Source organism: Vibrio cyclitrophicus (assembly GCF_024347435.1).
In the GTDB taxonomy this organism is placed as follows: Bacteria; Pseudomonadota; Gammaproteobacteria; order Enterobacterales; family Vibrionaceae; genus Vibrio; species Vibrio cyclitrophicus.
In genome coordinates this window covers 1,323,159-1,380,829 of the sequence record NZ_AP025480.1, presented here as the reverse complement: position 1 = coordinate 1,380,829, position 57,671 = coordinate 1,323,159, and the positions used below count along the sequence as shown (strand labels likewise).

At 44.1% G+C, this 57,671-nt stretch carries 45 protein-coding genes and 1 pseudogene (1 of these 46 only partly in view); 26 read left to right on the top strand and 20 right to left on the bottom strand.

Features of this window, described 5'->3' with window-relative positions; translation table 11 throughout:
• Both speB and speA read right to left on the bottom strand, forming a co-directional pair.
• On the bottom strand, positions 1-57 hold the beginning of the coding sequence (speB, locus tag OCW38_RS06280; RefSeq protein ID WP_261895460.1) for an agmatinase. It extends 870 nt beyond the left edge of the window; 57 of the gene's 927 nt are visible here — the first part of the coding sequence; its start codon is at positions 55-57; its stop codon lies off the left edge, out of view.
• A complete protein-coding gene (gene speA, locus OCW38_RS06275; protein ID WP_016787929.1) occupies positions 57-1,946 on the bottom strand; it encodes an arginine decarboxylase in 1,890 nt (629 codons plus the stop codon). Before speA ends, speB begins: the two co-directional genes overlap by 1 nt.
• A gap of 579 nt (positions 1,947-2,525) precedes the next feature.
• On the opposite strand from speA, the gene OCW38_RS06270 reads away from it, so the two are divergent.
• The 4 genes from OCW38_RS06270 to OCW38_RS06255 all read left to right on the top strand — a co-directional run bounded on the left by OCW38_RS06270 (position 2,526) and on the right by OCW38_RS06255 (position 7,951).
• Complete coding sequence (locus OCW38_RS06270) at positions 2,526-3,962, top strand: coniferyl aldehyde dehydrogenase (RefSeq protein WP_010438305.1); 1,437 nt, start codon at positions 2,526-2,528, stop codon at positions 3,960-3,962.
• Complete coding sequence (locus OCW38_RS06265; RefSeq protein ID WP_010438304.1) at positions 3,959-4,537, top strand: TetR/AcrR family transcriptional regulator; 579 nt, start codon at positions 3,959-3,961, stop codon at positions 4,535-4,537. The genes OCW38_RS06270 and OCW38_RS06265 overlap by 4 nt, the downstream gene beginning before the upstream one ends.
• 486 nt (positions 4,538-5,023) lie before the next feature.
• Positions 5,024-6,598: an ATP-binding cassette domain-containing protein gene (locus OCW38_RS06260; protein ID WP_010438299.1), complete on the top strand. Its 1,575-nt coding sequence runs from the start codon at positions 5,024-5,026 to the stop codon at positions 6,596-6,598.
• Positions 6,599-6,712: 114 nt separating this feature from the next.
• On the top strand, positions 6,713-7,951 hold the full coding sequence (locus OCW38_RS06255; RefSeq protein WP_010438297.1) for a leucine-rich repeat-containing protein kinase family protein: 1,239 nt from the start codon (positions 6,713-6,715) through the stop codon (positions 7,949-7,951).
• Between the two features lie 116 nt (positions 7,952-8,067).
• On the opposite strand, the gene OCW38_RS06250 is transcribed toward OCW38_RS06255, so the two are convergent.
• The 6 genes from OCW38_RS06250 to thrS form a co-directional block, all read right to left on the bottom strand.
• Positions 8,068-8,502, bottom strand: a complete 435-nt coding sequence (locus OCW38_RS06250) for a hypothetical protein (protein ID WP_261895456.1) — start codon at positions 8,500-8,502, stop codon at positions 8,068-8,070.
• A gap of 40 nt (positions 8,503-8,542) precedes the next feature.
• Entirely contained in the window at positions 8,543-8,860 is a 318-nt protein-coding gene (gene yqfB, locus OCW38_RS06245; protein ID WP_016787141.1) for a N(4)-acetylcytidine aminohydrolase, read from the bottom strand.
• Positions 8,861-9,068: 208 nt separating this feature from the next.
• The gene (gene rplT, locus OCW38_RS06240; protein ID WP_004733517.1) at positions 9,069-9,422 is read right to left on the bottom strand and encodes a 50S ribosomal protein L20; all 354 of its coding nucleotides are present in this window, start codon (positions 9,420-9,422) and stop codon (positions 9,069-9,071) included.
• Positions 9,423-9,464: 42 nt separating this feature from the next.
• On the bottom strand, positions 9,465-9,659 hold the full coding sequence (rpmI, locus tag OCW38_RS06235; protein WP_004738430.1) for a 50S ribosomal protein L35: 195 nt from the start codon (positions 9,657-9,659) through the stop codon (positions 9,465-9,467).
• 104 nt (positions 9,660-9,763) lie between these two features.
• Complete coding sequence (infC, locus tag OCW38_RS06230; protein ID WP_016768283.1) at positions 9,764-10,234, bottom strand: translation initiation factor IF-3; 471 nt, start codon at positions 10,232-10,234, stop codon at positions 9,764-9,766.
• An 83-nt stretch (positions 10,235-10,317) separates the two neighbouring features.
• Positions 10,318-12,246, bottom strand: a complete 1,929-nt coding sequence (gene thrS, locus OCW38_RS06225; RefSeq protein WP_016768282.1) for a threonine--tRNA ligase — start codon at positions 12,244-12,246, stop codon at positions 10,318-10,320.
• 463 nt (positions 12,247-12,709) lie between these two features.
• Here thrS and OCW38_RS06220 point away from each other — a divergent pair, with 463 nt between their 5' ends.
• Positions 12,710-13,633, top strand: coding sequence for a DUF3187 family protein (locus OCW38_RS06220; RefSeq protein WP_261895452.1), 924 nt, complete (start codon positions 12,710-12,712; stop codon positions 13,631-13,633).
• Positions 13,634-13,745: 112 nt separating this feature from the next.
• Here OCW38_RS06220 and OCW38_RS06215 read toward each other — a convergent pair whose 3' ends face one another.
• Positions 13,746-14,489 carry a sporulation protein gene (locus OCW38_RS06215; RefSeq protein WP_261895450.1) on the bottom strand — a complete coding sequence of 248 codons (744 nt, stop codon included), beginning with the start codon at positions 14,487-14,489 and terminating at the stop codon, positions 13,746-13,748.
• A 181-nt stretch (positions 14,490-14,670) separates the two neighbouring features.
• Here OCW38_RS06215 and hutC point away from each other — a divergent pair, with 181 nt between their 5' ends.
• The 6 genes from hutC (at position 14,671) to OCW38_RS06185 (ending at position 22,078) form a co-directional block, all read left to right on the top strand.
• Positions 14,671-15,384, top strand: coding sequence for a histidine utilization repressor (gene hutC, locus OCW38_RS06210; RefSeq protein ID WP_261895448.1), 714 nt, complete (start codon positions 14,671-14,673; stop codon positions 15,382-15,384).
• Between the two features lie 113 nt (positions 15,385-15,497).
• Positions 15,498-16,748 (top strand): imidazolonepropionase, encoded by a 1,251-nt coding sequence (gene hutI, locus OCW38_RS06205; RefSeq protein WP_261895446.1) that lies wholly within the window; start codon positions 15,498-15,500, stop codon positions 16,746-16,748.
• Positions 16,735-17,799, top strand: coding sequence for a formimidoylglutamase (gene hutG, locus OCW38_RS06200; RefSeq protein WP_261895444.1), 1,065 nt, complete (start codon positions 16,735-16,737; stop codon positions 17,797-17,799). The genes hutI and hutG overlap by 14 nt, the downstream gene beginning before the upstream one ends.
• 84 nt (positions 17,800-17,883) lie before the next feature.
• Positions 17,884-19,578, top strand: coding sequence for a urocanate hydratase (hutU, locus tag OCW38_RS06195; RefSeq protein ID WP_261895442.1), 1,695 nt, complete (start codon positions 17,884-17,886; stop codon positions 19,576-19,578).
• Between the two features lie 14 nt (positions 19,579-19,592).
• Positions 19,593-21,125, top strand: coding sequence for a histidine ammonia-lyase (hutH, locus tag OCW38_RS06190; protein ID WP_010438256.1), 1,533 nt, complete (start codon positions 19,593-19,595; stop codon positions 21,123-21,125).
• Between the two features lie 227 nt (positions 21,126-21,352).
• A complete protein-coding gene (locus OCW38_RS06185; RefSeq protein ID WP_261895440.1) occupies positions 21,353-22,078 on the top strand; it encodes a DUF3581 domain-containing protein in 726 nt (241 codons plus the stop codon).
• A 128-nt stretch (positions 22,079-22,206) separates the two neighbouring features.
• Here the strand turns inward: OCW38_RS06185 and OCW38_RS06180 are convergent, their stop codons facing one another.
• Together OCW38_RS06180 and ydiJ are read right to left on the bottom strand one after the other, a co-directional pair.
• Positions 22,207-22,668 carry a methyltransferase family protein gene (locus OCW38_RS06180; protein WP_016783901.1) on the bottom strand — a complete coding sequence of 154 codons (462 nt, stop codon included), beginning with the start codon at positions 22,666-22,668 and terminating at the stop codon, positions 22,207-22,209.
• A 67-nt stretch (positions 22,669-22,735) separates the two neighbouring features.
• Positions 22,736-25,771 carry a D-2-hydroxyglutarate dehydrogenase YdiJ gene (ydiJ, locus tag OCW38_RS06175; protein ID WP_010438247.1) on the bottom strand — a complete coding sequence of 1,012 codons (3,036 nt, stop codon included), beginning with the start codon at positions 25,769-25,771 and terminating at the stop codon, positions 22,736-22,738.
• 222 nt (positions 25,772-25,993) lie between these two features.
• On the opposite strand from ydiJ, the gene OCW38_RS06170 reads away from it, so the two are divergent.
• From OCW38_RS06170 to OCW38_RS06140, 7 genes are all read left to right on the top strand, one after another.
• The gene (locus OCW38_RS06170; protein ID WP_010438244.1) at positions 25,994-26,677 is read left to right on the top strand and encodes a DUF3334 family protein; all 684 of its coding nucleotides are present in this window, start codon (positions 25,994-25,996) and stop codon (positions 26,675-26,677) included.
• Between the two features lie 208 nt (positions 26,678-26,885).
• Positions 26,886-27,575: a DUF2786 domain-containing protein gene (locus tag OCW38_RS06165; protein ID WP_261895437.1), complete on the top strand. Its 690-nt coding sequence runs from the start codon at positions 26,886-26,888 to the stop codon at positions 27,573-27,575.
• A gap of 112 nt (positions 27,576-27,687) precedes the next feature.
• Positions 27,688-28,356 carry an OmpA family protein gene (locus tag OCW38_RS06160; RefSeq protein WP_261895435.1) on the top strand — a complete coding sequence of 223 codons (669 nt, stop codon included), beginning with the start codon at positions 27,688-27,690 and terminating at the stop codon, positions 28,354-28,356.
• Positions 28,357-28,513: 157 nt separating this feature from the next.
• Entirely contained in the window at positions 28,514-29,542 is a 1,029-nt protein-coding gene (locus OCW38_RS06155; RefSeq protein ID WP_261895433.1) for a J domain-containing protein, read from the top strand.
• 165 nt (positions 29,543-29,707) lie between these two features.
• Complete coding sequence (locus OCW38_RS06150; protein WP_010438232.1) at positions 29,708-29,896, top strand: hypothetical protein; 189 nt, start codon at positions 29,708-29,710, stop codon at positions 29,894-29,896.
• Positions 29,897-30,231: 335 nt separating this feature from the next.
• Positions 30,232-30,639 carry a SulA-like leucine-rich domain-containing protein gene (locus OCW38_RS06145; protein WP_010438229.1) on the top strand — a complete coding sequence of 136 codons (408 nt, stop codon included), beginning with the start codon at positions 30,232-30,234 and terminating at the stop codon, positions 30,637-30,639.
• Between the two features lie 262 nt (positions 30,640-30,901).
• Positions 30,902-32,005 carry a phosphoribosylaminoimidazolesuccinocarboxamide synthase gene (locus tag OCW38_RS06140; RefSeq protein WP_010438225.1) on the top strand — a complete coding sequence of 368 codons (1,104 nt, stop codon included), beginning with the start codon at positions 30,902-30,904 and terminating at the stop codon, positions 32,003-32,005.
• Positions 32,006-32,130: 125 nt separating this feature from the next.
• On the opposite strand, the gene OCW38_RS06135 is transcribed toward OCW38_RS06140, so the two are convergent.
• Both OCW38_RS06135 and OCW38_RS06130 read right to left on the bottom strand, forming a co-directional pair.
• The gene (locus OCW38_RS06135) at positions 32,131-32,508 is read right to left on the bottom strand and encodes a hypothetical protein (RefSeq protein WP_010438222.1); all 378 of its coding nucleotides are present in this window, start codon (positions 32,506-32,508) and stop codon (positions 32,131-32,133) included.
• Positions 32,509-32,711: 203 nt separating this feature from the next.
• Positions 32,712-35,096 carry a helicase-related protein gene (locus OCW38_RS06130; RefSeq protein ID WP_261895429.1) on the bottom strand — a complete coding sequence of 795 codons (2,385 nt, stop codon included), beginning with the start codon at positions 35,094-35,096 and terminating at the stop codon, positions 32,712-32,714.
• Between the two features lie 184 nt (positions 35,097-35,280).
• Between OCW38_RS06130 and OCW38_RS06125 the strand changes: the two genes are divergently transcribed.
• The 3 genes from OCW38_RS06125 to OCW38_RS06115 all read left to right on the top strand — a co-directional run bounded on the left by OCW38_RS06125 (position 35,281) and on the right by OCW38_RS06115 (position 39,463).
• Positions 35,281-36,969 (top strand): NAD-dependent malic enzyme, encoded by a 1,689-nt coding sequence (locus OCW38_RS06125; RefSeq protein ID WP_010438217.1) that lies wholly within the window; start codon positions 35,281-35,283, stop codon positions 36,967-36,969.
• A 172-nt stretch (positions 36,970-37,141) separates the two neighbouring features.
• Positions 37,142-37,894 (top strand): SanA/YdcF family protein, encoded by a 753-nt coding sequence (locus tag OCW38_RS06120; protein ID WP_010438215.1) that lies wholly within the window; start codon positions 37,142-37,144, stop codon positions 37,892-37,894.
• Positions 37,895-38,092: 198 nt separating this feature from the next.
• On the top strand, positions 38,093-39,463 hold the full coding sequence (locus tag OCW38_RS06115; protein WP_010438212.1) for an SLC13 family permease: 1,371 nt from the start codon (positions 38,093-38,095) through the stop codon (positions 39,461-39,463).
• 241 nt (positions 39,464-39,704) lie between these two features.
• Here OCW38_RS06115 and OCW38_RS06110 read toward each other — a convergent pair whose 3' ends face one another.
• Complete coding sequence (locus tag OCW38_RS06110) at positions 39,705-41,000, bottom strand: GGDEF domain-containing protein (RefSeq protein ID WP_010438209.1); 1,296 nt, start codon at positions 40,998-41,000, stop codon at positions 39,705-39,707.
• Positions 41,001-41,302: 302 nt separating this feature from the next.
• On the opposite strand from OCW38_RS06110, the gene OCW38_RS06105 reads away from it, so the two are divergent.
• Entirely contained in the window at positions 41,303-42,127 is an 825-nt protein-coding gene (locus OCW38_RS06105; RefSeq protein ID WP_010438207.1) for a DUF2797 domain-containing protein, read from the top strand.
• Between the two features lie 218 nt (positions 42,128-42,345).
• Here OCW38_RS06105 and OCW38_RS06100 read toward each other — a convergent pair.
• Together OCW38_RS06100 and OCW38_RS06095 are read right to left on the bottom strand one after the other, a co-directional pair.
• A pseudogene (locus OCW38_RS06100) lies at positions 42,346-43,545 on the bottom strand (sensor domain-containing diguanylate cyclase).
• A gap of 363 nt (positions 43,546-43,908) precedes the next feature.
• Positions 43,909-44,793: a LysR family transcriptional regulator gene (locus OCW38_RS06095; protein WP_016789255.1), complete on the bottom strand. Its 885-nt coding sequence runs from the start codon at positions 44,791-44,793 to the stop codon at positions 43,909-43,911.
• Positions 44,794-45,030: 237 nt separating this feature from the next.
• On the opposite strand from OCW38_RS06095, the gene OCW38_RS06090 reads away from it, so the two are divergent.
• Positions 45,031-45,702, top strand: coding sequence for a type 1 glutamine amidotransferase domain-containing protein (locus tag OCW38_RS06090; RefSeq protein ID WP_010438200.1), 672 nt, complete (start codon positions 45,031-45,033; stop codon positions 45,700-45,702).
• 149 nt (positions 45,703-45,851) lie between these two features.
• On the opposite strand, the gene OCW38_RS06085 is transcribed toward OCW38_RS06090, so the two are convergent.
• From OCW38_RS06085 to OCW38_RS06075, 3 genes are all read right to left on the bottom strand, one after another.
• Positions 45,852-47,090 carry a cysteine desulfurase-like protein gene (locus tag OCW38_RS06085; RefSeq protein WP_016783894.1) on the bottom strand — a complete coding sequence of 413 codons (1,239 nt, stop codon included), beginning with the start codon at positions 47,088-47,090 and terminating at the stop codon, positions 45,852-45,854.
• The gene (locus OCW38_RS06080) at positions 47,074-47,730 is read right to left on the bottom strand and encodes a 2OG-Fe dioxygenase family protein (RefSeq protein WP_016768359.1); all 657 of its coding nucleotides are present in this window, start codon (positions 47,728-47,730) and stop codon (positions 47,074-47,076) included. Before OCW38_RS06080 ends, OCW38_RS06085 begins: the two co-directional genes overlap by 17 nt.
• A gap of 782 nt (positions 47,731-48,512) precedes the next feature.
• Positions 48,513-50,180: a GGDEF domain-containing protein gene (locus tag OCW38_RS06075; protein ID WP_010438195.1), complete on the bottom strand. Its 1,668-nt coding sequence runs from the start codon at positions 50,178-50,180 to the stop codon at positions 48,513-48,515.
• Between the two features lie 529 nt (positions 50,181-50,709).
• On the opposite strand from OCW38_RS06075, the gene trxB reads away from it, so the two are divergent.
• The 3 genes from trxB (at position 50,710) to cydC (ending at position 55,329) form a co-directional block, all read left to right on the top strand.
• Complete coding sequence (gene trxB / locus OCW38_RS06070; RefSeq protein WP_010438193.1) at positions 50,710-51,669, top strand: thioredoxin-disulfide reductase; 960 nt, start codon at positions 50,710-50,712, stop codon at positions 51,667-51,669.
• Positions 51,670-51,830: 161 nt separating this feature from the next.
• Entirely contained in the window at positions 51,831-53,615 is a 1,785-nt protein-coding gene (gene cydD / locus OCW38_RS06065; protein ID WP_016768362.1) for a heme ABC transporter permease/ATP-binding protein CydD, read from the top strand.
• Positions 53,608-55,329 (top strand): heme ABC transporter ATP-binding protein/permease CydC, encoded by a 1,722-nt coding sequence (cydC, locus tag OCW38_RS06060; protein WP_016768363.1) that lies wholly within the window; start codon positions 53,608-53,610, stop codon positions 55,327-55,329. Before cydD ends, cydC begins: the two co-directional genes overlap by 8 nt.
• 365 nt (positions 55,330-55,694) lie before the next feature.
• Here the strand turns inward: cydC and ltrA are convergent, their stop codons facing one another.
• Positions 55,695-56,978: a group II intron reverse transcriptase/maturase gene (ltrA, locus tag OCW38_RS06055; RefSeq protein ID WP_140150525.1), complete on the bottom strand. Its 1,284-nt coding sequence runs from the start codon at positions 56,976-56,978 to the stop codon at positions 55,695-55,697.
• Between the last annotated feature and the right edge of the window lie 693 nt (positions 56,979-57,671).

Sequence of the window (57,671 nt, the reverse complement as noted above, 5' to 3'; positions counted from 1 at the left end):
AAACGTCATTGCATTGGAGTACAGCGAGTAATCTGGTTTAGTAAATAGATCGTTCATTAAAAATCCTCAAGATAGGTGTAACCCATCAAACCTTGCTCTAACTCTTCAAGTACGCTTTGTTGCTCTTGATCTGGTACTTTCGCCGTGACCAAATCTTTGTAGTTCTGACGAATCAGATCCGTATCGATGTGAACATAACGCATCATGTCTTCAACCGTATCGCCTTCATTGATGTAGTCGATATTCGCTTGACCACTTTCATCAACATTCACCACGACACTGTGGGTATCACCAAATAGGTTATGCATATCACCCAAGATCTCTTGGTATGCGCCTACTAAGAAAAAGCCCATCAGGTATGGTTCATCTGGGTTCCATGCAGGAACTGGCAGAGTCGTTTCAATACCTTGACCGTCAACGTACTGATCAATCGTACCGTCAGAATCACAGGTGATATCCAATACAACAGCGCGTCGCTCGTCCGCATTATCCAAACCACTTAGAGGCAACACAGGGAATACCTGATCGATACCCCAAGCATCTGGCAACGATTGGAACAACGAGAAGTTAACAAAGAACTTGTCGGCTAAACGCTCGCTCAGCTCATCCAAAATAGGACGGTGGTAACGGTTCTTAGTGCTCATACGAGAGCTAAGTTCGTAGTTAATACGCAAAGACATCTGCTCTGCCCAAGCACGGTGCTGAAGATTCAGCATGCCTGTTGCAAACTGGTTGTGCGCTTCTGCGATATCACTCTGAGTGTCGTTATAGATCTCGATCAACGCTCGGTCATCGTTGCCTGCATCTAGTTCTAAGAAATTCTTCCACATGTTGTGTAGCAACATTGGTGCGTCAGCTTCTGGAGCCGCCATATCTTCCGGAAAATAGCTTTCTGTACCGATCACATTAGTCACAAGCACAGCGTGATGCGCAGTCAACGAACGACCAGATTCCGAAATAATCACAGGTTGTGGCTGATTGTAGAGCTTACAAATGTCCCCGACTGTCATCACAATGTTTCGAGCGTACTCAAGCAAGCCGTAGTTCATTGAGTTTGAAGACTGGCTGCGTGTGCCGTCGTAATCAACCGCCAAACCGCCACCCACATCGAGGTACTTCAATTGAGCCCCGATATCGCGCAGTTCACAATAGAAACGCGCCGCTTCACTCACGCCATTTCGCACATCACGAATATTGGCCATTTGTGAGCCAAGATGGAAATGCACTAACTCGAGAACATCGAGTTGGTCTTCTGCTTTTAAACGTTCAATAACGGTCAATACTTGTGATGCAGACAATCCAAACTTCGACTTTTCGCCACCACTTGCTTGCCATTTACCTGCACCTTGAGAAGCAAGACGAATACGCAAACCTAAACGAGGTTTCACGCCAAGCGCTTTCGCTTCAGAAAGAACAAGATCAAGTTCTGATAGCTTCTCTAGAACGATAAATACTTTATGACCTAGCTTTTCGCCAATCAGCGCAAGACGGATGTATTCTCTGTCTTTGTAACCATTACACACAATCACCGAGCTCGCTTTTTGAGCCAGCGCCAATACCGCTAATAGTTCAGGCTTGCTACCCGCTTCTAGGCCCAATTGCTTCTGCTCTAATTGAGCTTGGCTCGCTAAGATCTCATCAACCACTTCTTTCTGCTGGTTCACTTTAATCGGGTAAACAAGCAGGTAACGGTTGTCGTACTGATATTCGTCGATCGCTTGGTTAAATGCGTTACAGATATTGTGCACACGTTGATGCACTATTTGAGGAAAACGCACAAGAGCAGGCAAACCAATATTTCGCTGCTCTAACTGTTTTACGATCTGACTAAGCGGAACTTGATGATCGGTTTCGCTCGGTGAAACATACACCTCGCCGTTATCATCAATTCCATAAAAACCTTGGCTCCAGTGCTTTACATTATACTCAGCACGGATGCGTTCCAAATTAACCGAATTTTCCAATTCTAGAGACCTCACACTATAGGGCCATCGACAGAAGATACCTCTTTGGAATAGCGAGGTATAACCCAACAAAAAACGCTCAAAAACGATTTGTTGGCTGCATTAACCGATATTATTAAGAGTGAGTCCAACCATTGATATTTGTGGTTACGATTACATTTTTTTATCGACGATCCGACTTAAAGTGACAAGTAAGGAATTACAAGGTTTTAGGCTAGAAAACAGGCTGAAATGCATCACAACTCAAGCACTTTCCCACAAAAATTTAGGTGCAAAAAATGCTAGTTATACATCAAGTTTTTCGAAAAATAAGTGAGGTTAAGTCAAGGTCATGACAAATATCAGCACTTCTCAGTCAGAGCTCCCATTATCACCAGCACTGCATATACCCTATGATTCTGTACCCATTAGTACCTCGTTTTTCCAACTAAAAACCGCTCGCTTCAACGTTGTGACCGCTCAAATATTGAGCTTTTTCCGTTCATCTCTTGTAAACGTCGAAATCTTCGCGTAGATTTAACTGACCAACCAATCGGTCAGCTTTCGAATTTAGGAGATACTATGAGCCATAATCTAGACTTTGAACCAAACCCGTCGAGCATTAACGACATGGATCAGATCTTCAACCGACAAAAAGATCACTACCGCAATAATGTTAATCCTACGCTTGAGCAGAGAAGAAAAAATCTCTCCACCTTAAAAGCATTACTAATACGCAACCAAGAGCAATTGATTAACGCAGTGTCTGAAGATTATGGTCATCGCGCAAAACACGATAGCTTGATCGCTGATATTACCCCTTCTCTTCACCAAATTAATTACAGTGATAAGAATCTTAAGAAATGGTTAAAGCCATCGCGCCGTAAAGCAGGTTTGATGCTAACACCGGCTAAGATAACTGTGCATTATCAACCTGTTGGCGTTATCGGCATCATTGTGCCTTGGAACTTTCCTGTCATGCTCTCTTTAGGGCCTCTGATCACGGCGTTAGCGGCGGGTAACACTGCGATGCTCAAGATGTCTGAGTTTACTCCTGCGACCAACCGTGTTTTAAAAGCCATGCTGGCTGAAGGCTTTAATGAAGATCAGGTCGCAATTATCGAAGGCGAAGCTGACGTTTCTGCTAAATTTAGCCAACTGCCGTTTGACCATATCCTATTTACCGGCTCGACCTCTGTGGGTAAGCACGTAATGAGAGCGGCAGCCGACAACTTAACGCCTGTCACTTTGGAATTAGGCGGCAAGTCTCCAACGATTATTGCCCCTGACTTTGATGTGGCTGACGCTGTTGAACGCATCCTGTTTGCAAAAAGCTTAAACGCAGGTCAGATTTGTGTAGCTCCCGATTACATCCTATTACCACGAGAAAAAGTCGATGCATTCATTACGGCTTATAAGCGTTACTTCCACAAGCTATATAAAGACGGTATCGAGAGCAAAGATTTAACCTCAGTGATCGATATGCGCCAATACAATCGTTTGAAGGGTGTAATTGCAGATGCTCAATCTAAAGGCGCGGTTATTCACACGGTAACCGAGCAAGCACAGGACGATGTGAACCACAGAATGACGCCACACCTTCTAACAGAAGTGAACGAAGATATGATCGCAATGCAAGAAGAGTTGTTTGGCCCTGTTCTGCCTATCGTGCCTTATGATTCTATTGAAGAAGCGATTAACTACATCACAACCAGAGAACGTCCACTTGCTCTGTACCTGATGAGTCATGATAAACAGATCCAAGATCAGTTCTTATCGAACACGCATTCTGGCGGTGTTTGTATTAACGACTCTCTAGTACACGTGGCTGCAGAAGATGCGCCGTTCGGTGGCATTGGCCCTTCAGGCATGGGACACTACCACGGCATTGAAGGCTTCAAGACCTTTAGCCATGCCAAAACCGTTCTAAGTAGAGGAAAAATTAACTTCACCAAGTTAATGCACCCTCCTTACAACAACCCAATTAAAAAGCTTCTGTTCAAAGTACTTAATAGATGATTACGAAAAGACAAAAAATCTTAGATGCAGCGCTCCTTCTCTTCTCTCAACAAGGGTTAGAGGGCACATCTACCGGACAAATAGCGAAAACAGCCGGTGTAGCGAAAGCAACGCTGTTTCACCACTTCGAAAACAAATCTCTATTGATAGACGAATTGTTTCGCGATTTGAAGCTAGAACTGTTCTCGACCCTTCAACCACACACAGGTATAGCAGAACAAGATCGCTACCAAGCCTTTAAGTTCATGTGGATAACAGGGATTGAATGGGCACTAGAGAATCCAGTTGCGATGAAGTTCTTCACCAATGTTCATTTCGACCCAACGACTCAAACTCGAGAAGTCATTGTTTCACAGATGTTCGCATCGTTAGACGAGATCATTTTGAAAGGACAAGAAGACGGTGAATTGATGTCATTAAACATTGATCTTGTTAGGCACTTCATCCATAGCCACTTTTTGATTTGTGCAAACTGGCTCATTGAGCAGAGCGAATCTCCGCCAGAGAAAACATCGAAGTACATCAACGATAGCTTTGATATGTGTTGGCGAGCCGTTGGTGGGCAAATACAATAGCCCTTCTGATCTCTAGATACTCCGCTATCAAGTAATTAAAGCGTCACCAAATTAATTAAAGCGCCACACAGGCGCTTTAATTATTTGGATACATTTTAATCACGTCACCATATTGACCCAGAGTACGTTCTTTCAGTAACATCACCCCATCATTTCAAAAGAGAATAACGCCATAATGAAGTACTAACATCCTGACATCCGATTTATTTTTATAAAAATCATTTGGACACTCGGGGTTAGTGGGCGTTACTTCGTCACCTATTTCTTGAAAAATCAAGCTATTGAAGAGCCGTCGATTTAAGGCCAACCTCTTTAAGATCAGTATCTTGAATAAAGAGAACATTTCAGCAAGATAATCTCTATCTTTTGCTGTCATCCTACTTAAGTAACGTCTTTGGCGATCTAGACATAGAATCCCACGTAGGAGTCTATCCAGAAAAGCGCCTCACCCCTTTTACTCGTTTACACGTAAAGGGAGGTATTTACATGCCTATTATATTAGCCAACAATCTCTCATTCCAGCTTGATACTGGTGAATGGTTATTCAAAGACATCACCTTTAATTTGAGCACTCGCCTCACCGGCCTAGTCGGCAGAAATGGAGCTGGGAAGTCACTACTGCTTTCGTTACTGCTCGGGCAAATACAGCCAACATCAGGCAATGTTTCGCGCCAAGGTTCGATTGGTTTTTACTCTCAGTTGCCATCAGCGCTACTGGATACAAACATCACCATCGCTGACTTCTTGGGGATCACCAAAAAGTTAGGCGCATTACACGCCATAGAACAAGGTAGCTGCGAAATTCAGCACTTCAATATCATTGGCGATGATTGGGATTTAGTCGCCCGTACTAAGCAGCTTCTCGCTACATTGAAAATAATTAGTGATTTGAACACGCTTTGTTGCTCTCTGAGTGGCGGGCAACTCGCCCTGTTACAGCTTCATCAATTATTCACATCAAACCACGAGATACTAATTCTCGATGAGCCTTCAAACCACTTGGACAGTGACGGTCGCAACTGGGTACTCGAACAATGCCAGTTGTTTGCAGGCAAAGTACTTATTGTTAGCCATGATCGAAGCTTATTAAAACATATGGAGGGGATCTACCACTTAAGCAGCTTGGGCCTACGTTTCTATAAAGGAAATTACGACGATTACTACAAACAAATTTCTAGCCAAAGCGAAGCGCTAGACAAGCAGATCGCGCATCATCAATCGGAGAAAAAGCGACTCGAGCGCCAAGCTCAGACTAACAAGGAAAAAGCACAACAACGTGAGTCTCAGGGTAACCGACTAAGAAAGTCAGGTAGTCAATCCAAGATATTATTGGATGCAATGAAAGATAAAGCAGGTCAAAGCCAAGCCGCACTGGCGACAAACCAAAGGAACCTCATTGACCAAAACCAACATAAACTTCAGTCGCTTAAAGGGCAGAAGGAGCGGTTAAAACCGCAAACTTTGTATCTGCAGCAGAGCAATATCAGTAAAAAGAGTTCTTTGTTAACCGTTGAAAACTGCCGCCTTGTTTACGGCTCTGGTGCACCAATCAGTTTCTCTCTATCGCAAGGGGAACGGTCTTCTTTAACCGGTGCTAATGGGTGTGGAAAGTCGACGCTGTTAAAGGCCATTCATGGGCAACACTCGAACTATACAGGCTACATTAAACGCTTAGGAACCACAGTATACTTGGATCAACACTTTGGACTGCTGGACACCAACGATACCATGTTCGATTGCCTGGTGACACATAGCTGCGGCATGACAGAAAGTGACGCACGCACCTTGTTAGCTGGCATCGGGTTTAGGCGAGACTCCGTATACCGAAAAGTGGCACATTTAAGTGGTGGTGAAAAAATGAAGCTGGCGATGTTGATCGTTAGCCACAAGCAAGACTCCCCGCTTCTATTACTCGATGAACCGGACAACCACCTAGACATCGACTCAAAGCAAATATTGGCGTCCGCTTTACGTGAATACCAAGGCGCATTTATCTTGGTGAGTCATGACAGCGACTTTGTTGAGGAGGTCGGTGTCAGCCAAAACCATATACGACTTTAACCTTCGTAAATTCGTTCACTTAGTTTAGTTAAGCGAGCATCGTTCCGGTGCTCGCCTTTCTTGATTGAGACAAGTAAACTACGCGCCTCGAACATCTATTCATAAGGCTAAGATTTGCATACTCTAGAACAATTAAAATCAGGGCAACTAAACGGTATTAAGCGCTTACAACTGTCAGAAGGCCTCACCGAGTTTCCTTTAGAAATCATTGAGCTTGCAGATTCTCTTGAGATCCTAGACCTTTCAGGCAATCAGCTGTCAGATCTACCAGAAGAGTTATCACAGCTGACTAACCTGCGTATTATCTTCGCGTCGAATAACCTGTTCACGCACCTGCCTGATGTTCTGGGGTCACTTCCTAAGCTCGAAATGGTTGGCTTCAAAACCAACCAAATCAAAATCGTTAGCGAGCAGTCTCTGCCGATTCAACTACGTTGGTTAATCCTGACCGACAATGAGATCGAGGTTCTGCCTAGCTCGCTAGGTGAAAGACCGCGACTACAGAAACTGGCATTGGCAGGCAACAAGATTCGCGTTTTACCAGAAAGCATGGAAAACCTATCAAACCTTGAACTGGTTCGTCTGTCTGCAAACCAACTGACTGAATTCCCAGAGTTCCTTATCAAGCTACCAAAACTGGCTTGGTTAGCGTTTTCGGGTAACCCGTTTTGCAAACATCCCAGCAGCTTAGATAGCGTGCCTGCCGTAAGCTCGCAATGCTACTCACTCAATCAAGTGCTGGGCCAAGGTGCGTCTGGTGTGATTTCTCATGCTAACTGGTTAAATGGTGACTTTAATTTCCCACAAGAAGTGGCGGTTAAAGTATTCAAAGGCGAAGTAACAAGCGACGGTTACCCACACGATGAACTCGAAGCGTGCCTTCAAGCTGGTCATCATAGCAATCTAGTGAAGTCTATCGCTCAAGTTGATGAAGAGAACTACCTAGCATTGGTGATGGAGCTTATCCCGAGCAACTACTACAACCTAGGTTTGCCGCCTACTCTTGAAAGCTGCACTCGCGATACGTTCAACGAAGGCTTCGAGCTTTCAATTGCTCAGATCAATAGTATTACAGAACAGATGATTGATGTGTTTGAACACCTTCATACCAATAAAGTTTGTCATGGTGATCTATACGCACACAACACTTTAGTTAACGAGCAAGGTCAGATGATCTTTGGTGACTTCGGAGCGGCAACTATCTACGGTTATCTGACTGAAGAGCAGCAACAAGGCATTCGTCGAATTGAAGCGCGTGCACTGAAGTACTTTATTGAAGACCTATTGACGGTATGTGCAAAACAAGATCAAGGCAACGAGCTTTATACTCGATTGGCGAACTTCGAAGCTTAATAACTTAATAACTTAATAACTTAATAACTTAAACTACTCAGTCGAATTGAAAACAACAAAGCCAACATCACTGTTGGCTTTTTCATATGTTCATAAAACGAATCATCGCTAAACGTTTAGCGTTCAACTTGAACCAGCTTCAAGTAAGAATGCAACTCACCGTTCTTATACTCAACCGCAGAGTGGATATTAAGGTCAGCGCGAGCCACAACAGCAAACTGGTAGTGGTTCTCACCCTTCAGAATCTCGACGTGTAACAAACCGTCTCTTAACTGCCAATGACCTTGGGTTTCAAATCGGTCAAACAAACGATATTCCGTTAAACTACCATCAAAATGAAAGTGCACCTCAGTAATGTACCCTGCTGGACAACTTTTTACCCAAGTCTGCCCTAAGACATCTTCTTCAACAAAGTTTCTTTTGCTCTCGCACCACTTTAAATAATCGGCACTCTCGCTCAAATCACTATCTAAGTAATGCTTAGCCAGTAACGTCTGGTCTTGTTGTTCGCGACAGTAAAGCTGAAGCAGTGTCTGCTGGTTATTACTCATCAATCGCCATCCCTAGCTAGTCAATCCAATCCAACAAGGCTTAAGCTACCAACTCGTAAGAGACTACGTACAGCTGAGAAATGCCTGGGTAGATATCTTGAATCACATCTTTCAGTACTTGCAGCGTCATATTCTCTTGCTGAGCATGGAACTCACCTAAGTCATCAAACAGAATTGGTTCAACGCTAACAATCTTAAGATTACAGAATACACGTCCCTGCTCTAGCGTTGATACTTCCACAACGCTACCTGGTTGGTAGTCGCGCTCAGATTCATCGCGAATAGTAATTGTCTTCTTGCCAGAAAGGATATCGGCTTCAAAACGTTCGAAGAACGTCATAGTGGTAGGTGCGCTCATTTATTCGGTCGCTTAACATTAAAGAATAGGTAGATGTTTATATACCAGAATGCCTGTTCAAGCGAATAAAAATTAGATGCGGAAGTTCATCTCGTCATTCCCAAGACTGACGAAGGAAGGAGTTGGGAGTCTTTAAAAGTCAAATTAGAAGCAATAAAAAAGGAGAACCGAAGTTCTCCTTTTCTTAAACCTTTAAGCTAACTCTAAATTATAGAGATGCTTTCGCTTTTTCAACTAGAACAGCAAATGCTGCTTTGTCGAATACTGCGATGTCAGCAAGAATCTTACGGTCGATCTCGATAGATGCTTTCTTAAGGCCATTGATGAAACGGCTGTAAGATAGACCATTTTGACGAGATGCCGCGTTGATACGTGCAATCCAAAGTTGACGGAATTGACGTTTCTTGTTGCGACGGTCACGGTAAGCGTATTGACCAGCTTTGGTAACTGCTTGGAAAGCTACGCGGTAAACACGTGAACGTGCTCCGTAGTAACCTTTAGCTTGTTTTAGAACTTTCTTATGACGTGCACGAGCTTGTACACCACGTTTTACGCGAGGCATTATGCTTCTCCTAAACTAAACGAATTTATAAACTAAAAAGAATTAAGCGTATGGCATCATACGTAGAACTTGAGCAACTTCACATTTAGGAAGGATCGAGTTCGGACGAAGCTGACGCTTGTTCTTAGTAGTACGCTTAGTCAGGATGTGACGTTTACCAGCGTGCTTAAACTTAATACCACCAGCAGTTTTCTGGAAACGCTTAGCAGCACCTTTGTTGGTTTTCATCTTAGGCATGATGAATAACTCCGCATTGTTGAGTTGTTAATAACATAGTAATTAGGGCGAATAAAACCCCGCAACCTGAGGCTGCAGGGTTTAATTACTTGCAAAGCCGTTAATTACTTCTTTTTAGGGGCCAACACCATAATCATCTGGCGACCTTCAATTCTCGTTGGGAAAGATTCGACAACTGCAAATTCTTCAGTATCTACTTTCAAACGATTAAGAACGTCAACACCGATTTCTTGGTGAGCCATTTCGCGGCCACGGAAGCGAATTGTTACCTTCACTTTGTTGCCGTCTTCAAGGAAACCAGTCAGGTTGCGTAGTTTTACCTGATAGTCTCCAATATCAGTTCCAGGTCGGAATTTAATTTCCTTGATCTGAACCTGCTTTTGCTTTTTCTTCTGCTCTTTCGCAGCTTTGCTCTTCTCGAAGAGGAACTTACCGTAGTCCATCACACGACAAACTGGCGGCTCGGCGTTAGGGCTGATCTCTACAAGATCCATACCAGCTTCATTTGCAGCTTCCATCGCTTCAGCGATTGAAACTACACCAACAGCTTCGCCGTCTGCGCCAGTTAGACGCACTTCACGAACGCCACGAATGTCACCGTTTAAACGGTGCTGGTTTTGTTTGGCCGGTTGTTGGCCACGTCTTCCGCCTTTAATAGCTATTCCTCCAGATTGAGCTTACGGCTTGAAACCTCGGCTTGGATGTATGAAATAAAGTCATCCACTTTAAATTTACCAAGGTCCTTACCTTTACGTGTACGTACTGCAATTTCGCCGGCTTCCATTTCTTGGTCACCACACACAAGCATGAACGGTACACGTTTCAAAGTATGTTCGCGGATTTTAAAGCCAATCTTCTCATTTCTCAAGTCTGCTTTGACTCTAAATCCACTTTTTTGCAGTTTTTTCGTAATTTCTTGTACATATTCAGACTGTTTGTCTGTAATGCCCATTACAACTGCTTGTTCTGGCGCCAACCACGTTGGGAAGAAACCAGCGTATTCTTCAATAAGAATACCGATGAAGCGTTCTAGTGAACCTAAAATCGCGCGGTGGATCATAACTGGCGTGTGACGCTCGTTATCTTCACCTACGTAAGTAGCACCTAAACGTTCTGGTAATGCAAAATCGAGCTGCACTGTACCACATTGCCAAGCGCGGTCCAAACAATCATGCAAAGTAAATTCAATCTTAGGTCCGTAGAACGCACCCTCGCCTTCTTGAATCTCGTATGCAATGTCCATTGCCTCTAGCGCTTGCTTAAGGTCAGCCTCTGCACGGTCCCACATTTCGTCTGAACCTACACGCTGCTCTGGACGAGTAGATAGCTTAACAACAATGCTTTCGAAGCCGAAAGTTGTGTAAGTATCGTAAACCATTTCAATACAAGCTTTCACTTCTTGTTGAACTTGGTCTTCAGTACAGAATACGTGAGCATCATCTTGAGTGAAGCCACGAACACGCATAATGCCATGAAGTGCGCCAGACGGCTCGTTACGGTGACATGAGCCGAACTCAGCCATACGTAGCGGTAGATCACGGTAAGATTTCAAACCTTGGTTGAAGATTTGAACGTGACCAGGACAGTTCATTGGCTTAATAGCGTATTCACGGTTCTCTGAAGAAGTAGTGAACATCGCTTCAGCGTACTTATCCCAGTGGCCAGAGCGTTCCCAAAGAACACGGTCCATCATTAATGGGCCTTTAACTTCTTGGTAATCGTACTCAGTCAGTTTCTGACGAATAAATACTTCTAGCTCACGGAAGATAGTCCAACCGTTGTGGTGCCAGAACACCATGCCTGGTGCTTCTTGCTGCATGTGGAATAGGTCAAGCGCTTTACCGATTTTACGGTGGTCACGTTTAGCCGCTTCTTCTAGGCGTACAAGGTGAGCTTTAAGCGCCTTCTTGTCGTGGAATGCAGTACCGTAGATACGTTGAAGCATCTTGTTGTCACTGTTACCACGCCAATATGCACCCGCTACGTTAAGTAAAGTGAAGTGCTGACAGAAGCTCATGTTAGGCACGTGTGGGCCACGACACATATCGATGTATTCTTCGTGATGGTACAGACCTGGACGATCGTCTTTAGAAACATTCTCGTCCAAGATTTCAATCTTGTAAGTCTCGCCGCGAGCTTCGAATGCGTCACGCGCTTCCTGCCAGCTAACTTTCTTCTTAACAACCTGATACTTAGTCTTCGCTAGCTCTTTCATACGCTTTTCAATCTTTTCTAGATCTTCTTGCGTTAGAGAGTGCTCAAGGTCGATATCGTAGTAGAAACCGTTATCGATGGTAGGACCGATCGCCATTTTCGCTTCTGGAAAAAGCTGCTTAACCGCGTGGCCTAAAAGGTGAGCACAAGAGTGACGAACGATCTCAAGGCCATCAACTTCATCTTTAGCAGTGATGATTTCTAGGCTTGCATCGTTTTCGATAAGATCACAAGCATCAACTCGCTCGCCGTCTACACGACCAGCAATGGTTGCTTTCGCAAGACCAGGACCGATTGATAGGGCAACATCTAGAGTTGATACAGGGTTGTCAAATTGACGCTGACTACCGTCAGGAAGAGTAATAATTGGCATTATTTGTCCTTTACAGTGGTGTTGCACACCAAGCAACACATGAAAATGTTTAATATATGTTTTTCAATCAACGAGTATGTTGATCGGAGATATATGCATAATAATATACCCACATAGAAGCAAATACAGATGCCCCGTTTGTGAGTAGCCAAACATTGTAACGAAATTATATGAAATGACAATGACAGAGAGAGCCTCTCGACACTCCCATAGGCCCAATACATAAGATCTCATCGTGCCAACCAGCGGCTTCGCCTCTCCTTCAAGCCACCTTTAAAATCGAGCTACCCTAATTTGTTGTTTCGTCTTATTTATTACACCTTATCTATTCCGACTTAGACCCCACGAATTCGATATTTAGAACTAAGCTATATAGAAGTAACGGAATGCGGATGAGGTGCATATGAGAAAACAGGCTACTTGTATATCGCTCATACGACCTTTACCGCTAATAATAGCCGCCATGTTTTCTGCGCCAAACGCATGGGCCAACAAAGATTACGGCCCGCTAATCAGTTATACCCAAGCACCATTACAATCAGTTCGTCTTACTCCAACGCTCCGCTCTGGCTTTCCACTCGAAGAGAATAAGGTTGAAGTGTTTGCTGCTTTCACCGCCGCGAGTATCTGGGCTAACTCTCACGACTATCATTTAGACTATTATCAGAACCAACTTCAGACAGGACTACGATGGCAATTAACGAAAGCGTGGCAAGTAGAATTCAATTACCGTTACCTTTACGCCGCAAACAATCACCTCGACAAAATCACCATCAACTTTCATGACCTATTCGACATCGACCAAGCAGGACGCGATCGTAAAGAGCGACACCAATTCGATATCTATGCACCAGACCATGAAGTCAATATTAGCGACTTCTCTGGCGACACACTGACCAACGCTTTCACGCTCTACACTCAATATCAGATCATAGATATAGAAAACCACGGCTTGTCTTTTGGCGTATCTCTATATCACAACAATGTCAGCCACGGCGCCTTCGAAGGAAATAGCAACGAACAAAGCGCTCAATTCAACTATGCATACCAGCTAGGCATCAATACCTTCTATACAAGCTTGGGGGTGGCCAATCAGTCCAGTCGAGAGGTGGAAAATAGCTTTTCACATAAGAAAACGACATGGTCCTGGATGGGAGGCTATCAGCTTACGTTATTTGAAAACCATGAATTACACCTAGAGTATCGATGGTATGAAGGTGCAGAAGATGGCGACACAGAGTTTTCAGAAGCCGCGAATGAAATGATGCTTGGCTATCGCTATCTCATGCAGCGTTCAGCTATCGAGATATCCATTATCGAGAACATCTTCAACATGGACAACTCCACCGATGTTGCCTTCCAATTGGCCTATCGTCATCAGTGGTAAACACGTTTCAGGTCGACAGAGTAAAATCAAAAAAGCCGAACGTTTGGGCTCGGCTTAGGGAGTCTATGTTGTCTCTATTAATAGAAAAAAGCGACTACTAACAGAAAGGGAACTACGCACTCATGATTCTTGATACAGCGTTGCGGATATCTGAGTCAGCCGCGTTTGCTGGTAAGCTGAATGAAATGTATTGGTCGCCACGGAAGCTCATTGAGCGGTCGATTTCTGCTAGGCAGTGAACCATTGAACCTTCAACGATGAATGACAGCTCGATCTCTTTTTTGTTCATGAAACCGCCACTGCGAAATTCAATCTCTTGGTAACAGCCCGAACGAGAAGCAAAGCTGTTGCCTTTTAAGAAACCCTTCTCTACGTCTGCTTTCACCATGGCCATGCCCGATGCCTCAACACCTTGGATGATTTTAGCAACTGTTGGCAGTGGGTGTACGGAGATAAAGTCACGGTCTTTAGGGTCGATCGCGAAGCCGATATCTAGGTTGGTTTCAACCCACACATGACATTGGTTCATTTGTGCGTTCAACGCGGTGACTGGCGTTTCATCATTTAACTTGAGACGGAATGGCACCAGTTTGGTTTCGCCCGGTTGGATAACGAAAGGTTCTACGGCTTGAATGCAACCCAGTGAAAAGGTTTCGTAACTGGTGCTATCTTCTGTTTCTACTTTAACTTCTGTGTTGAGAACCAAGTTGATCAGGTCGATTTGTTGCTCAACGTCACCACCAACAATGCGAACATTGCCAGACAACTCTCCACCTTGGAAAACTTCAATATTATCTAAGACAGTATCAACCTTTGCTGCACCGATGCCCAACGAAGCCTTTAATTTCTTAAACATATTACTTCCCTTTCTAATTATCTGATTTACTAATAGTTATTGCGTGACAATTTGCGACACTTGCCTCAAAGAATCAAGCAATTTGCCCCATCTATGTTGAATAAGGTCACATTGCCCGAGGAAATGTTGAAATCGTGAAAAATTCCGTTACTCTATTTGTATAGTCAAATAAGGTTTCATTATGTCGAAAGCGCCGCTCTACCTTCAGATAAAACAATTCATAGACGATAATATCACCAGTGGTCACTGGCCTGTGGGTTACCAGATAACCACAGAGCTAGAACTCACCGAGCAGTTCAAAGTGAGTCGAATGACTGTAAATAAAGCCATTCGAGATCTGGTGTCTGAAGGTAAGCTCATTAGGAAGCCAAGGCTGGGGACGTTCGTTTGTGAACCAGACGAAAAAGCGCAATCTCCCCTACTTGATATCAACAACATCGCGCAAGAGATCAAAGACCGAGGCCAAACGTATGCTAGTCAAGTTATCAAGCACAAGAGCATCAAGGCTGATGAAAGCACCGCCACACGGTTAGGTGTCATGATCAATGCCGAAGTATTCTATAGTGAAATCATCCACTTTGCTGACAACATACCGATTCAATTGGAAGCACGCTGGGTGAATTCTCAAGCCGCTCCAAAATATCTAGAGCAAGACTTTTCAACCTCGACACCTAATGAATACCTTTCAAAAAACTGCCCGTTAAGTGCTATAGAGCACACGGTTGAAGCCATTATCCCAGACTTGCAAATCAGAACATCACTAAAGCTTTCTGAATCAGAGCCTTGCCTTCTTTTGAATAGAAGAACATGGAGCAAAGAACGCCTCATCAGCTTTGCATTGCTCTACCATCCTGGTTCTAAGTACAAATTAAGCTCCAAGATACTTCTAGATTAAAGAACATCATCCTGATCGCCGATCACATTTTTGCAACATCAACTTGATTCGGGTCAGCGTTTAGCCTATTTATTTGTATATACATTTAATGTTTAGCAAAGATCTAGGTGATTATGAATTTGATCCTCAAAAACGCACGAGTGGTCTCCATGAGTTCGGGAGCCGATGGTTATCAGCCTTCTTCCCCTCAAGATATCTTTATCGAAGACGGTAAGATCGTGTCCATATCTTGTTCAAACCAAAGCGCACTTGCTTCTGAATTAGAACAAGTAAGTGTTGATGGTTCTTTGGATTACGTCACCTATGACTGCAAAAACAAGCTAGTAACACCTGGGTTAATTGATTGCCATACTCATCTCGTATTTTCGGGGAATCGCGCCAACGAGTTTGAGCTGCGTTTGAATGGTGTGTCTTACACCGACATCGCCAAGCAAGGCGGTGGCATTCTAGCGACAGTCACTGCAACACGCGCAGCGCAAGAATCCGAACTGGTTGAAATGGCCTTGCCGAGACTTGATGGTCTGCTAAGAAGTGGCGTAACCAGCATCGAAGTAAAATCTGGCTATGGTTTAACACTTGAAGATGAGCTCAAGATGCTGCGTGCAGCCAAAGCGTTAGAGAATCATCGCCGTATTAAGATCACGACCACTCTCCTTGCTGCCCATGCTGTGCCGCCCGAATACAAAGAGCAACCGGACAGCTATATCGATTTGGTTTGCCAAGAGATCATTCCTAAAGCTGCAGAACAAGGGTTAGCCGATGCGGTTGACGTGTTTTGCGAATCTATCGGCTTCAATCTTGAACAAACCGAACGTGTATTTGCAGCAGCCAAAGAACATGGGCTCGCGATTAAAGGCCATACTGAGCAACTTTCTAATATGGGTGGCAGTACGCTTGCAGCTAAATACGGCGCACTTTCTGTCGACCATGTTGAATACTTAGATGAAACCGGAGTCAAAGCACTAGCTAAATCAGGCACAGTTGCCACCTTGCTACCCGGCGCTTTCTATTTCTTAAAAGAGACTCAACAGCCGCCCGTCGCCCTACTTCGTGAACACAACATTCCAATGGCGATCGCGACAGACTTAAACCCCGGCACGTCTCCCTTTGCTGATTTAACGCTGATGATGAACATGAGCTGCACCTTATTTGGCACGACGCCTGAAGAAGCACTGCGTGGTGTGACTTGTCATGCTGCGGCTGCTATTGGCGACTCACAAATCAAAGGCAAAATCGAAGTTGGTTATGTCGCTGATTTAGCTATCTGGAATATCGAGCACCCTGCCGATTTAAGCTATCAAGTCGGTGTTCCTCATCTGCATAAACGTATTGTTAATGGCGAGGTGTGTCATGACTCAATCTAAGTCCAACAGCATTCAAAAGAACGCAGAAACCGTACATAACTTTGTGTGGACGGGACGCAATGACCTTGAAGATGGCGCACTCGGCACACGCGTACATCACATTACTAAACAAGTGCAACATAGTGATTTAAGTAACGAGCTTACTGATGGCGCTATCGCTTTGGTCGGCTTTGCCAGCGATGCAGGCGTTGCAAGAAACAAAGGACGCGTAGGCGCGAAACAAGCCCCCAACCTGATTCGCCAAGCGTTGGCTAATATGGCTTGGCACAGTGACGCTCACATCGCAGACCTTGGTGATATCGAGTGCAATGATGGCCAACTTGAAGTCAGTCAAAAACAGTGTGCTTCTGTGATTGCCAATGCTTTAGCAACCAACAAAGTGATTACCCTTGGCGGTGGTCACGAAGTTGCTTGGGCATCGTTCCAAGGCCTCGCTGAACATTTACATAAAGTGGAAAACCTAGATAAAGCAGAACGTCTTGATAAAGATCAGCCAGAACAGAAACCTAAGATCGGCATCGTTAACTTTGATGCTCACTTTGATCTTCGAGAGTTCGAAAGCGACATTGCTGATGTTAAACCCAGTTCAGGTACGCCTTTTAACCAGATCAGCGATTATTGCCACAAACATCAGTGGCCGTTTCATTACGCTTGTCTTGGTGTGAGTGCAGCCAGCAATACCAAAGCGCTGTTTAACAAAGCTGACCAACTGGGTGTTTGGTATGAACACGACCGCAACATGACCCAAATAAACCAAGTCGCTCAACTGGTTAAGTTACAAAAATTCATCGCTGAGTGTGATTACCTCTATCTCACTATCGACCTAGACGTATTCCCAGCAGCGACAGCGCCGGGTGTAAGTGCACCAGCGGCAAGAGGTGTGAGTTATGAAGCACTCGCTCCTTTTCTAGAACAAATTTTCAAACACAGTGAAAAACTCATTATCGCGGACATTGCGGAATACAACCCAGACTACGACATCGATGGCCAAACGGCTCGATTGGCGGCACGTTTGTGTTGGGATATAGCCAGTGCAATGGCCAGTGACTAATCCAGCTATACCGATAGCTACAACTACAACTACAACTACAACTACAACTACAACGATATAACGTGAAACAGAAGGAATTCCAAAATGACGGAACACCACAACAGTGACCCTCGTCTCGACACGACTCGCGAAATTCGCGCACCTCATGGCACCACTTTGCGCGCTAAATCTTGGTTAACAGAAGCACCACTGCGTATGCTGATGAACAACCTAGACCCTGATGTGGCAGAACACCCACATGCACTGGTTGTGTATGGTGGTATTGGTCGAGCTGCGCGTGATTGGAAATGTTATGACAAGATTGTTGAAGTATTAGAGCGTTTAGAAGACGACCAAACGTTACTTGTTCAATCAGGTAAACCTGTGGGCGTGTTCCCGACTCATAAAAACGCACCTCGCGTACTGATCGCGAATTCTAACCTTGTTCCACACTGGGCGAACTGGGAGCACTTCAACGAGCTCGATAAAGAAGGCTTGATGATGTACGGCCAAATGACAGCAGGCAGCTGGATCTACATTGGCTCTCAAGGCATCGTTCAAGGTACTTACGAAACATTTGTTGCAATCGCGAAGAAGCACTTCCAAGGTGAAGCTAACGGCAAGTGGGTTCTAACGGGTGGTCTTGGCGGCATGGGTGGTGCTCAACCTCTCGCTGCAACAATGGCTGGCTTCTCAATGATTGCGGTTGAATGCGATGAATCACGAATCGATTACCGCTTGCGTACTGGCTATGTAGACAAAAAAGCCACCAGCATAGATGAAGCGATGACAATGATTAAAGAATCAGACACGCCAATCTCTGTTGGCCTATTAGGCAACGCTGCTGATGTATTCCCAGAGTTAGTTGAACGCAACATCACGCCTGACGTAGTGACTGACCAAACCTCTGCCCACGATCCACTGAACGGCTACTTACCTCAAGGTTGGACAATGGAAAAAGCGGCTCAAGAACGTTTAGCTGATGAAGCGAAAGTAGTGAAAGCCGCTAAGCAATCTATGGCGATTCAAGTACAAGCCATGCTAGATCTTCAATACCGTGGCGCTGCGACTGTAGATTACGGCAACAACATTCGCCAAATGGCACTTGAAGAAGGCGTGGAAAACGCATTTGATTTCCCAGGTTTCGTTCCTGCTTATATTCGTCCTTTATTCTGTGAAGGCATCGGTCCATTCCGTTGGGCTGCTCTTTCTGGCGATCCAGAGGACATCTACAAAACAGATCAAAAAGTAAAAGAACTGATTCCAGACAACCCACATCTACACAATTGGCTAGACATGGCGCGTGAACGCATTCAGTTCCAAGGTTTACCAGCTCGTATCTGTTGGGTGGGCTTGAAAGACCGTGAACGTTTGGGCCAAGCATTCAATGAAATGGTGAAAAATGGTGAACTGAAAGCACCAGTTGTTATTGGTCGTGACCACCTAGATTCAGGTTCTGTTGCAAGCCCTAACCGCGAAACAGAAGGCATGATGGATGGCTCAGATGCCGTTTCAGATTGGCCTCTATTGAACGCTCTGCTGAATACTGCAGGCGGCGCAACATGGGTTTCTCTCCACCATGGTGGCGGCGTTGGCATGGGCTTCTCACAACACTCAGGTATGGTGATTTGTTGTGACGGCAGTGAAGATGCATCACAACGTATTGCTCGTGTACTTCACAATGACCCGGCAACTGGCGTTATGCGTCATGCTGATGCGGGTTACGATATTGCCAAGCAGTGTGCTAAAGAGCAGATGCTTGATTTACCTATGCTAAACGAAGAACTTCGTCGCCTTTAATGTCTGGAGAAAACATGTTGAATTTATTACTTAAACCAGGACTTCTAGGCCTACCTGAACTGCGTAAGATTAGCCGTAGCCCTGTAAACTTATCGCTCGATCCTGCAGCCATTCCTGATATTGAAGCGAGCATGCACGTTGTCGAACAAGTGATTGCTGAAGATCGTACTGTGTATGGCATCAACACGGGTTTTGGCTTGCTAGCAAATACCAAAATTGCGCCTGAAGATCTCGAAGTACTGCAGAAAAGTATCGTACTTTCTCACGCGGCGGGCATTGGCAAATTCATGTCTGATGAAACTGTGCGTTTGATGATGGTGCTCAAGATTAACAGCTTGTCTCGTGGCTATTCAGGTATCCGACTCAAGGTCATCAACGCTCTTATCGATCTAGTGAACGCACAAGTTTACCCATGTGTTCCACAGAAAGGATCAGTTGGTGCATCTGGAGATCTCGCTCCCCTTGCACACATGAGTACCGTTCTGCTAGGTGAAGGCCAAGCACGTCACAACGGAAAAATCATCACAGGCTTAGAAGCAATGCAAATCGCTGGCTTGGAGCCTATCACACTAGCACCTAAAGAAGGTTTGGCGCTGTTAAACGGCACACAAGCATCAACCGCCTTTGCATTAGAAGGTCTGTTCGCAGCTGAAGACTTGTTTGCGTCTGCAACCGTGTGTGGTGCGATGTCTGTAGAAGCAGCGCTAGGTAGTCGTCGTCCGTTTGACCCTCGTATACACCGCGTTCGTGGTCATCGTGGCCAAATGGATGCAGCACTTGCTTACCGTCACATGCTTGATCAAAAGAGTGAGATTGGTGAATCACATACTTGCTGCGAAAAGGTTCAAGACCCTTACTCGCTGCGTTGTCAGCCTCAAGTGATGGGTGCCTGCTTACAGCAGATTCGCAATTCAGCTGAAATTTTAAATGTTGAAGCGAACTCAGTATCCGACAACCCGCTGGTTTTCGCTGACGATGGTGACATCATTTCAGGTGGTAATTTCCACGCCGAACCCGTCGCAATGGCAGCCGATAACCTGGCACTAGCAATCGCTGAGATAGGCAGCTTGTCAGAACGAAGAATGGCACTGCTAATCGATAGCGCGCTAAGCAAACTTCCACCTTTCTTGGTCGATAACGGCGGCGTGAACTCTGGCTTTATGATTGCTCAGGTTACCTCTGCAGCATTGGCAAGTGAGAACAAAACCTTGGCTCATCCGGCGTCAATAGACAGCCTACCTACTTCTGCCAACCAAGAAGACCACGTATCAATGGCCACCTTTGCCGCGCGTAGGCTTAGATACATGGCTGAAAACACCCGTGGAATATTGGCAGTAGAATATTTAGCAGCAGCACAAGGGCTAGACTTCCGAGCGCCTAATCTATCTTCTCCTCGTGTGGAAGAGGCGAAGCAGATTCTGCGTGAGAAAGTGAGTTTCTACGACAAAGACCGATATTTTGCTCCAGATATTGAGCAAGCTAACCTGTTACTCAAATTATCCGTTCATAACCACTTAATGCCAGAAGGTACTTTGTGCAGTTTCTAGTACTTAAAATACTTTAGTCGACACTAATTAAAGTATCATATAAACAAGGGCTATTAATTGGCCCTTGTTGCATTGAGCCAAAGGCCATATCTCCCTTAAAATCGTCACATACCATCCAACGTATTTATCTAATTGACTGATATATAAGCAAAGTTAACTGGATAGACCATTAGAACGAAGTTAGTTAGCTATAATCCACCCCAGATTTGATGACTAATAGCGATACTATGTTTCTGACACCTTACTTTTCAACTGAAGACAATCAATTTCAATTCACTCGTGAACAAGCTAGCCACTTTGCTAAAAAAGTAGCCGCTGACTTCAACCCAATTCACGATGAAGACAACAAGCGCTTCTGCGTGCCTGGCGATCTTTTGTTTGCAGTGCTTCTACAAAAAGAAGGCATCAGCCAAAAAATGCGTTTTGACTTTTCTGGTATGGTGGGGAACGGTATTGCGCTTAGCGTTGACAACAAGTGTGAGAAAGAAAGCTCACTGGTTGACGAGAAAGGCAAAGAGTACCTACACATGTCTTGTGAAGGTGAAAAGAGCCACGATCAAGCATTCATCGAACACGTAGTAACAAACTACGTTAAGTTCTCTGGTATGAACTTCCCACACATCATGGTTCCTCTTATGGAAGAGCAACAGATGATGATCAACTGCCAACGCCCTCTTGTGATTTACGAGAGCATGGAAGTTGAATTTACTCGCCTAAACCTATCTCACCCAGAAGTTGAATTCTCAGGTGCGACTTTTGATGTTGAAGGCAAGCGTGGCATCGTGACACTGAATTTTGACTTTAAAGAAGACGGCGAAGTTGTCGGTAAAGGCGTGAAGCGTATGGTTGCAAGTGGCCTTAAGCCATACGACCAAGCTTCTGTAGACGACCTAGTAAACCGCTTCAACGAGCGTAAAGAGATGTTTCTAGCTCAGTTCGCAGCTGCTGCTTAATCAGCACTCTTGTTTACACATCTCGATGTAAATAGCTCTAGAACAAGATCAATAAAGCCCAGCTTGATATCCTCAAGCTGGGCTTTTTTAGTACGATCCCTAACTACACGAAGACACTCAAGTCAAAACTAAATCCAGCGCCTAACCTTTTGTTTGTAATCAACATATTCAGCTCCGAATAATTGCTCTAGAGCGCGCTCTTCTGGCTTAATCTGGAACTGATTCATATAAACTACGAATACAAAACTGAATAAAACACTGAACAGGTTTTGGAAGAAATAGCCAAAGCAAAACAGTAGTATGAATAACCCTAGATACATAGGGTTGCGTGTGTAGCCAAAAATGCCACTGTCCACAACTGAAGAAGCGGTTTCAATTTTAATCGGGTTAACGGTGGTTTTCTGTTTTCGAAACTCCCATATACCTGCCAACCCAACTACGCCACTCAAAGCAATTCCGAGCCCTAAAACGATGAACTTGTAAGGTAATAACACCATTCCTGCACTCATCTGATGAGCACTAAAATAAGATGCGATGAATACCAATATAAACAGAGCAACGGGTGGGAGTTTTAACTCTAGAAATCTCATAGCTTTCCTTATTAACAATTCCATTGTTAGTTTAGAAAAAAGCCCAGCAATTGCTGGGCTAAATAGTTTAAAGAATTTTGGCAAGCGCCTGTAATGGGTGGGCAAGCTTCTCACCCTCAAAACGCTTCACTTGGCTGCGGCAGGAATAACCTGTCACCAAGCAACGATCTTTTGGTAAGTCCTGCATTTGAGGCTTCCAGCTTAAACCGTATATGTCTTTCGACATTTGTAGCTTATCCACTTCGTGGCCAAAAGTACCCGCCATACCACAACAGCCGACAGGAACACTGGTTAACGCAGCACCAAAGTGCTTGAAAATAGTGCCCCACTCTTTTTCTGCGTTCGGCATTTTGGTTTTCTCAGTACAGTGAGCAAACAAGTACCAAACTTCTTCACTTGCAGAGCGCGCTTCAAAATCACCTAACGATGGCAGTAACCATTCATGGACTGTCAGTACATCAAAATCACCACGTTTATCAGCTAAGATCTCGACATATTCATCACGGTAGCAAAGCACTAGTGCAGGGTCGACACCCACTAAAGGAATGCCGATATCAGCCACCATCGACAAGAAATCAGAGGTCGATTTAGCTTCACGAGCAAAACGGCTTAAGAAGCCTTTGATATGCAGTGCTTTACCATTCGGCTTGAATGGCAGTAACACAGGGGTTTTACCAAGCTTTTGAGCCAGAGTAACGAAGTCTTCAACAACTTCTGCATCATAGAAGCTAGTAAACGGGTCTTGAACGATCAACACGTGCTGTTTCTTCTGCTCAGAAGAGAGCCCTTCTAGATATTGAAGATCGAACAGTTGCAGCTCTTTGCTCGCTAGGCGATTTTTAAGTGTAGGCACCGACATCAGTGGTGCATCAACATAACCAACCGTTTTCGCTGTTGCGGTTTGTATCCACTTTTGACCCAAGGCAGCATTAACAACCTTTGGCGCTTTCGCCATTAGCGGCAGCATGGTTTCAATGTTAGCGACTAAGTAGTCTTTTGCAGGGCGTTGGTAACGTGAGTAATAAATGTTTAAGAATCGAGAACGGAAGCTCGGAACATCAACTTTAATCGGACACTGGCTCGCACACGCTTTACATGCGAGACAACCATTCATCGCTTCGTGAACTTCATGAGAAAAATCATATTCATGGCGTTTGTTCATTGTATTGCGAACACGTTCCACCATGGTTTTGACCGGAGTATTGTCCTTCAGCGCTTCTTGCTCTAAATCGAGAATATCGACGCCTTGTTCCGTTAGCTGACGCAACCACTCTCTTACTAAACCTGCACGGCCTTTTGGTGAATGACGACGGTCAGCCGTGACTTTCATCGAAGGGCACATTGGCGAGCTAGTATCGTAGTTGAAGCACAAGCCGTTACCATTACATTCCATGGCTTGTTTGAAGCTATCACGAACTTGTACGTCGATCTGGCGGTCGTAGAAGCCACGCTTGGTATCGGTGACTTTCACCAATTCAGCGTCGCTTTCTAATGGCGTACAGATCTTGCCTGGGTTCATCTTGTTGTGCGGGTCAAACGCTGCTTTAACACGTCTTAACTCAGTAAACAGCTCTTCACCAAAAAAGTCTGGCCCATATTCAGAACGGAAACCTTTACCGTGTTCACCCCACATCAAGCCGCCGTATTTCGCCACCAGCTTAACCACTTCATCAGAGACTTCGTGCATCAGTGCTTCTTGCATCGGGTCACACAGATCAAGTGCCGGACGAACGTGTAATACGCCCGCATCAACGTGACCAAACATGCCGTAGTTCAGCTCTTTTGAATCGAGCAGCACTCTAAATTCAGAGATGAAGTCCGCCAAGTTTTCCGGTGGAACACAGGTATCTTCAGCAAAAGCGACCGGTTTAGCTCGGCCTTTCGCCGCACCTAATAGACCCACCGCTTTTTTACGCATGTTGTAGATTCGACCTATGCTCGCTAAGTCGCTGCACACTTGGAAGCCAATCACACCCGCTTCTTCGGTTTCTACCATACTTTCAAGCTGTGCAGTCAGCGCTTGAACTTGTTGTTCAACTTCCGCTTCATCTTGACCTGCAAACTCAACCATGTTGATGCCAAGCATCTCTTTATCTGGAACATCCATCAGCAGGTCGCTCACGGTGTGCCAAACGATATCTTGCTTCGCTAGGTTCAATACTCTTGAATCTACCGTTTCTACAGACAACGCTTTCGCTTCTACCATGAACGGAGCATTACGCAGCGCTGAATCAAACGTATTGTATTTCACGTTAACCAATGTCCGCGCTTTTGGAATCTTCGTTAGGTTTAATTTTGCTTCCGTAATAAATGCTAATGAGCCCTCTGCGCCACACAGTACACGTGTAAGATCAAAGCTATCATCTTGTTCGCTAATCGCGTTCTTCAGGTCGTAACCCGTAAGGAAGCGGTTTAACGGAGGGAATTTATTGAGGATCTGAGCACGCTTATCTCGACACACGGCTTCAGTAACGGCAAGTGCATGATGGGCAAACTCACCTTCAGTAGGTAAGCCATGTGATAAATCAGATTCAAGACATGAGCCATCCGCAAACACCGCTTGCAATGACAATACATGATCTGACGTTTTTCCGTACTTCAACGACCCTTGGCCAGACGCATCGGTGTTGATCATGCCACCTAAAGTTGCTCGATTACTGGTAGAAAGGTCTGGCGAGAAAAAGTAACCATAGGGGCGTACAGCATCATTTAATTGATCTTTAACGATACCAGACTGAACTCTGACCCAGCCTTCTTTTTCGTTTATCTCAAGAACTTGATTCATGTAACGCGATAGGTCAACCACGACACCTTTTGTTAAAGATTGTCCGTTGGTTCCGGTACCACCGCCACGAGGGGAAAAGGTCACACGCTCGTAAGTGGATTTAGCACCCACTTTACCGATCAACACAACATCGTTTGTTGTCTTGGGAAGGATGACCGCTTGCGGCAACTGTTGATAAACACTGTTATCAGTCGCCACAGCCAAACGGCTAGAATATTGAGATTCAATGTCGCCAGTAAAGCCCGCTGTTTTTAGTTCATCTAAAAAGCGTACGACAACTGGATCGACATCAGCATTGAGTTGAAGTCTTGGTAACATTTGCTTCCTGCCCCTACTTCGCTGATCCTATCAGCATTGGGTTATCTGAGATTTTTAATAATTTTCTTTGAATTTCGTCACTTTACTACTATTAAGATCATATAAAAAGGTGATCAAATCAGAATCTCAGTGCAAGAATGGAGAAATAGTCACTTTCGTCTTAATTCAGTCACAATATACTGAATAACATTTTGTTTAAGACATCTCCATGAGCACATCACAATGAAAAAAAACAAAACAGTCACAACTGAAGATATTCTTCTTAAGCTATGCCAATCAGTCTCAAGCGTACTCACTTCAGCGACGGCTTCTCAGGTGTCCTATTCAGCTATGGTTCAAAAGATCAACAAGACAAGTCTGAAGCCAGACTTTGGTTGTTTCGTCTTATTTGACGGTGGCTTTTCTGGTCTTGTTGTCATCAATTTTACGTCGAAAGCCGCGTTAGAGATCTATACCAACTACATGCGTAATATGGGCATGCCTGAAGACGAACTGGCGGTACTGCATACTTCAGACGAAGTGGGTGATGTATTGGGCGAGCTGATGAACCAACTTGTCGGTGATTTCACCAACAAAATCCGTAAGGAACTGCAAACTAACATCACGCAGAACCAACCGAAAATGCTGGCACTGAATAAACAAGTAAACCTTTCTGTTGATACCAACCTCGATCGTCCACAAGCCCGTCGTGTGACCTTCTCGACTGCAAACAACAACATCTTCTATCTTGAGCTTGCAATGGATAAGACGGAATTCATCCAATTAGAAGAATTTGAAATCACTGAAGACGAGTGCCCAGATAGCATTCTTGAGGCGACTCAGAAGAAAATGCAAGAAACCAACAAGCCAGCACAAAACTCAGGCAATGATTCTGCAGCGGATCTACTCGATGAACTTGGTATCTAGTTTGCGAAAGTACTAGTTAATCCAGAAAATCGGGTCACTATCGCCATCAATACACTTGATGGCGTTTTTGTATTCTTCAAAAGCCGCCTTTACCCTCCTTAATAGCGGATGGCCACACACCGACAAATGACTTTTGACTTTGCTGTTAACCGCCAAAACATGTAAAATGTCGGACTTTTAAAAATTTGCGGTAATGATTAAGTAGTCGATGGATAAGAAAAAAGCCCTAAAGAAAATTGCCAAGTGTCTTGAGCTTGGAAATTCTGCGAACGTCAATGAAGCTGCCAATGCGATAAAAATGGCGCATAACTTGATGCTGAAATATGGTCTCGAAAAAGACGATATTGAATTTATCAAGATGGGAAAGACTCAATCCTCTCACCTGCTACCTGCAAATATCAGTTCTACACTGCTGCGTGTTATTCGCGGTATTAACACCAAGTTTGGCGTAGAGGCGGTGTTATTGAATCACAAAGGCCTTAAACGAGTGGAGTTTATAGGTGAAGCGGATCGCGCTATCTTTGCTGCATTCGCATTCGATATTATTTATCGCGAGCTAAATGAACATACAGGCCAATTCAGAAATAGCTTTGCTGGTTCTGGAACAGGGTCGCTTGAAGTGACACGTCGTGTGAATTCATTTGTCTCTGGTTGGGTTGAAGGCGCACTGGAAAAGCTACCAACCATTACTCCAGACGATGAATCAAACAACAAGATCAATAACTACATCGATAAAGAATTCAAAAATATCGACCGTGAGACCTTCAAGCAACAATTAAGAGAAGCGATGAAAAACCTCACCGCTGATTATGAAGTTGGCTTGAAGAAAGGTCGTAAATTGTCTGTTAATAGACCAGTTTCCGGGGCCCAGGCTGCTAAAAAGATAACAAAATCATAGAGCCGCTTTACATTGCTTCAACGTATTGATAAAACCATTATTAATATTTACAGGACTATGCTTGTCATTCGTTACCCATAGGTTTGACAGAAGTACATGATGGAGAAATACGTTGAAAAAAATCACTTTAGCCCTAGCGCTCACTGTCGCTTTAACGGGGTGTCAGGCAACTCAACGCCAAAATGCGACAACGGGTGAATCTGAGACGAACTCTGCAACTCAAGGTGCTCTAATTGGTGCTATCGCTGGTGCAGTAGCTGGTGTTGCAACAGGTGACGACTCTAAAGATCGCCACAAGCGTGCATTGATCGGCGCTGCAGGTGGCGCGGCTGTCGGTGGTGGTATTGGTTACTACTTCGACCAACAAGAAGCTGCACTTCGTGAAGAGCTCATGAACTCTGGCGTTCAAGTGGAACGTGTTGGTGAGAACCAACTCCTGCTTCGCCTAGAAAATGGGATCGGTTTTGATTCGGGCTCTTACGCTTTAGAATCAAGCATTCACAACACACTACGCGGTGTTGCTCGTATCTTAGTTGAATACCCTGACACAAGCCTCGTGATCGACGGCCATACAGACAGCACTGGCAGTGAATCAACTAACCAAATTCTTTCCGAGCGTCGTGCTGAATCGGTTCGCGCATTCTTGATTTCTCAAGATGTCGCTGCAGGCCGTGCCATCGCTCGTGGTAACGGCGAACGTTACCCTCTATGTGACAACAACACGTCTCAAGGTCGTGCTTGTAACCGTCGCGTAGAAATTCAAATCTTGCCGCTTAAGTAGCACGATTAAAGCCCAGTAACCTTTATCTATTGAATTAACCACTATATAGTTGCTTGTCAGTCGTATGGTTTATTTTAAGCGTTGCGACTTAACACTCAGCCACATAGCGTATTCATACTGATACATCAGCACTGGGCTTTTTTACGAGACTTATCTTTTGCTTATCTTATCCAACTTCTGGTCATCGTCACTTCTTAGAACTTTATTTCTAGCCCTAACACTGATCGCCCCAAATTTAGCTCATGCTCAACTCTCATTGAACTCACAACCTCAAGACCCAGCTTCTCAGTATCAATTAGCTCAAGCGTATGAGCTGGGAATTAATGTGCCTCAAAATATCGACGACGCATTCTATTGGTACTCGCAATCAGCGGACAATGGCAATCCAGATGCACAATTTAGACTTGGCGAATGGTACTTGGCAGGAACAAGAATAGAGCAAGATAGCAAGCTCGCTTTAGAATGGTTCATCAAAGCGGCACTGCAAGGCAACAAGCGCGCCCCCTTTGAGGCGGCTAAGATCTATGAGTCCTCACTTGATGAAGATCTCCTTCAGCCATTAGATGCCGCACAGCTATGGTATGAAGCTGCTTTGAAAGACAATTCTGACGCAGAAGAGGGCTACAATCGCATTCTAGAAGAACAATTTAATCAACAACGTGCAAAGCAGATCTCTTCAATTGAGCAGCTTAATGACAACGTCAATGCTGAAGCTAGCACAGTTCAGTCCTCTAAAAAGGCGGCTATCCGTTCTAACCTAACGCATTCGGACTATCTGATTGGTGTAGCCTTGGCCCTGTTGATTTCAATTGCCAGTATCATCATGACGCTGGTCATATCTAAAAAAAGACTGACTTTGAAATCGGGTGAATTGGGTCAGCAAAAACAGACACTTGAAGCACAGATTAGCTCGAAAGATTTGACCATTAAGCAACAAAAGCGTCAGCTTCAAACCATTTACAACGAATTAAAAAAACAAAAAAACAGCAAAGGTCTGAATGACTTGCAGGTAGCCTGCGCGTTATTCGGCTACACGCCAAGCTCGATTCCTGATCAAAAAAATATCAAAACCCGATACAAGCAGCTCTCTAAGATCTATCATCCGGATGGTCATGGATATGACGAAGAAATGAAACGTTTGAACAATGCGCTAAAAACCATCTTACAAAATGTTACAAAACCGTAAACAACCACACACCTTTGGCTTTCCAATTCGCAAATATATCGATTTTATTAGTGTTGCAATCGATCCCCTTCTCAAAAACAGGTAACAAACTATTAACTAATGGGGCTTACTTATGTCATAATTTGCGCCGAAAATACACCTGACGTATACAGGTGAGGAGAAAATATGTTCACAGTAGAAGGCGTTTGTGATTGGTGCAAAAAGCCAAGCCTAGTTAAAAAGCACGATTACCTAGATGGTAAGTGTCATCATGCATGTAAAGAGTGCAATGACATTGCAACCATTGATGTTCGCCAGTTCAATATTGGTGAAATGGAGATGAGAACAAAACTCTCCCAAGCCACATTAAGATAAGCAACAACATTGAAATATAAGAAAGCGCCTGAGGCGCTTTTTTTGTGTCTGTGGTTTTAGATTTTCTCTTCTCTCTTCTCTCTTCTATATAGGCGTATACAGTATTTTTCTGTCAAAACCACTGTATACACCTGTATAAAGCTCACATTTTTTCAAATTATGAGACAAAACAACAAATTCATTCGAATTTAATTTATTAAATAATTTCAACAACTTAACAACATCACACCTATAACTTCAGACAAAATCGTCCAATAATCCCGCAAAAAATGCTTGATCTTATAAGCAACTAAAACTACTGTATACACATACAGCATGTATATAAGGACAGCAAAATGATTCAAGCACACGTTAAAGCCCAACACTCTAGCCCGCTAGTTCACTGCGTATTTACATCAGTTTCTCGTAAAAGCAAAAATTCAAACGAGGAAGCGTTGTTCGCTAGAATGGCGTTGCTGTCCAATCAACATCAGTGGTTACTGTTTACGGCTCAAACACCGAGACCATCCGCTAAGCAGCTGAAGCAACATAATGTTTGCTGTGACCGCGTTATTCATATGAAAGCCTCTCACCAAATGACTGAAGTAGAAACAGTCGAGAAAGCTATTCGCTCTAAGAATGCGAGCGCAATCGTTGCAAGTGCTTCTATCGACTCATTCAGCCAACAGTATCTAAGAATGTTAGGACAACGCTTTCAATGCGAAGTGTTCTTCATCGATGACAATTCAGAACGCATTCACTAAGCCACCTCGCTTAACAATTTAGCTAACAAACATAGCTCGATAACATAGCTCCAAAACACAGCCAATAGACTGCCTTCCCCTGCCCTACAATTCGCCAATTTTTAAGCGGGTCGTTAGGCGGGGGGTTTTTATTTGATTAATAGATTTAGCAATCGATTGCTTTTTCTCTGGAAGCAAAGACTAGATTGGGTATAATGCCCGTCTAATCATGTGCACACCGCACTTCTCTGTATGACGTTTGATAAAAGATAGGAATGTCTAAATGAGCCTTGCTGATCAAGTTCTTGCCGTAAATGATGACCTACCAATCCGTACTGACAAACCTGTCCACAGCGGCAAAGTTCGCTCAGTCTACTGGTTAACTGAAGAAGATAGCCAACGACTAATTAAAGACAAAGGCTACGACGTAGCACCGGATGCGCCTTTAGCCATCATGGTGATCAGTGACCGTATCTCTGCGTTTGATTGTATCTGGCGCGGTGAAGGGAATCTTAAAGGTGTTCCGGGGAAAGGAGCAGCTCTGAATGCTATCTCTAATCACTGGTTCAAATTGTTTAAAGACAACGGGCTTGCTGACAGTCATATTCTTGATATCCCTCACCCATTCGTATGGATTGTTCAAAAAGCTCGTCCAGTAATGATTGAAGCGATTTGTCGTCAATACATCACAGGTTCAATGTGGCGTGCATACGCAAACGGCGAACGTGAATTCTGCGGCATCGAGATGCCTGAAGGCCTAGAGAAAGACAAGAAGCTACCTGAACTGCTGATCACACCTTCAACAAAAGGGATTTTGAAAGGCATCCCTGGCGTACCAGAAGCTGACGATGTGAACATCACACGTAACAACATCGAAGACAACTTCGCTGCGTTCAACTTTACTCAAGCCAGTGACATTACGCATTACGAAAAACTTCTAAAAGAAGGCTTCAACGTAATTAGCCAAGCACTCGCAAACGTCGATCAAATCTTTGTTGATACTAAATTTGAGTTCGGTTATGTAAACGATGCTCAAGGTAAAGAAAAGCTTATCTATATGGATGAGGTCGGTACACCTGATTCATCTCGTATTTGGGATACTCAAGAATACAACAAAGGCAACATCGTCGAGAACTCAAAAGAAGGTTTCCGTCAGTTCTTACTTAACTACTTCCCTGATGCAGACATTCTGTTGAACAAAGAGCGTATGCCAGAACGTGAAGCTCTAGCTCGTGACAATGAACTTCCTTTGGATGCATTGATGTCTCTTTCTCGTACTTACCTTGATATCGCAGCGAAAATCACCGGTGCAGAGATAGTACTGAGTGAAAACCCTAAGCAAGAGATCATCGATGTATTACGTGCCGACTACGGACTGATCGATTAATTACGCTAGATGACTAATACAGCTTGGATACAAAAAGGGCCTCAACATTGAGGCCCTTTTTATGTCTGTTGATAAGTTGCCGAACACTTTTAGTGTAGGTTAAAACTGATGGCTGAAACTGGTCGCTAAAGCTTAATGGTAAGCTCTTCTCCAGTATTTCCCGCAATCATTAAGTGACTACGTGATTCGATATATTCGATCTGCTCTTCTTCAAGAGAATAAGGCATCACAACTTTGAGTTCGTTGATCCCTTCTAGTTTGGCAAGTTTAAGCAAGGTAACAATATTTGATTCATCGCTTTTACGTGTAGACATTGATTTCAATGCCATCTGCCATAAACGATCTTCTGGGGTGCCCAACTCTTTGATGCTATCTCGCCAGACGGTACTGAACACTGGCGCAATTGTGGTAAGAGCTTCCAGAAAAGTCCACTTTTTACTGCATGAGGCGCCAAGAAATGTTGTGTAATCGAACTCTACACGCGTCTCTTCCTGTTTATCCATGATGTCCCCCGACACTTTGGCAACACAATATACTCAATATCTATCAACTTTTTCTTTATAGCAATAGGATATAGAAGAATAGTCTTTTATGACCTTTTGATTGGTTAAAAAGGCATATAAAAATCAAAACCGTAACATAATAAGCACTGAAAAATAATATATGCGCCTATTTGATTAATATTTTAGAGATAAAACTTATCCATCTATTTTATATCAATTATTCGGCTCGCTTTTTTGTACTGAATACGCCATCCAGACCATGTAGGCAACTCCCAGCGTTTTGGTGATAACTTCCGACTACCCGATTGATAATGCACGTAAATCAGCTTCCTTCCAGTCAAGTATTCCACCTCAAGCTGCAAGTCGGCAAGGCACAATGAAAACGGATATTTTTCTGAGAACTCGTTATACAGCCAAGCAGGTATACCATCAAAGGGAATGTCGTTATGTTCAAACATTTCCAGCTCGCTGACATCCGTCACGCCTAACACTTCCAGTTGTTCTATAAGCCATAGTTCAAAGCTCAATTGCTCGATCTCTGGTGTAAATTGAGTCTGCTCATCTAGCCCGAGTTTGACGTAAAGCTGCCAATGCTTAATCTCTTGAGTACGGGCCTCTGCAAAACCAGGAAGCTGAGCACCGCTTACCACGAGATCAACGATAGGCTTTAAAGACAACGGTCCTTCTGCCGCTACCAGCTTAGTCGTAATCGTGCGGCCAGCGTACACCAATGCCATTTCAGTAAACACGCCCTCGTCATTGACCACGGTTTCACTTTGCTGCCATTCACCCAAATCTGCTTCAACAACGAGTTCTAAAGGAATAGGCGCAGTGGTCGTAGCTAAGATCAGTGTTTGCTTCACACCACGACCCGGTAAGCTGTGAGTGTCCAACACCAACATAGCTTGCGCATTGTCAGGGAAACGATTCTGGCGACCGAGTACTACTTCTAACATCCCGTTGGCAAAGGCTTCTTTCCTCTTCAGTCGGCGCACAAACACGAGCTCAGGATGTAAATTAACAATAGTCTTAAGCAGTTCAATGCGTTGGAAACGTGACGCGACTTCTAACTGAGGAAGCTCAAACACCTCACGCATTTGCGTCGCCAACCCTTGAGCTTCATTCAATGCCTGCTTATCTATTTCTAAATGTGGATAATCACGACCGCGTACAATCTGAATTAACAGGGATAAATCACATCCTTCTTTCTCTTGTTGAGCGAGTGCTTCCAAATGGTCTGCATTATTAGGTAATTGGTATAGACGAGCCGGAACTGAAAGCGCTGCCGTGAGATCCACCATCGCCTCTTTTAATGCTTTGTTTTTAATTCGAGTAACAATATCGGCATACAAGGCATCAATTGGCAGCGGGTAAAGTTTCTTTCCATGCTCGGTAATTTGATGGTCGGTATTAATCGCCTCCATCGTAAGCAAGGTTTGAGTCGCGCTATTTAATGACTTCTCTGGAATAGGGTCAAGGAAGGACAAGCTCTCAAGCGGAGCACCACAACATGCCGCGGCCAACATAGGTTCTGTTAATTCTTCACGTTGCAGTTCAGGTGGTGTGACTAATTCTAACGCCGCATGCTCGCCATATAGACGAACACAGACACCATCCATCACCCTACCCGCGCGGCCAGCTCGTTGCTTGGCACTCGCTCGTGATATCGATTTAAGCATCAGTGTCGTTCTTCCGTTTCGTTGAACGGTGCGTCTTTCTAACCCTGAATCTATCACCACACCTATGTCGGGTATAGTTAGTGAGGTTTCAGCAACGTTGGTCGCCAAAATGACTTTTCGTAAACTGTCGCCGTCATTTTTAGTATCGATATTACGACCAGAGAGCGCTAAACCTCGTTCTTTATCACTCACTGATGCATGCAATTTAACAACTTGGATATCTGGATTCTTTGCCAAGGTTTGCTCACAATGCACGATCTCTTTTTTACCCGGCAGGAAAACCAAAATATCGCCACGAGAAGCGATCAGTTGGTGATTCACTTCTTCAGCAATACGTTGCTCTAGATGTCGAATATCGGGTAATACTCTTGATTCATTCGCCCTATTTTCAATAGCAACTTGATAAGTTCGGCCTTCACAGCTTATTCGATTCGCATTCAGATAGTGAGCAAGGCGCTCACCTTCAATGGTGGCAGAAGTGATCACCAAACGATGACTCGCTTTTTGTTTCAGAATCGCCACCAGCAGATCAATATCCCAGCGCCTCTCGTGAAATTCATCCACCACAATGACATCGAAACTAGCAAGTCCATCTTCAGATAACCAACGCAATGCGATTCCGGGAGCCACAAAAACCACATCGGTTTGCTCGCTATATTCAGATTCAAGCTTAATGGCGTAGCCGACCTTGCTACCCAACTTCTCACCCGATTGCTGTGCGAGGTATTTAGCTAATGACGTACAGGCGATTCGTCTTGGCTCTACCACAAGTACTCGCCCATGCTGAGACGCCCACACCGGTAAACGTGTTGATTTGCCCGATCCGGTTTCTGCTTCGACTACGAGGTGAGAACTGCCGATTTGATCGTGGAATGCATTTTGATAAGAATCGATGGGAAGTAGAGACATAAAAAGGAAGCGTCGCGAAAAAATGTGAGCAAAGTATAACGAATTATGGCATTCAAATTCGATAAGTGTGGGACATAGGTAAGAATATCATTTTGTTTGCTCAGATCGGAGGGAAACTATTTACAATTGAATAACTAAACCGTTATCATTTTTCAGTTACCCTTTCTCCCATATTAGGCATCCAATGAACAACGATAAACGCCCTCTGTATATCCCTTATGCTGGTCCTGCTTTACTAAGTACCCCTCTTCTTAACAAAGGCAGCGCATTCTCTGCTGAAGAGCGCAGTTCTTTCAACCTTGAAGGCTTGTTACCGGAAACAACCGAAACAATCCAAGAGCAAGTTGGACGTGCATACAAACAATATTGTAACTTCGAAAGTGATATGGATAAGCATATTTACCTACGTAACATCCAAGACACTAATGAAACGCTTTTTTATCGTTTAGTTCAAAACCACATCTCTGAAATGATGCCTATCATTTACACGCCAACAGTTGGCGCAGCATGTGAGAACTTCTCAAATATTTATCGTCGTGGCCGTGGTCTGTTTATCTCATACCCGAATCGCGATCGTATCGATGATCTACTGAATAATGCGACAAACCACAACGTTAAAGTTATCGTGGTTACGGACGGTGAACGCATTCTTGGTTTGGGAGACCAAGGCATCGGTGGCATGGGTATTCCAATTGGTAAGCTAGCGCTTTACACAGCTTGTGGCGGTATCAGCCCAGCTTACATGCTACCAATCGTGCTCGATGTGGGTACTAACAACCCTCAACGTCTTGCAGATCCAATGTACATGGGTTGGCGTCATCCTCGTATTACAGGTGCCGACTACGACGCATTCGTTGAAGAGTTCATCCAAGCGGTTCAACGTCGCTGGCCAGATGCATTAGTTCAGTTCGAAGATTTCGCACAAAAGAACGCAATGCCTCTACTTGAGCGTTATAAAGATCGCATCTGTTGTTTCAACGATGATATCCAAGGTACAGCAGCGGTAACGGTTGGTTCTCTACTTGCAGCATGTAAAGCAGCAAACAGCAAACTGTCAGATCAACGAATAACCTTCTTAGGTGCGGGTTCTGCAGGTTGTGGTATTGCAGAAGCGATCATCGCACAAATGGTATCTGAAGGTATCAGCGATGCACAAGCTCGCTCTCAAGTATACATGGTTGACCGTTGGGGTCTGCTACAGGAAGGCATGCAAAACTTGCTTGATTTCCAACAGCGTTTGGTTCAAACCAACGCTAACACTAAAGATTGGGAAAGTGACGGTACTGGTTTCTCTCTACTAGACGTTGTTCGCCACGCTAAACCAACCGTATTAGTTGGTGTATCTGGTGCTCCGGGTCTATTCAGCAAAGAAGTCATCAAAGAGATGAACCTTCACTGTGAGCGCCCTATTATATTCCCACTGTCGAACCCAACAAGCCGTGTTGAAGCGACACCAAACGACATTATTCGTTGGACTGATGGCCAAGCTCTTGTTGCAACAGGTAGCCCATTTGAACCAGTGGTTCACAACGGAACTACTTACCCAATTGCTCAATGTAACAACAGCTACATCTTCCCTGGTATTGGCCTTGGTGTATTGGCTGTGAACGCTTCACGTATCACCGATGAGATGCTGATGGAATCAAGCCGTGCTCTTGCTACGTGTTCTCCACTTGCCATCAATGGTTCAGGTGCGTTACTTCCACCATTGGAAGAGATTCACACCGTATCTAAGAAGATTGCTCTTGCCGTTGGTAAGAAAGCCATTGAACAAGGTGTTGCGTTAGAGATCACAGATGAAGCTCTTCAACAAGCAATTGACCAACATTTCTGGCAACCGGTTTACCGTCGCTACAAGCGTACTGCGTTCTAATAAATTGAACTGTATTCTAAATAAAGAGCGTTAACGACTCTTACTAGAGCCTCTGCCAATGCAGAGGCTTTTTTCTTTTCACTGTCTTGTCTTTTTAGCTGATTTTTCTCATTTTTATTTGGTATTATCGAGCACTCAAAAATTAATGCTCAGCCAAAGGACCATACCGAGAGTGAAATTTGATTCTCACATTTTCCGTAGCTACTTAAAAAAAGCTTACAAAAAACTACAAGGTTTTCTGTTTGGCGCTTTCCTCGTGTTCTTAGTAGGTAGTGCTGCGGTTATTGCGATTGATTATTGGGTTTCATGGCAAGCAAAAGATCGCATCATCTACCATATCGATGATGTGCCAGAGCGCGAAGTTGCCGTTGTACTTGGTACCAGTAAATACCTAGGTAGAACACTCAACGAATACTACAAACATCGAATTGACGCTGCTATTGAGTTATTCGATCGTGAAAAAGTAGAGCAATTTCTACTGAGTGGCGATAACGCTCATCGTTCTTATAACGAACCGTGGACAATGAAACGTGACTTATTAAAAGCCGGTGTGCCCGATGAACGCATCAATCTCGATTACGCTGGTTTCAGAACTTTAGATTCAATTGTTCGCGCCAAAAAGATCTTCGATACCGATAACTTTTTAATTATCACACAGGAATTCCACTGTGAAAGAGCACTATTGATCGCAAGCTCTTACGATATTCACGCCCAATGTTTGGCAGTTTCAGGTCCGACTCACCACTCTGGAACAACCATACGTTTACGTGAAGTGTTCGCGCGAACTAAAGCGTTCCTTGATTTGTATATTATTGGTACTGCACCCAAATTCCTTGGACCTAAAGAACCAATTCAACCCAGCCCTAAGCAAGAAACACTGCCTATTCCTAGCCCTATCACAGACCCTTCAGATCCCGATGTGTAGAAACCTACACATTTTGAATTTGTTGCCTCACATTTCCCTACTGTTACACAAAAACACACCAACGCTCCTTTCTTAACTTAAGTAACATTCCCCCAACAAAGTCCGACCCTACATCAAGCTATATACCTCGTACAGAATAAGCACTACTCAATGAAGTCAGTACACCAATAAAACGAGGATAAACAAAAGGAGCGTCTTATGACGGCACTTGTTACTACACTGAAACACTGGTTGTTTACCCGCAACAGCATGATATTAATTGGTAATTTCACACTATTTGCACTCTTGCTCAACACCTTACCATTCGAAGCACAAGTGAATACGGGTTTAAGTATTCTCGTGTTCGTTGCTATTTTATGGTTAACCGAAGCGATTCACGTCAGCATCACCGCTTTGCTTGTTCCTCTATTGGCTGTCTTGTTTGGTGTGTTCAATACGCCCGCAGCACTGGCTAATTTTTCGAACCCAATCATCTTTTTATTCATGGGTGGCTTCGCACTGGCAGCCGCACTGAACAAACAGGAGTTGGATAAAGCGATTGCCGACAAAGTATTACTGATAGCAAAAGGCAGAATGTCGGTCGCCGTATTCATGTTGTTTGGTGTGAGTGCTGGTCTATCAATGTGGATCTCCAACACAGCCACCACAGCGATGATGCTTCCTCTTGTTCTTGGTATCATGAACAAAGTCGACCAAAGTGAAGACCGCAACACCTACGTGTTCGTGCTACTTGGTATTGCTTACTGTGCTTCAATCGGTGGTATTGCAACCTTGGTTGGTAGCCCACCAAACGCTATTGCGGCGGCAGAAGTTGGCCTAAGCTTCACTGAGTGGATGGCGCTTGGCCTACCAATCTCAATGATCTTGTTACCAATCGCGATGATTATTTTGTACGTCATGACTAAGCCGAAACTTGACCACAAATTCGAATTAGACCATGCCCCTGTTGAGTGGACAAACAGTAAGAAAATCACACTGTCTATCTTCCTTCTAACGGTAACGCTTTGGATATTCGGTAAACCAATCAATGCTATGATCGGCGGCTTCTCTAAGTTCGATAGCTTGGTAGCGATTGGCGCAATTGTACTACTTGGCGCTTCTAGAGCGGTTGAATGGAAAGATGTTGAGAAGACAACGGACTGGGGTGTACTTATCCTGTTCGGTGGTGGTATCTGTTTAAGTAACATTCTTAAAGCGACAGGAACGAGTGTATTCCTAGCGCACTCTCTAAGCGGATTTTTAGAAACAGCTGGTGTTCTTCTTACGATTCTAGCGGTGGTAGCGTTCGTGGTATTCCTAACGGAATTTGCGAGTAACACTGCAAGCGCAGCACTGCTTGTCCCTGTATTTGCGACTATTGCTGAAGCGCTAGGTATGTCTCCAGTTATCTTATCGGCGCTAATTGCCGTTGCCGCTTCTTGTGCTTTCATGTTGCCAGTCGCGACACCACCTAACGCAATAGTGTTTGGCTCGGGTCACATCAAGCAGAAAGAGATGATGCGAATCGGTATGGTATTAAACCTAGTTTGTATCCTAGTTCTGACATTGTTCGCTTGGATTTTCTGGTAAGCATAAACGCCTAGTTGGTGATACTCCAACTAAGATGATTACTGTTTCCCTGATACAGCCTTTCTAAAACAGCCCGCTCAACAAAATTCGCTACGAACGAGGGCGTTGAGCGGGCATCGTAAGAAAAATAAACGTTTTTACCTTTTGGTGGCTCTTCGTCACCTTTTTTGCTTTTAGAATGGTAGCCATAGCGATGCCACATACTCACTTATGGTTTTTTCACAATCGGAACAACCTCAGATTAGTGACTCAAGAACACCTGATTTCGACCCGAATGTTTCGCTTGATATAAAGCTTCATCAGCACGAGCAATAGTCTCTGTCACCCGCTCTTGCTTCATCTCGGCAAGACCAACACTGCAAGTAAGAGGGTCGCCATGAACCCATAGGTGTTGACTAACCAAAAGCCTTATTTTCTCTGCCTTTCTTTGCGCTTCTCCAGCGTCTGTCTCAGGACAAAAAACAATAAACTCTTCCCCGCCCCACCTCACTAACTTGTCGGTAGCGCTGATCGAGCTACCCACTACCATGCTAAACTCACGTAAAATATGGTCGCCCATCTGATGTCCGTACTTATCGTTCACACTTTTGAAGTAGTCAATATCGAGGTACAACATACTTAGCTTCCCATGCCCTTGCTTCACCTGTTGAGACTGCATCTTCAACCAATCACGGATCGCGTGTCGGTTAAGTATGCCTGTTAACTCATCTCGGTGAGCCATCTCTGAAAACTCAAAGTTTTGCTCTCGTAATGCACGGTTAACACTCTTAAGGTGGTGGTGCCTTTTTTCTGCAATCACCATACGCTTGCGTGAGTGATGCAATTCAGAAAGTAAAAATACAGTACCTGTGCCTACCCAAATGAACAGCAAGATTAAGAACAAACTTTCTGCTGATATATAGGATCCTTCAAATTCAATACTGCGAATAACAATTCGATGATGACCTAATTTTGCTCCAGAGGCGGTCGCAAATTCAACCATATTGACATTTGAATATTCTGGAGCCGAATGTTCTAGCGCAATATCGTTATCGGCAAGCCACCATGTCATCACCTGCAGGTTAGCAATAGGAATCTCAATCACACCGCCATCTACACCAGGTGAAAACTCCATACCATTATACTTATGCGTGTATTCGTCATCAGATACAGAGTAAGCAGGATTATAATTGCGTAGATAGGTTCTCAAACGACCGCTAGAATCCGCTTCCGCATGATAATCAATATTGACTCTGAAGGTATGGTATTGGGAAAGATCAAGGCCAGCGGTAATGTCTGGATTGATACGAATTGACAGGCCACAATAAGGCCACGGATACTCAGACTCTTTCAATTCACAGTCGAGAATATACTGGCCATTTTTAAAAGATATTTGAGAGGTACTGATACCCCTGTCAACTTTATCGCTAGTTGCGACAAATTCATATTTATCAGGAGTAATAGCAGTTATCACACGACTCCCGCTCACACGGTAATACTGCACAATGGCAAGCGTTGTGATAACGAGAAAGATAACAATCTTATGAATCCACTTCACGTCTAAACTTCCGGCTAAGGTCCCTATAGTTGGGATTTCACGATATAAAATAAGTTAAGTAAATCAGTGATCTTCATTCCAACAACTCACTGAAAAACGTTATATCACGCCAGAACAAAATGTCATACTATATTTTTATGTGCATGTTGACTGGTAATTATTCACGCCGAGAATCAAGTAATATTGCGTATAAAAACAAACTCTATTTGTTATACTCATCGCATAATCATCGTTAACCGTAGCGCCTGCTTAAAGAGCATCCGAGTCGACGAAATAATAATCAAAATACAACGAGTAATGTCATGTCTTTATTAGCAAAAGGAACACTCAAGAAAATGAGTGCTTCGCTTGATGGTGCGGTTACCTACCGTTTACCTGTCGGTGAAGAATTTGTAGAGCTAAACCCTCTGATTGGTAAAACCATTAACCTCTCTCACACCGGTAATATTTTTTGCTGCTCGTGTGGCAAAAAAACCAAGAAAAGCTACTCGCAAGGACACTGTTTTGTGTGTATGAGAAAGCTGGCAAGTTGCGATATGTGCATCATGAAGCCAGAGACTTGCCATTACGATGAAGGCACTTGTCGTGAGCCTGAGTGGGGTGAAGCGAACTGCATGGTTGATCACTTCGTTTACCTGTCGAACACATCAAGCCTTAAAGTGGGTATCACTCGTCATACTCAAATACCTACTCGCTGGATTGACCAAGGCGCAACTCAAGGCCTGCCTATCTTGAAGGTGAAAACACGTCAGATTTCTGGCCTGATCGAAGTTGAGTTAGCAAAGCACATTGCTGACAAAACTAACTGGCGCACGCTACTCAAAGGCGACGGTGACGATATGGAATTGATAGAAAAAGCCAAAGAACTATTGCCATTGGTTGAGGATAAAATCCAAGAGATCAGAGCGAAGTTTGGTGACGATGCTATCGAGATTCTGAGCGAAAACATCACTTCATTGAGCTACCCAGTTGAACAGCACCCAGTGAAAATTGTATCGCACAACTTTGATAAGAACCCAGAGGTAACTGGTGTACTTCAAGGTATTAAAGGCCAGTACCTAATCCTAGATACTGGTGTGATTAACATTCGTAAATTTGGCTCTTACGAAGTAGAAGTTTCTGCTTAGTAAGCCAACGGTTTTATAAGCAACTGCTTTTATTAGACACTACTTTGATAAGCCAAAGCTGAGTTCATTTAAGCGGTGAAATCTAAACAACTTTGACCAGATTACACTGAACTTATCATGACGATAGAAACTAAAATGCCCTCAGCGATTGCTTAAGGGCATTTTATTATCAATACGATTCTATGCTAGCCGCCTAACTAAACCATGTTTAGTCAACATTAAGATGTGCTCACTTCTCCGCATACACAATTTTTTCCACTCGCTTTAGCTTGGTACAGAGATTGATCCGTTAAGTTCACGAGCGCATCAATGGACACTTTCCCTTCGCACGATCGGCTGTCACTGACTCCAATACTGACGCTCACATTAAATCGAACATGTTTGCTGATGTTAAACTGAGTTTGATTAAATTGCTGGCGAATTTGGTCAGATACTGCGCGTGAAATTTGAGGAGAAGCATTTGGGAGAAACACGATAAACTCTTCGCCACCCCAACGCCCTGCAACACCACCAGCTTGCTCTACATTACGCTTGGTAATACTAGCCAAAGCACAAATAACTTCATCACCTACCATATGACCGTAAGTATCATTGATCGATTTAAAGTCATCGATATCAAGTAGCATACATACAACATGATTATCGGAAGCAAGATACGCTTTCAGCCAATCGTAAATCGCTCTTCGATTGAGCAAATTGGTCATTTCATCGTAATTCGCTTGATGAAGTAACTGTTTCTCCAACATTACTTTTTGAGTCACATCTTCGAGCACCACCTGAACCGCTGGCTGACCTTTCCAAGTAATCGCATTGTCGTAAATATTGAAGAACCGGTGAACCTCGTCGAACCCTATATTTTCAACCACAGTACTAGTTCCTGACAACTCACCAGACACAATCGCTTGATAATGCTTACTGATACCATCCGTATTCTGTTTTGGTACCAATTCAAGAATCGACTCTAGCTCTAATACTTGCTCGATGGACGTGCCGCCTTGCATGTTGACCCAAGATTGATTGACCATCAACGGTTTGAAATCTCGATGAACCAAGATGCCCTGTCCTGATTGCATGATCATATCGTGATACATCTTATCTTGCTCACGCACCGCATTTTACAACTGAATAGCAGGAGATAGATCGATAACCGTGACTTGCAGTGCAGGTCTTCCCTGCCACTCCGTAACATGGTCGATAGAAAACACTGTGAACTCTCTACCGTTACGATCAACATTGGTATAAGTATGAACCTGAGGATCTCGTTGACCGCTGACCGTTTCAAGGTAGTTTTGATAGGCTAAAACATGAAATTCTTCTGATATAAGATCTAAAAAGCTATCTATATTAAGCAGTAGTTCTTCGGGTGATTGGTATCCATAAATACGCGCATAATTAGCATCAACGCTAACTACATTCATATCTTGAATAGTTATTACACCGTATGTGGATTCGAAATTTATTGACGACATTGCCCACTCCGCACTAGAGCTATACTTCGTAAATTGGAGTATAACGACATATCCTACTAGCGACTTAACACAATCTATCGCACGCCAGACACATTAATATATCAACTAGTATATCGTACTGCTTCACGCTTCTCTACAATTCAATTGCTTACACGAGACATCAAAAGCTAGCAAGAACATCAATCTTGTTACGCGTGTCAAAAAACAAAAAAAGATAACACCTATCAATGTAAACGTTTCCTTAGCCTTGCTCTCGTTTACTAAACCTGGGCCGCTGAAAGCATCAAACTCTTTTCCTTAATCGCTTTCTAACTATTCTTGCCAGTCAGAAAAGTAAGAGACGAGAAAATCGATCGCAAGCCGTGCTCTCTGTGGTAGAAAGCGACGGTTTTGGTAAACAATCCAACTGCTGGTTCCTGCTCCCCAATACTCTTCTAGTACTGGAAACAGTTTTCCATAAGCAAGAGCGCCATTGAAACTGCTTTTTGGTAGGTAGACAATGCCAAGCCCCTGTTCACATGCTTTAATCACTGCGCTTGAGTTATTGCTTCTCCAGCGACCATGCACTCGTACTGCATTAAGCGGTTTTCCATCTTTTTCAAATAGCCACTGATCACTGTTGGCAATGATGCAACTGTGTAATTTCAACTGTTCTGGGTGAACTGGTGTACCAAATTGATCAAGATAAGCTTTGCTGGCTGCTGCCGCCATTGGGCGATCAACGAGCTTTCTTGCCACCAACCCCGAATCATCCAACCGACCATATCGAATCGCGAAATCGATGCCATCTTCGATGAAGTTAACCATCTTGGTATTAAAGTTCATCTCTATAGTTAGATCTGGGTGGTCTTTGGCAAATTCCATCAACGCAGCAGCCACATGATTTTCTGCAAACGCGCCTGCGGCACTCACTCGTAATGTGCCACTTAACTGAGCTTGTTGAGAGGTCACTTGTTCATTTGCCTGTTGCAGCCCAATAACTAGATCTTTGCACTGCTGATAATAGGTGTGACCCGATTCGGTTAAGCTTACCATGCGTGTAGAACGAGCAAGCAAGGCAACACCTACCCTTTCTTCTAACCTTGAAACTTGGCGACTGACATGACTGGTACTGCAACCTAACTGCTTTGCGGCCGCAGAAAAGCCGTGACACTCTGCTACCGCAACAAACTCATTAATACCTTCAAAGCTATCCATACTTCACCTGCTTACATCTAACGAATTCACATCGACTAATTCATATCTAACTATTGCTATATAGCAATAATGTTTTGCCTATTCGGTATATTATCACTCAAATGGTTTGCTACTAGTATTACAGATAACGAAACAGCGGTATCTAAATTGAAAACTTTGGTTTTCTAAATAAAAACCACGATACCTAAAGCAAAAAACGACGCTGAAACCAAACAAACGTGCTCAAAGGGACGAATCATGAAAAAAATACTAATACCTGTGACTAACCACGCAACACTTGGCAATACAGATCAAGCGAACGGTACTTACGCTCCTGAACTGACTCATGCTCTCAAAGAGATCATTGCTGCAGGTTTTGAATACGACATCGCTTCTATCAAGGGTGGTAAAGGTCCACTGTATGGAACCGATATTGAAGGGGATTCAGTAAACGCCGAGATCTTGGCTGATGATGACTTCCAGAACCGCATCAACAATACGATTCCTGTAAGCCAAATTAATGCAGAAAGCTACGATGCTATCTTCTACCCCGGTGGATTCGGTTTGCTTTCAGATCTAGCAACCGACGAGCAATTCGCAACCATCGCCGCTAAGCACTATGAAGATGGTGGCGTTATCTCATCAGTATGTCACGGCCCTGCAGCACTGCTTCCGATTGTCCTAAGCAACGGCGAGAAGCTATTAAGCTCTAAATCGGTGACAGGCTTTACACGTGAAGAAGAAATCGACTTTGGGACCATCAATGACATTCCATTCCTATTGGAAGAATCGCTTACTCGTAGCGCAGCGCGTTTCAACAAAGTTCAACCTTGGCATGAGCTTGTGATTGTTGATGAGCGAGTGATTACCGGTCAGAACCCAACCAGTGCGCACGCAGTAGGTGCAGCTCTGGTTAAGCTGTTGTCTTAGTTCAATCACGGGCTTAATCGAGTAGCGGTTTTAGTCGTAGTAGACTTTGCTAAACAGATATAAGTTCATGAAACAAAAAGAGCAGACTTCCTACTCAATATTATTGAGAGAAGCATGCTCTTTTCTAATTTCTATAACAGCCAAAATTGTTAGCTATTGCTACGTAAAATCCCTTCAAGCACATTGAACAGTAAGTCAATCTCATCAATCGAGTTATAATGCATACATCCAATACGCACCACGCCCTGCTCTTCAATACCCAACTGCTTCACTAGCCCTAATGCATAGAAGTGTCCATTCCACACACAGATATTATGCTCGCCTAACTTCTTAGCGATGAACTCTGGAGAGTGATCTTCAAAGGTAATCGCAAATGTAGGGGTTCTCAGATTCGAATCAAACTCAGTTTTACCATAAAGTTTTGCACCTTCAAGATCGGACAAGCGTTTAAGGAAGTATTCACTGAGTTGGCTCTCATGCTTATTATACAGCGCGTAACTTTGCTCTAAACGAGAACGCAATGAATCGGCTGGATCGCCTAACTGCGCCAAGTAATCCACCGCCGCAATCACACCGGCAAGGCCTTCAAAACTTTGTGTTCCTGTTTCAAATCGACCTGGGCCGATATTGGTTGCAGGTTCAACCTTGTAAGGCTTTAAAGTATGCAGCCATTGAGGCGCAACATAAGCAATACCGACATGCGGGCCGAAGAACTTATAAGCAGAACACGCTAAGAAATCACAATTCAGTTGCTGAACATCGATCAAATGATGAGGTGCGTAATGAACGGCATCGACATATACCTGAGCGCCATGCTGATGTGCAAGCTCAATAACTTTAGCCATATCGACAATAGAACCTGTCGTGTTCGAAGCAAACGTCACCGCGACAAGCTTGGTTTTCTTATTCAGCAGCGATTCAAAATGCGCCATATCCAAACTGCAATCGGATTCGTCGACACTAACTTGGCGAACAATCGCGCCTTTGTCGTCTGCCGCTTGCTGCCAGCTCGATACATTTGAGTAATGGTCTAACGCAGTGACGATAACCTCATCGCCCTCTTTCCAATCGCGGCTGATCGCTCGGCTAAGTTGGAAGGTCAACGATGTCATGTTCGCACCGAACACCACATTGCCAGAAGACTCCGCATTGAGTAGTGCTTGGGCCGCTTCTCGCGCTTGCTGCATTAAACTTGTGGTCTTTTGGCTAGAAAAGTAGTGCCCGCCTAGGTTTGAATTGAAATGCCCTAGGTATTCCGTCATTGAAGCTAAAACATTCTCAGGTACCTGAGACCCACCGGGACCATCGAAAAAGGTCACAGGCCTGCCGTTATGATATTGGCCTAAAGCACTAAACTGTTGGCGTACATCATTAAGAGTGAAGGACATTACGCGCATCCTTAGCCGTTAGTACAAACACATCCATATAGCCCATCTTACCGTGGTCTATGGTACGAATCGGTTGTGCGTTGTGCCAAAGCTTACTATCAGCAAGCATTGCCACCTCGCCATCGCCTAACACCTTTCTAAAGAATGGTGCTTCGTGGCTATCTTGATAAAGCATCACTTCACCACCCACGATGTTATGGCGAGTAACACCAATAATCGCGATGTGGTCAAAGCCATCTTGATGAACACCTTCTGGTGCTACTTGAGTCTCTTCAAAAATAGCGGCAATGCGAATCTGATGGATTTCGATTTCTTGCCCGTCTTCAAGTCCATTGGTCTCAATAAACAGTTCACACATTTCTTGCATGCCTTCACTGCTTAGAATCTTCGCTTCAATCGGCTCGAACTGGCGAACGACGTCACCTTGAAAGTGATTAATGTCTTCAGACTGAACAAAGTTATGTTTGTCTTGCTCAACGACTTGTCCATTACTGAATTGAACCACCGAGTATCTTCTCAATCGAAACTGGCCATCCGCATGCTCTGTGCTTGGTAGCTGAGAGAATGACGGAGACAACTCCTTAACAGCATGGTTACTGAGATGGGTAATATGTAGGGTATTTTCGTGAGCATGTAACATCATCGACTCCTTAATGATTGTTAATTTACTTTCAATATTTAACGTTTTATTTACATAAAGGATACTTGAAGATCTTGTCAAATCAACATTAAACAATCATTTATCCCGTCAGATTTAATAATTCAGACACTAAATCCAATCTGAAATTAAAAAGCAGTGTATAACACCAGAATAAAAGATGACCAACTCTTAAAACTAGCACACTCCACTAGCTAGTTATAAATCCCTATAAATTTAAATTTAACGACATTATTAACTAGAAAGTGGTGTTTCATATTGTGTCAGCCCTTGCGCTCCAACAAACCAGCCTCCTGCATAAGTTCAGGTATCACGCTCGCCACCATCCATTTCTATGCTTTTGCACAGCGAAATACGACTTACCTATCAGTCACCAAGCTATTGATTATTTACACAACAAACTGAAATTGGTTAATTTATGAGTACGCCAGAAACCAAACGCCTTTGCTTGCGCGTCTGGAACAGGTCGAGTTCGGGGGGAACTCGGCCGCCCTCAAATAGAGTGCTTTCTAATAAAACCTACAATTATAAATGATGCGTTTATTTGGAATATGATGGTCTGCCTTTATGTCCTAACTTAGAATTCGTTAAAAATAGGCGACTATAAAGATTGGGAATGTTCTACACAAAACAGATGAGAGGGTAAGCAAGCTTGAAAGGTTGGTTGCTAAAAAAGCCACCTTTGGTGACATTTACACCAAAAGTCAAAACGAAAATAAGTTAACTAGACTTAAAACGATTCACTTAGAAAATAGGGAATTTAGCTAACACTCAATTTCACTGGACTGATTTTTAAAACCGTTCTTCGAGCGCTTCTGCTGGTACATTCGCTGGTCAGCTAAGCTCAAACACTCAGAAAAATTGACACATTCAAAACTAGATGCGCTTCCAAAACTGAGGCCAGACTGAGGCCAATCAGCACTGCGAATTTGCTCTTCCACCTGAGTCACTCTAAGCTCAATCTGAGAATAGAGAGCCTCAACTTGTTTCTCTTTATCCACTTTCAATAACCAGATAAATTCGTCGCCACCAGCTCGATAAACCATTCCAAGGTCTGTAAATTTTTCTCGCATCATGCGGCTGGTGTATTCTAAAAAGCGATCCCCTTCATCATGACCATAAGTATCATTAATCGATTTAAGACCATCACAATCGATGAAAACGATACAATAGGAATGATGTACTAATTGTTTACTGGCATCATTAAAATCCAGCCGGTTTCCAAGCCCCGTTAAACTATCCACCCTCGACTGGATATAGGTTTTCTGATGTTGATGTTGTTGAATCCGCAACCATTCAGTCAGTGACAATAAAATGCAGGCACAATCTATTGCTAATGCAACAACAACGATAACTTCTGTCGATCTCTGAGTCGGCAATGGTGCAAAATGCGCAAAAATGTAATATACCAAAGCCGTGCCATAACAAAGACCACCGATCAAATAATATTTAGCGACAAAGTTTCGTTGATAAACCATCAATACGCCAGTCACTATCATTGTCGGCACCCAGATTGCCGCAATCAAATGGGACATAACAAAAGTCAACGAAAACGGGGCAAAGACATTAATAAACCCGATAATGACACACAGCCAACTAAAGGCCTGAAAGGTAAGATTAATACGAATAAAATGCTGCGGAAATCCAAACAATAATCTTGTGTAATAGCAAGAAAAAGCAACCGCAAACGGAAACAATACCATTCCAAAATAAACTGGGTTCCAGCTTTGGCTTGGTAATAAGTACCCCCAAGCGCCTGAAGCGGCGAACCATCCCAGGCCATGTAGCCCAACATAACCAGCACAAGCCAGTGTGACTGGATGTTTAGTTTGAAAGTAACAAAAAAGAGCGAAAACTCCCAACGTTAGCATGACAGTAATAGAAGCTAATGTGAGCGTATTGTTGCGGAAAACGTGAATATAAAATGGATATTCAGGTTGAAGAGTGAAGTTAACTGCCTTTGGAAATTTCTTTGCTTCCAAGTAGAGCCAAAGTGTTCCAGATTCCTCCGCATTCAATATTAACGGGAAGCTTTGCCTATGCAGATGCAAGATACTCTTGTTACTTAATTGGCCAAAATCAAGTATTCGCCTTACTTGACCATTTGTTGATTGCCAGTAACCCCAACCTTGATCCAAATAGTTTGCACGGAGTGTAACTATTTGTTGTGACGACTTGATATCGGAGTTGGCCAAATCAACTCTCAACCCAAACGCCCCTTCACCACCAAATATCGTTTCAATCCTTGGAGAGGATTCAATGTGTTTTTTTAATATGGGAAAATCGACTGGATCAGATAACAAAGGCATTTCATACCATCTTACAGCTTCATTAGCTAACACAGATTGTTCCCCGCTGACCTGCAGCGGAGAAGCAAAAACCGAATTCAGGCACACAATAAACACATTGATAAAAAGGATTAGAATCTGCATAGAGTTCAAATAATTCCGCGCAATATATAAATATCAATAATAACACATACAAAAAAATAACAACTGAGAAACACTCAACAGTTCAAGTATTAACCAACATTACACCTGTTTGTAATCATGCCGTTCATACTAAAAGTGCGTCTTGTGGTCGCTTATCTGCACGCTAATTTTGATGAGTTCTTACAGCGTCTTTTAACGCAAACTTTTTAAAATAAAACATAGGATTCAGGTTCTCTTGTTTTTCTACTCATCAATGTATACGCAAAAAAGTAAATACTGCTATAGAAACACCATGATCAAGAAGACCCTAAAAGTGAGCAATATGCATAGCTGTTTGCAAGAGCACTTTCCTTGACTTATCGCTATTGATCTAAGACACAGGATTACAAGACCATCATTTAGTTCGGTTATGTTCTAACGTATAACGATTAATTACACTTCTACCCTTGTTTAACCTTTTATTGCCTCCATATTTTCCATACAATCCTAATCGATTATAAATAAAAACAAATTCAATTTCGGAGTCCTCATGAGCGACGTAAAGCACTGTAATTTATTGATTCTTGGTTCTGGCCCTGCTGGCTATACAGCTGCAGTTTACGCTGCTCGTGCAAACCTAAACCCAGTACTTGTTACCGGTATGCAGCAAGGTGGTCAGCTTACAACCACAACAGAAGTGGAAAACTGGCCGGGTGATGCTGAAGGTTTAACGGGTCCAGCACTGATGGATCGCATGAAAGAGCACGCAGAGCGCTTTGAAACAGAGATCCTGTTTGACCACATTAACGAAGTAGACCTATCTAACCGCCCTTTCCGTCTTAAAGGCGATTCAGGCGAGTACACGTGTGATGCGTTGATCATCTCAACGGGTGCATCAGCTAAGTACCTAGGTTTAGATTCTGAAGAAGCATTCAAAGGCCGTGGCGTTTCTGCTTGTGCTACGTGTGATGGTTTCTTCTACCGCAACCAGAAAGTAGCGGTTGTTGGTGGTGGTAACACCGCTGTTGAAGAAGCACTTTACCTATCTAACATCGCGTCTGAAGTTCACTTAGTTCACCGTCGTGACACGTTCCGCGCTGAAAAGATCCTAGTGAAACGTTTAATGGACAAAGTAGAGAACGGCAACATTGTTCTTCACACTGATCGCACGCTAGACGAAGTTCTAGGCGACGACATGGGCGTAACGGGCGTTCGTATTAAAGATACTCAGTCTGATAAAACAGAAGAGATCGAAGTAATGGGCGCATTCATTGCTATCGGTCACCAACCAAACACTGAAATCTTCAAAGGCCAAGTCGACATGAAAGATGATTACATCATCGTACAGTCTGGTCTTGAAGGTAACGCAACACAAACCAGCATCCCAGGCGTGTTCGCTGCAGGTGATGTAATGGACCACAACTACCGCCAAGCAATCACTTCTGCTGGTACAGGTTGTATGGCTGCACTGGATGCTGAACGCTTCCTAGATGGCCTTAACGATAAGTAAATCTGAGATTGCAGATTTAAATATCGAAGCCCTCACCTCAATAGATGCAGGGCGTCATCACATTTTGTTGTAAATCCCTAGAGCCCAGCGGTATATCCACTGGGCTTTCTTTTGTATACTAGCCGCCCTCAACAAATAATAATTATCATTAAGCCTTCATAATGGATAAGAAAAAACAACGCAGCTTGAACAAGTGGCTTAAGCAACAGAGTAAGTTAGCGAAACGCTGGCTTATGATTGCGATTGGCCTTGGCGTACTTTCAAGCGTGTTTTTAATTGCTCAAGCAGCTCTTCTCGCCTCTATTCTTCATCAGCTGATCATCGAGAATGTCGATAAATCTGAACTGGTTGGTCATTTCGCAGGCTTGGCACTATCGGTCGTTGGCCGTGCAGGCTGTACATGGGGTCGTGAAATCGCCGGCTATCGCTGTGGTGAGCAGATCCGTATCTACATTAGGCAGCTCATTCTCGATAAGTTACGCGAACTTGGTCCTGCCTACATCAAAGGCAAACCTGCGGGTACGTGGGCAACCCTGTTGCTAGAACAAGTAGAAGACATGCAAGACTTCTTCTCTCGTTATCTACCTCAGATGTCTCTGTCGGTAATGATTCCATTCATTATTTTGGTTGTGGTGTTTCCAGTAAACTGGGCAGCTGGATTGATCTTTTTGCTTACGGCTCCACTGGTGCCGATGTTCATGGCACTTGTTGGTATGAAAGCAGCCGATGCCAACCGTAAAAACTTCAAAGCGCTTCAGCGTCTTTCTGGTCACTTTTACGACCGTTTGCAGTCAATGACAACCATCCGTCTATTTGATCGCACCAACGCTGAAACAGAAGTACTCAAAGGTGCATCTGAAGTGTTTAGAACGCGTACCATGGATGTGTTGAAAATCGCTTTCTTGTCTTCTGCTGTACTTGAGTTCTTCACGTCGATCTCTATCGCGATGACGGCGGTTTACTTTGGTTTCACCTACATCGGTGAGCTGAACTTTGGCCACTACGGCGTCGGCATTACGCTATTCGCTGGTTTGTTTATCCTTATCTTGGCGCCAGAGTTTTACCAACCTCTGCGTGACTTAGGTACTTTCTACCATGCGAAGCAACAAGCGGTTGGCGCTGCGGAAAGTATTGTCGAGTTCTTAGAAACAGACATCACTAAGGTTAAATCAGGCGACACTCAACTCGATCAGGCTCAAGGCATCAATATTGAAGCTCAAGCTCTAAAAGTGTTAAGCCCTGAAGGTGTTCAATTGGTTGGCCCTATCTCGTTTGCACTTAACACTCGACAGTCGACTGCGTTAGTTGGCCCAAGTGGGGCGGGTAAAACAAGTTTGATCAACGCTATTCTTGGTTTCATGCCTTATGAAGGAAGCTTGAAAATCAATGGCATTGAATTGCGTGACCTAGACTTAGCCTCTTGGCGTAAGACGATTAGCTGGGTTGGTCAAAACCCGTTGCTACTGCACGGTACAATTCGTGACAACGTCACTCTAGGTAAGCTCGATATCACTGACCAAGTTGTCGAGAATGCGCTTGAGCAGTCTTTTGCTAACGAGTTCGTTAGCGAGCATGGCTTAGATTATATGATCTCTGATCGCTCTGGCGGCCTGTCTGTTGGTCAATCTCAACGTTTGGCTCTGGCTCGCGCCATGATTCAAGACGGTCAGTTCTGGTTGTTAGATGAACCAACAGCTAGCCTAGATACTCGTAGCGAACAGTTAGTAATGAAAGGCATCAATAGCAATATTGAAAGCCGCACAGCCCTGCTTGTAACGCACCAACTTGCCCCTCTTAAATCAGTCGATAATATTCTGGTTATGCGCGATGGTGGTCTGGTTGAACAAGGTCATTACTCTCAGCTATCGACTGCGGGTGGTTTGTTCGAAAAGATGCTTAACGCGAACTTAGCTCAACAAGATAATAAGGGTAATTTAGATGCGTGATTTACTGCCTTACCTGAAACTCTATAAAAAGCATTGGTTTGGCCTATCGCTAGGCATGCTATTAGCTTTTGCTACTCTTTCGGCTTCTATCGGCTTGTTAACGCTATCAGGCTGGTTCATTTCAGCTTCTGCGGTTGCAGGCCTTACGATTGCACGTGAGACCTTCAACTACATGCTACCGGGCGGCGGCGTACGTGGTTTGGCAATGAGCCGTACTGCGGGTCGTTGGGGTGAACGTGTTGTCAGCCACAATGCCACATTCAAATTGTTAACTGATTTACGTATCTTCTTCTTCAAGAAGCTAGCTCCGCTGATCCCAGGCCGTATTTCGAACCTTCGTGATGCTGACCTTCTCAACCGTTTGGTTGCTGATGTCGATGCAATGGACCACGTTTACTTGCGCTTAGTAAGCCCAGTGACGGTTGGTGTGTTCGGGATCTTCTTCCTTACTATTTTCTTGATGTGGTTCGATAGCTCACTAGGTTTGATCTTGGGTTCTATCCTTCTGATCATGCTGTTGGTTTGGCCAATCTTGTTTTACAAGCTAGGTAAACGTAACGGCGGTGAACTGACACAAAACAAAGCGGATCTTCGTGTTACCACTCTGGATTGGATTGAAGGCTACAGCGAACTGACTCTGTTTGGTGCTGAAGAGCGTTACCGCAATGCGATTCTAGAAACGCAGCAGAAGCTGATGGCGAATCAGTTTGTGAATGCTAACCTAACTGGTATGGCGTCAGCAGCACTGATGCTGTTCAACGGTTTGACGTTGGTTCTTATGCTTTGGCTTGCGGCTGATGGCGTGGGTGGTAATGCACCAGACCCGTTCATCGCGCTAATGGCATTCGCAACCATGGCAAGTTTTGAGCTATTAATGCCAATCGCAGGCGCGTTCCAGCATTTAGGTCAAACTCTGTCTTCAGCACGTCGCTTGAACGAAGTTATTCTGTCGGAGCCTGAAGTTCAGTTTGCTGAAGAGAAACTCGACATCAACAAGCCGCTTGATATTACGTTCTCAAACGTGACGTTCAACTACCCTGATTCTGAACGTAGTGTTCTGAACGCTGTTGACCTAACGATTCCTGCAACGCACAAGGTTGCGATTGTGGGCCAAACAGGTTCTGGTAAGTCGACTTTGATTCAGCTGCTGACTCGCTACTGGGATCCTAAAAAAGGCGACATCTCAATCGCGGGAGTTGAACTGACGCAGTGGAATGAATCACAGCTTCGTGAATCAATCAGTGTAGTAAGCCAACGTGTAGACATTCTCAATGGTACTTTGCGTGACAACTTGTTGATTGCAAGACCAGAAGCAACCGATGATCACTTAGCGAACATCCTTAAAGACGTTGGTCTAGAAAAGCTGCTTGAGAACAACGCGCTTGATAGCTGGTTAGGTGATGGTGGTCGTCAACTGTCTGGCGGTGAGAAGCGCCGCATTGGCATCGCACGTGCCATTCTTCATGATGCTCCTATCCTGCTTTTAGATGAGCCGACAGAAGGCTTAGATAAGCAAACCGAGCAAAGCATCATGACTCTTTTCGAGAAGCACTTCGAAGGCAAGACGGTTATCTTCATCACGCACCGTTTAATTGGTCTGGAATCGATGGATTCTATCGTTCTGATTGAACAAGGCGAGATTGTTGAAAACGGCTCTCATGAGAAACTGTTAAACGAAGCAGGACGTTATTTCCAACTGCGTCAGGCAATCTAGCGCCTTCATCAGTTATAAAGATAACCGTTCAAAGCCCGAGTTTATGCTCGGGCTTTTTTGTGTCTTTAATTATTCTGAGCTACACCCTTCTTCAATCAAGTTTAACCCGTCACTTCCACTTCCAATAGGTGGCTGACCTTGATGTAAAAAAGAAAATAGCTTAACAACGACAAGCTAGAGCCCCTGCGATGGTGAAATTTATGGAGCACTGCTTTCCTACTAGCGCGGCCCTCAAAACTAAGTTCCCAGGTTATCCAAACAACTAATTAGGGTTCATAACTCTAACTAGAACGCACATCGAGTAGGGTGAGGCGTTACCGCCTCATCCCTCTCACAGAACCGTACGTACGGACCTCGTATACGGCTCATGCACACTTCCATTCAGCATATTGGCTGAACACATACCCTGTCCTTATTGTCCCAAGATTTACCAATCCTTGGTCATTAAACCATTGATTTGGCATCGCATAGCTTGATAGTGGACTCGCTGCACTGACCCAACTTGTCATTGAGATATGCTGGAACGGCGGCTTATACCCTAACTGTTTTAACTTTCGATGTAAGCGTTGAGGCTTCTTCCAAAGTTTCAACTGGATACTACGCAGTCTTCTTCGTAGCCATCCTGCTAGTCTTGAGAACTCCCTGCTGCTATTGGTGATCCTGAAGTATTGGCTGAACCCTCTTAACACTGGGTTTAGATCTTTTATGACTTGCTCAAGTGGCTTACCGCACCCTCGCTTCGTCATTCGCTTTAACTTGCTTTTGAACACTTTCAGTTTTTTAGTTTGAATGCGGGTAAATTGACTCCCGATTTCTACACCTAAAAACTTCACGCCATCACTGCTGTGCGCTATATGTGATTTCGTCTGGTTCACTGTGAGTTTAAGCTCTCCTTCTAAGATCTTCGTCGCTTGTGCAAGGGCATTCTCTGCCCCTGCCTTGCTACGACAGAAGATGAGTATGTCATCCGCATAACGAACGATCCTATGGCCGCGCTTTCGCATTTCCTGATCGAACGCATCAAGGTAGATATTGGCTATCAAAGGACTGATAACACCACCTTGTGGACTTCCTAGCTCTGTCTCCTGCCAACTACCGTCTATCATCACCCCACTTTTTAGAAACTGTTTTATCAGCTCTAATACACTGCTATCTGTGACTCGTTTTCTGATGCTTTTGATAATCAACTCGTGGTCGAGTTTGTCAAAGCACTTCGACAAGTCCATATCTACAACGTGTTGTAACCCGTAACGCCGGATGAACATCGTGGATTTGTTGATTGCATCGTGACAGCTTCGATTCGGCCTATACCCAAAACTTGATGGGTGAAATTGCTCTTCGAAGATGGGGGTGAGGATATCGTTGAGCGCTTGTTGGACAACTCTATCCCTAACTGTTGGGATCCCGAGCAATCGCACCCCTCCGTCTTCTTTGGGTATCTCTACCCGTTTGACTGGCTGAGGTTTGTATTGCTTGGTTTTAAGTTCAGAGAGGAGTTGATCGAGGTTATCACTCAGATTTTCGGCGTAGTTGCTCAGGCTCTGCTCATCTATTCCAGCCGCGCCTTTCGCTTTCTTTACCTTTTTAAACCCTTTATACAGCCTCTCTTTGTTGAGTAGATGACCATATAAGCTGTAATAAACTCGCACTTTCTCTCCTTGGATTGTGTGCTGTGTGGGGACAGGTGTTTCATCTTCAGCGTGGGTGTTATTTCTCTCTGCTGTTCAGCCTTCTAGCTCAGTGGCAATTTACTGAAGTGAGTCAGAGTTACTCCCCTATACGGTTTCTTAGCGCAGTATCTTGCTTCCACAATCAACCAAACTAGGAATACCCCGATAGCGATTCGGTTTGGGTATCACTGAAAAAAAAAAAACATCTGTTCATCACAGACTTAAAGTGTACTTCCTCCCTTCGCAACACTGAGTGCTTTTGGCATTTCAGTGCTCCATCAGACTTGATGCTGCTGGTCAGCTAAGTTTTCTCCTCCACACCATTACTGGGCTTCTCTGGCTTAGCCTTACTCACTACTACGGATTCATCTGCCACCTCGCACCAACACACCTCTTAGCTTTCGCTTCGAGTTTGTGCTTCCAGACTGTCTGGATGTGGTGTCAGGCTTCCCCAGTTACTGCACTGGCTCCCTGTTAACAATGCCACCCTCAAGCACAGCATAGGTCTGACTGAGTATAGGGCTTCGCGCTATTTCGGACGCTTACCCACCTATACTGCCGAAGCAGGTTTACTTGCGTTGTGTACTGCTAACTTCCTATCGCTTCCTTCAGACCCTGCCGTTAGCCAACAACGCCCTTGCGATTCGGATTATCTTCCCCTCAGTCGGGGTG

What these genes read in the sequence shown, in the direction of transcription:
- OCW38_RS06095 (WP_016789255.1), bottom strand. Translation starts at nt 44,793, where the DNA reads ATGGATAGCTTTGAAGGTATTAATGAGTTTGTTGCGGTAGCAGAGTGT.
- OCW38_RS06150 (WP_010438232.1), top strand. Translation starts at nt 29,708, where the DNA reads ATGTTCACAGTAGAAGGCGTTTGTGATTGGTGCAAAAAGCCAAGCCTA.
- OCW38_RS06135 (WP_010438222.1), bottom strand. Translation starts at nt 32,508, where the DNA reads ATGGATAAACAGGAAGAGACGCGTGTAGAGTTCGATTACACAACATTT.
- OCW38_RS06130 (WP_261895429.1), bottom strand. Translation starts at nt 35,096, where the DNA reads ATGTCTCTACTTCCCATCGATTCTTATCAAAATGCATTCCACGATCAA.
- hutG (WP_261895444.1), top strand. Translation starts at nt 16,735, where the DNA reads ATGACTCAATCTAAGTCCAACAGCATTCAAAAGAACGCAGAAACCGTA.
- ydiJ (WP_010438247.1), bottom strand. Translation starts at nt 25,771, where the DNA reads ATGTTACCAAGACTTCAACTCAATGCTGATGTCGATCCAGTTGTCGTA.
- OCW38_RS06250 (WP_261895456.1), bottom strand. Translation starts at nt 8,502, where the DNA reads ATGAGTAATAACCAGCAGACACTGCTTCAGCTTTACTGTCGCGAACAA.
- OCW38_RS06215 (WP_261895450.1), bottom strand. Translation starts at nt 14,489, where the DNA reads ATGTTTAAGAAATTAAAGGCTTCGTTGGGCATCGGTGCAGCAAAGGTT.
- trxB (WP_010438193.1), top strand. Translation starts at nt 50,710, where the DNA reads ATGAGCGACGTAAAGCACTGTAATTTATTGATTCTTGGTTCTGGCCCT.
- OCW38_RS06115 (WP_010438212.1), top strand. Translation starts at nt 38,093, where the DNA reads ATGACGGCACTTGTTACTACACTGAAACACTGGTTGTTTACCCGCAAC.
- rpmI (WP_004738430.1), bottom strand. Translation starts at nt 9,659, where the DNA reads ATGCCTAAGATGAAAACCAACAAAGGTGCTGCTAAGCGTTTCCAGAAA.
- cydC (WP_016768363.1), top strand. Translation starts at nt 53,608, where the DNA reads ATGCGTGATTTACTGCCTTACCTGAAACTCTATAAAAAGCATTGGTTT.
- hutU (WP_261895442.1), top strand. Translation starts at nt 17,884, where the DNA reads ATGACGGAACACCACAACAGTGACCCTCGTCTCGACACGACTCGCGAA.
- OCW38_RS06185 (WP_261895440.1), top strand. Translation starts at nt 21,353, where the DNA reads ATGTTTCTGACACCTTACTTTTCAACTGAAGACAATCAATTTCAATTC.
- OCW38_RS06220 (WP_261895452.1), top strand. Translation starts at nt 12,710, where the DNA reads ATGTTTTCTGCGCCAAACGCATGGGCCAACAAAGATTACGGCCCGCTA.
- OCW38_RS06145 (WP_010438229.1), top strand. Translation starts at nt 30,232, where the DNA reads ATGATTCAAGCACACGTTAAAGCCCAACACTCTAGCCCGCTAGTTCAC.
- OCW38_RS06265 (WP_010438304.1), top strand. Translation starts at nt 3,959, where the DNA reads ATGATTACGAAAAGACAAAAAATCTTAGATGCAGCGCTCCTTCTCTTC.
- OCW38_RS06165 (WP_261895437.1), top strand. Translation starts at nt 26,886, where the DNA reads ATGGATAAGAAAAAAGCCCTAAAGAAAATTGCCAAGTGTCTTGAGCTT.
- thrS (WP_016768282.1), bottom strand. Translation starts at nt 12,246, where the DNA reads ATGCCAATTATTACTCTTCCTGACGGTAGTCAGCGTCAATTTGACAAC.
- OCW38_RS06075 (WP_010438195.1), bottom strand. Translation starts at nt 50,180, where the DNA reads ATGCAGATTCTAATCCTTTTTATCAATGTGTTTATTGTGTGCCTGAAT.
- hutI (WP_261895446.1), top strand. Translation starts at nt 15,498, where the DNA reads ATGAATTTGATCCTCAAAAACGCACGAGTGGTCTCCATGAGTTCGGGA.
- hutH (WP_010438256.1), top strand. Translation starts at nt 19,593, where the DNA reads ATGTTGAATTTATTACTTAAACCAGGACTTCTAGGCCTACCTGAACTG.
- hutC (WP_261895448.1), top strand. Translation starts at nt 14,671, where the DNA reads ATGTCGAAAGCGCCGCTCTACCTTCAGATAAAACAATTCATAGACGAT.
- OCW38_RS06140 (WP_010438225.1), top strand. Translation starts at nt 30,902, where the DNA reads ATGAGCCTTGCTGATCAAGTTCTTGCCGTAAATGATGACCTACCAATC.
- OCW38_RS06105 (WP_010438207.1), top strand. Translation starts at nt 41,303, where the DNA reads ATGTCTTTATTAGCAAAAGGAACACTCAAGAAAATGAGTGCTTCGCTT.
- cydD (WP_016768362.1), top strand. Translation starts at nt 51,831, where the DNA reads ATGGATAAGAAAAAACAACGCAGCTTGAACAAGTGGCTTAAGCAACAG.
- rplT (WP_004733517.1), bottom strand. Translation starts at nt 9,422, where the DNA reads ATGCCTCGCGTAAAACGTGGTGTACAAGCTCGTGCACGTCATAAGAAA.
- OCW38_RS06125 (WP_010438217.1), top strand. Translation starts at nt 35,281, where the DNA reads ATGAACAACGATAAACGCCCTCTGTATATCCCTTATGCTGGTCCTGCT.
- yqfB (WP_016787141.1), bottom strand. Translation starts at nt 8,860, where the DNA reads ATGAGCGCACCTACCACTATGACGTTCTTCGAACGTTTTGAAGCCGAT.
- OCW38_RS06090 (WP_010438200.1), top strand. Translation starts at nt 45,031, where the DNA reads ATGAAAAAAATACTAATACCTGTGACTAACCACGCAACACTTGGCAAT.
- OCW38_RS06170 (WP_010438244.1), top strand. Translation starts at nt 25,994, where the DNA reads ATGAAAAAAAACAAAACAGTCACAACTGAAGATATTCTTCTTAAGCTA.
- OCW38_RS06180 (WP_016783901.1), bottom strand. Translation starts at nt 22,668, where the DNA reads ATGAGATTTCTAGAGTTAAAACTCCCACCCGTTGCTCTGTTTATATTG.
- OCW38_RS06260 (WP_010438299.1), top strand. Translation starts at nt 5,024, where the DNA reads ATGCCTATTATATTAGCCAACAATCTCTCATTCCAGCTTGATACTGGT.
- OCW38_RS06085 (WP_016783894.1), bottom strand. Translation starts at nt 47,090, where the DNA reads ATGTCCTTCACTCTTAATGATGTACGCCAACAGTTTAGTGCTTTAGGC.
- OCW38_RS06270 (WP_010438305.1), top strand. Translation starts at nt 2,526, where the DNA reads ATGAGCCATAATCTAGACTTTGAACCAAACCCGTCGAGCATTAACGAC.
- OCW38_RS06080 (WP_016768359.1), bottom strand. Translation starts at nt 47,730, where the DNA reads ATGTTACATGCTCACGAAAATACCCTACATATTACCCATCTCAGTAAC.